This window comes from Nitrospira sp. (assembly GCA_016788885.1).
In the GTDB taxonomy this organism is placed as follows: domain Bacteria; phylum Nitrospirota; class Nitrospiria; order Nitrospirales; family Nitrospiraceae; genus Nitrospira_A.
Window position 1 is genome coordinate 1 of sequence record JAEURX010000027.1, and the last position, 57671, is coordinate 57671.

Below are 57671 nucleotides of genomic sequence, written 5' to 3' on the forward strand. Positions count from 1 at the left end.
GCGATCATCTTTTCGATCCGCGCCGTGGCATGGCGATAGGCCTCGCGGATGGCGCGATCGGTTGTCGATTCGAGATAGGCGTTCGCGACGACTTTGATCTTCTGCGAGACGTTGTCGAAAATCAGCAGGGTGTCGGTCAGCAGAAAGGCCAGTTCCGGCATCCCGAGACTATCTCTACGAAGGGACGGCAGTTCTTCGAAGGTCCGCACCACGTCATAACTCAAGTACCCGACTGCGCCGCCGACAAACCGGGGCAGGCCGGGTACCGTCACCGGCCGATATTCCTCCATCAACTCGCGCACACGTTCCAGCGGGTTGCCCCGGCTCTGAATCTTGAGGCGTTTCTTCCCGCGGGTCAGAATCAAATCGCCCTTTTCTTCATGAAGCACGGCTGAAGAGCCGCTTCCCAGGAAAGAATAGCGCGCCCAATTTTCCCCGCCGGCGACACTTTCCAGGAGATAGGCGGTCGGCCCCTGGTCGATTTTGGCGAACGCCGACACCGGCGTCTCATAGTCCGCCAGGATCTCCCGATAAAGCGGAATCAGATTACCTTCCGTCGCGAGACCACGAAACTCGTCCAGGGTCAGTGAATAGTGCTGCTTGGTCATACCGATGTCCGGCTGATCGCGTTACGGCTGGCTGACGATCAGCTTTTGCCCGACTCCGACGGTGTTATCTTTCAAATTGTTCCACTTGCGCAATTGATCCGGCGCGACATGGTATTTCTGACCGATGCGATACAAGGTTTCACCGGGTCGCACCGTGTGCGTCGTGCCGGTCGCCGAGGCGGCAGTCGCGCCCACGCTTTCCATCAGGTCACTTTGACCCAACGCATCCTTGGCCGTGCCGGTTGCTGACCCCAGGCCCAGATCCGATGGCACATCCGTCTTCAACGCTTCATCCACAGCCGCGGCAAAGTCTTTCTTCGGCGCCGCTTTTTTGGCTTTCGGGATGGTCGTCAGGCGCTTCATGTCCTCTTGAGCCCGTTTCTCCAGCAGGCTGGCCTCTTTCATGGCCTGCGCCTCCTCCTGAATCTGGGCTGCCTGCTGACGCACCGCTTCCACCTGGGCGCTCAGTTCACGATTGCGGGCCTCGTAGTCGCTCAGCTCACGCTTGCCTCGTTTGACTTCGCTGTCCAATTCCGCGCTGCGTTTTTCTTCCTGCGCCAGAAGACGCTGAAAGTTGAGGCTGCGCGCCTTCTCCGCCTCATATTTTTCCGACATCACGCATCCGCTCAACCCCAGACCACATAGGACCAGCAGCCCAAGGGACCGTACTGCCGTGCGCCTCATGGATCCATCTCGCTCAGTCATCATATCGCTCCTTCGTTGCGGCCATCTGAATGGTCGGCAATCGATTACCCCGGGGGAGAGTGGTCCTGCCGCATCCGCTCCCGGTTCGCAGTCGGCGAAAGGGGGTAGAATACGGTCCAAGGCAGCGAAAGTCAAAGTGAAATGGGCCAGTCAGGCGTTTGACCCCCTCCCTGCCCCTATGCTACGGTTCGCTCAAGAATTCCGATCCGCCTATTCTATCCAATCACCGACACAGAAGACCATGGCATCCAGTCCGCACCAGGCCGCAGCACGCACCATTTCGATCGACGGGATCACGCTACACCTGGCCCAACCGATGACGATGGCCCAGGAGTGGATCGGCAATCGGGAAATTCTGAAGCAACTGCTGGCCTGCTGGCTCGTGATCGATGAACGCGACCTCCCGCTCTCACCTCGCATCACCGGGCAACCAGGCATCGGCAAAACCACGTTGGCCATGGCGGGCGCCCGAGAGCGTAAGCAGGACCTCTACGTCTTCCAATGCACCGCGGACACCCGCCCCGAAGACCTGCTGATCACGCCGGTGCTGGCAGAATCCGGAACGATCACGTACCACGCGTCGCCGCTCGTCACGGCAGTGCTCACCGGCAGCATCTGCGTGCTCGACGAGGGCAACCGGATGAATGAAAAAAGCTGGGCCTCTCTGGCTCCGCTGCTCGATCACCGGCGCTGCGTGGAATCGATCATTGCAGGCCTGCTCATCCGGGCGCATGCGGACTTTCGCTGCTGCGTGACCATGAACGAAGACGCCTCGACGTATGAAGTGCCGGACTACATTCTGTCCCGCTTGCAACCGACACTCGGCATGGGCTTTCCCACACGCGACGACGAACTGGCGATTCTGCGGTATCACTTGCCCTTCGCCCCGGCCGACATGCTAGCCCTCACGGTAGAATTCCTGCAGGAGGCCCATCAACTCAGCCTCGAATACTCCGTACGCGACGGCATCCATCTCCTGCAATATGCCTTGAAACGACGCGCCCAGGATCCTGCCCATCCCTTGGCCGCCGATGCCGCCTGGAGAGAATCGCTCATCAAAGTCTTGGGCGAAGAGGCCCTCGATCTGCCGACCCAGTCTCGCAAACGCAAGCGCGCGTTGGGCGATCAGGCCCTCCCGCGCGGACTCGGTGATTTCTTTTTCGAAAGTGATGACCCTTTACACCCCGGCCGATAATGGCAGCGCCCTCGTCTCATTCCGATGCCGTCTTTCGTCTCTCGCCGCGTATCGACCTGTTTCCAGTCTTGCATGGCAGTGGTGATGTCGCCCAGGAAGTCCGCGACCGCCTGACCGATCGCCGGTACGATTGCCTGGCGGTACCGCTCCCCCCGTCGTTCGAATTGCCGGTGGAAGAGGCGGTGGTCGATCTGCCGACCATCAGCGTGATCGTACAACAAGAACGCGAGTCGGAGGACGGCAGACGGGTGAACTACGTCCCGATTGATCCCTGTCAGCCTGTCATCATGGGCGTCCGCGTCGCCATCGGAGAAGGCATCTATCGCGCCTATATCGACCGGGACACCACGACCTTCGAGCCGCTCCCCTTCGTCTCCCCTGATGCCTACGCCCTCAAGCAGCTGCCCTATGCCGCCTTTGCCGCCGCCATCCTGCCGACGCTGACGCCGCCGGAAGACGGCTCTCAGCAGCAGGCTCGCGTGGCCTGGATGGCGTTTCAACTCCATCAACTGGAAATGGAATATGAACGGACCCTCTGTCTCTGTCACCTGGCTGACTGGCCTTGGATTCGTCAGGCCTACCAACGGCGCACCGACTATCAGGAATCGGACCAGCAGGTCAGCCGTCCGGAACGCTACCTGGTCGAGTCGGCGTCGCTCTACTTCATGTTGGGTGAATTGCCGTTCATGACGGAATTGTATGAACGCCGCCGGGCCAGCGTACATTCAGACCGTCACCTCTCCATCGACGGAATCAAAGAACTGCTCTTGGAAACCCGGACACGCTGGCAAACGGCCCACGATGAGGAAGGCCAGAGCGTCCCGACCTGGGTGACACCGCAGTTGCTGCAGTTGTACCTGCAATACGTGCGGAATCACGCGCTCCTGGACCGTCGCCTCACACCGGATCTCTACACGCTCGTGCTCGCGGCCAAACAAATGGCCGGAGATGATTTTGCGATCCGCCTCCTCGAAACCGCCAAGACCTACTCGTACCAGGATATCGAGCACAGCCACCTGCCGCACCTCTCAGTCGGACTCGGTCAATTGGCCCTGCCTGACGATCAGGTGGTGCAGGCTACGAACCGGCTCCAGGGGACGCCCCTGTCCTGGCGCTCACTGTCACTCCGTCCTCGTCCGGCGCGTCGAACGAGTCGCCGCTGGTCATACCTCTGGAATCCCAATCGCCAATGTTCCTGGCCGCCGGAAGATACCAAAATTGAAAGCTTCCACACGCACGTGCGGGAACAGGCCAAGGCGATCATCGGCGCCGATCTGGCCAGAAGTGAAAAATTTACGACCTCGATGAAAGACGGACTCGACATCCGGGAAAGCCTGCGCCACTGGCATCAACGACAACCCGGCGGTCGCCCGAAACGGCTGGAGCTGTATGTCAAAGAGATTCCCCCCGCGCGGGGAAATGTCGATACGGTGATTTTTCTTTTCGATACCCCTGCCGACCCAGAAGAATACAACTGGCAAGCGACTTGGTACGCGGAACATGCGCAGGAGTCTACACTCTGTTTCTATGCCACGCCGTTTCTGGAGAACATGGTGGCACCCGGCATCGGCCAATCACGTTATGGCGGCGCGCTGTTCATCTTTCCACCCCGGCCGATTCCGGACATTTGGACCGACGAGGCGCTCGGATTCGCCAAGACACTCGAAGAGCGGTTGATCGCAGCCGGAGCTGTCCACTCACGGGAAACCCATCTGGCATTGGTGACCCCCGTAGCCCCCAAAGCGCGCTGGCGGCAGATCGCCAAACAATTCGGCCGGCGGCTGGTGCCGATCCCGCTCAGTCGCTTCTCGGGCCAGATGATCGATCGGTTGCGACGATTCCATGTGCTCAATGGACACGAGATCCGCAGTTTTGCCGCACAATTCATCCGTGAGTGACCAAACCATGTCCCCAAGTCCCATCGAAGAACGCATCGCAGCCCTCCGTCGAGAAATCAGACGCCACGACCATCTCTATTACACGAAGGATCGGCCGGAGATTTCCGACTCGGAATACGACCGACTCTTTCGCGAACTGGTCGATCTGGAAGCCGCCCATCCGTACCTGATCACCAGCGACTCACCCACCCAGCGGGTCGGGGCACCGCCGCTGGCGGAACTCGCAAAGGTCTCGCACGAGAAGCCGATGCTGAGTCTCGACTCCATGACCGATCAGGAGGATGTGTGTGCGTTCGACGCCCGCATGAAACGCGAGTTGGAAACCGAACAAGTCGTCTACACCGCCGAGCCGAAGTTCGACGGGCTGTCGGTCGAACTGGTCTACGATGAGGGACGATTTGTGCGCGGCGCAACGCGCGGAGACGGCACAATCGGTGAAGATGTCACCGTCAATCTTCGGACGATTCGCGCCCTGCCCCTCCAGCTCACTCCTGGCCCGGCCATGCCCGCCCACCTGGTCGTGCGTGGTGAAGTGTACATGCGCCTGGATGAGTTTCAAACGCTCAATCGCCGGATGACCGAGCGGGGAGAGGAAGCCTTCGCCAATCCTCGCAACGCCGCAGCCGGTTCCTTGCGTCAGTTGGACAGCCGGATCACTGCCTCCCGCCCGTTGACGCTGACCTGCTACGACATCATGGCGCTCTCGGGTCAGGCTCCGCCGACCCATTGGGACGAACTGGACGCCCTCGCGACCTGGGGCTTGCCCGTCCCGGAACATCGACAGCGTTGCCGGTCCATCGACGAGGTGTTGTCCTTTCATCAGCGCACCGACGCGATGCGGGACGAGCTGCCGTTTGAGATCGACGGCGTCGTGGTCAAACTGGACCGGCGTGATTGGCAGGATCAACTCGGCAGCAAGTCGCGTAGTCCCCGTTGGGCCATCGCCTACAAGTTTGCCCCGCGAAAGGAAATTACGGTCATCCAGGATATCGCCGTCTCCGTCGGTAGAACCGGCACCCTGACACCGCTCGCGCTGCTCAAACCGGTGGAGGTGGGCGGTGTCACGATCAGCCGCGCGACCCTGCACAATGCCGACGAGGTGGCGCGAAAGGATGTGCGCGTCGGGGATACGGTGAAGGTCGAGCGGGCGGGCGATGTGATTCCCGCCATTGCCGAACGCGTCCCGGTTCCGGGGGAAATACGCCGTGATCCGTTCGTCATGCCCGACCATTGTCCGGTCTGCGGATCGGCCGTCGCCCGCGAAGGCGCCTACTTTTATTGCACCGGCCACACCGTCTGCGTGGCCCAGCTGAAAGGCGCGATCGAACACTTCGCGTCGAAGAGCGCGCTGAATATCGACGGCCTGGGGAAAAAGACGGTGGCCCAGTTGGTCGATGCGGGAATGGTGAAAGACCTGGCCGATCTGTACAGTCTGACAAAGGAACAGCTATTGACGCTGGAGGGGTTCGCCGATCGATCGGCCACCCTGCTCATGGAATCCATTGAACGGAGCAAATCCGTCACGCTGGAGCGACTCTTGATGGGGCTTGGCATTCGTCAGGTTGGACAGCATATTGCCAAGGTGCTGGCCAAGCAGTTCGGTACACTCCCGCGACTGATGGCCGCCACCCAAGAGGAGTTCCTGCAGGTCCGCGAGATCGGCCCGGAGATTTCCGCCAGTCTCGCCTCATTTTTCAGTGAGGCCCGGAATCGGGACGTGATTGATCGGCTAGTAGAACGGGGACTCACGATCGAAGCACCGGCAGCCGAACGCGGGGCCGACAGCCAGACGTTGGCGGGCAAAACCTTCGTCTTCACCGGCGGCCTGACGGGGTACAGTCGAGACCAGGCCAAACAGCTGGTCGAAGGGCGAGGCGGACAGGTGTCGTCGAGTGTGAGTAAGAACACGTCGTATGTGGTGGCGGGCGCTGATCCGGGCTCGAAACTCGCCCAGGCGCAGAAGCTGGGAGTGAAGGTTCTGACGGAACCGGAGTTTACCGATCTAGTGACGCCTGCGTGACCGGAACATGCTCTTCGACCGGTTGGTCGTGAAGAGCGGGATGCTTGTCTTCTTTGTAGATTTGGACACTCTTGATGACCCGTGGATCCGCCTCATGAATGACCAGCCGGCAGTTGGCAATATGCACTTCCTCGCCGACTTTCGGAATCCGCCCCAGCTCGTGCTGTATCAGGCCGCTGATCGTCACCGCATCGTCGCCTAAATCCACCTTGAGGAAGTCGTTGACCTTCCGGACTTCTGTGCGTCCGTGCACCAGGATCTGGTTTTTGCCGATGCGCTTGATCAGCTCTTCGGTAATGTCCGTTTCATCGACGATTTCGCCGACCACCTCTTCCAGCAAATCTTCCAACGTGACGAGCCCCATGACGCCGCCGAATTCGTTCACGACGATCGCCATGTGACGCTTGTCCAGCTGGAACTGCTTCATCAAATCGTCCGCGGATTTCGTATGGGGGATAAACAAGGCCGGCTGCGCGATATCCCGCAGCTTCATTTCGGTATGCCCCTGGGCCAGCGCGGTCAAGGCCTTGGTCTTGTACAGGATGCCGATGATGTTATCGAGCGTGCCTTCGTACAGCGGAATGCGCGAGTACTTGGACTTGAACAGGAGTTCTTTCGCCTCGCGCAGGTATTGATTGCAGTCGAGCGAGAACATGTAGATGCGCGGGGTCATGCAGTCTTCCGCCGTGATGTCCTTGAGCTGGAAGACGTTCTTGATCATCTTCACTTCCTGGGCTTCGATCGCGCCGCTCTTGCTGCTCTGATCCAGCATGATCTTGAGCTCTTCTTCCGTGACGAAGGGCACATTGAGCCCCTTACCGCCGGTGAGTTTATAGATCAGCGGCACGACGAAGAACATGATCGGCGTCAACACCTGCTGCGCCGCGTAGGCCGGATAGGCCATATTGAGCACGACCGGAACCGAATATTTGGCCGCCAGGGTCTTCGGAACGAGATCGGCGAACACTAAGAGGACAAACGTGAGAATACCGACCAGCACCGCGAAAGCCTCGCCCAGCACGCCTTCCAGTCCCTGCCCTCCGAACCGATTCAAGGCAATGATCGTCGCCAGGGAGGCGGTGGCCGTATCGACCAGGCGGTCTCCCACCAGGATGGTCAGCAGCAGCCGTTGCGGATCGGTCCGCAGATGCAGGGCCATGTCGGCCCGCTTGCTTCCCGCGTCGGCCAATGCCCTGAGTTTCGTGTCGTTGACGGAATAAAATCCCACCTCAACGACCGAGATGACCGCCGACAAGAGAATGAGGAATATCAGTACGATAATGTCCATAAGACCTATCGAGGCTAGAGAACCCGAATGAGGTTGTGTGTGTGAATGTTGAGTGCGTGGATCAGTTCGAAGCGCTGGGTCCGAACTGCAAGACTTGCCGTATGTCGTGAGAAGACGACCAGAACTGGTCCTCTCGGATCACTTTCATCCATTGCGTATTACAATTAGCACAGGCAGGCAGTCGCATCAAGCGTTACCACAATTCCCTACCCGCCGCCAAACCATCACAATATCAATAATTTGGCTTCGTGGCCCGGATCCGTCATGCTAGGGACTCCCTACGAAGGCCCCCGCACTGTCATCCCGTATGATAAACGGGTCGGTATCGAGGGCCCGCCGTAGATGCCCGGCAGCCTGCTCTGCCGAGGCGTCGGTCTGAAACTGTCCTGCATAGACGCGGTATCGGCGGCCTTCGGGCAAATCGACGGCCACCACCCTGCTGCCTGGGTAGGCTCCGCGCAGGCGTGAAACCAGAGCGGATGCGTTGGCGGGATCGGCAAAGGAACCGACCTGCACACGGAGGACGCCCATCTCCCCTGCCCCTCCCTGGTAGCTGATGACACGCAGTTCAACTTCATCGGTACCACGCCCGACCATGCCCACCGCCTGTGCGCCGGCCAGCGACAGGTCCAAGATTCGCCCACGGGCAAACGGGCCGCGATCATTGATCCGGACGGTGACCTGCCGGCCGGTCGTCAGTGAACGCACGACCGCCACCGACCCCAACGGCAACGTCCGATGCGCCGCCGTGAGTTTGTGCATATCATACACTTCCCCGTTCGCCGTGCGATTGCCGTGAAAACCTGGGCCATACCACGAGGCACTTCCGCGTTCAACAAAACCCACCGGGTATCCCGGCGGATAGACAGGACGAGCCGGTGCCCATCCCGAGCAACCGTTCAGCCACGTGGTCAGAATCAGTAAGAAGAGAGGGAGAAAGAGACGACGGGTGCCGGTCTGCTTCTCCCTCTGCATGGAGGAGATCACCGGGATGCTGACAAAGCCTCCCAGCGGCGTTCTCACGTCGCAACGAGGCTCCGCGTACCACTCAAGTACGCGTCGCCTCGTTGCTTGCTACGGCCTTGCTGGAGAGTCTTTTTGAGCATCCTTCGATATGGATGAACGTGAAACCGCCTATGCAGCGGCGCATGGCCTCCTACGTGAGAAGCATGTAGGAGCGGAGCCTGCTAAAATTCGTCGAGCGAATGAGTGCGCAGCACCCCGAGCGCTTTCGTCGTGTTGGACACCGTCAGGACGACAATGGCGCGTTTGCCTTCCCGCGAGGGCGTGCAATAACCACATTTGACATTGATACGGGCTCTGGTGAGCGAGTCGGCCACCTGCTTCAAGGCCCCGGGCTTGTTCTCCAGACTGAGAATCAAGGCAGTCTCCTCGCGGAACTTGATCTTAGATTTTCTGAGTGCGATCCGCGCGGCGTCGACATCTGCCACAATCAACCGCAGTTTGCCGGGCCCCGTGACTTCTGGCGCGGAAAAGGCTTTGATGTTGACTCCGGCAGCGCCGAGTACGGCCGCCACCTCCGCCAGCACACCCGGTTTGCTCTGTCCACTCACCACAAATTGCGTCGTTGTCGGCATCGGCTCCTCTCCCTCCGTGAGTCAGTCCATCAGCCTGTCTGCATCCGCCTATACCCGTAGAGCCACTGAGCAGTTGTCCCACCGATATTTCTCACGGTGTGGGACACACCGGCCGGAATCTGGATTTCTTCACCCACGACGGGCCTCAGACAGCGCCCACCGAATTCCAGTTCCAACCGGCCGACGATCAGCATGACCAATTCGTCGGTCGCGTGGCGGTAATCCTCCCATACTTGACCGGGCGGATCAACCCAAAGATCACAACTGAAGCCGCTCGCCAGCCATTCCCGTGCCACTGCCTCCTGATCGACAGGACTCATCACGCTCCGTTGAATGACGACACCAAGGAAGTCGCGGAGCAACTCGTCTCTTGCATCATAGCGCGCATTGAACTCCACACACCGTCTCGCGTCAGCATACACTACGGATGTGCCAAAAGGCCGTTCGAGCTCGGTGAACGCCCAGTGGCCTGGGGGCGAATCGTACTCGTGCGGCACGGTGAGTCGCTGAGGTTCACGACGGGCGGAATAACGCGCGTCACGTTTGTGAACGCCGCCGAGATATGAGGCGGCAGTGTCTTTGCGAGAACGCTGCTCGCGGACGTTTTCCTCATCCTGCTAGAGCTGAGTCCATCGCCCTTCAAGTTTCTTCATGATCTGCGGCATCGTCGTATATTCCATATCCTCCAGCGGCAGCCGGTGCGGTTCGAACGGCCCATGCTGACGCAATACGTCGGCGGTGCGATTCGCATCCCGCCTCGCCTCATCGTAAGAAGGATCGTCGAACATATCCCGTGGCCCGATCAATCGGCCATTGGCGAGTTGAAACCCGAGACAGGCGACGCGTGGAGGGCCGTCGAACCGGGTCGGAGTCGCCTGTTTCACCGAGACCGGCATGAGCGGACCATAATGCGAGCCTCGCATCCAGCCCTCGATGATCCAAGGATAACGGAACGGATCCAGCACCTCCCCCACCGCCGGAAAGTTCTGCTGCGCACGGACGATCATGACCGGGTCGTCCTTGCCGACATATTTCCCGGCGATCAACGACAGCCGCTCCGTAGAGGTAGCCGCGGCGATGGTCCCGTCCGCCCTCGAATACACCGCTTTCACCGTATACTTGCCCGGCGACCCGATGAACATGAGCATGTCGTACACCTCCTCCGGGCAATCGAAGAAAATTTTTGTGTGCTTGTAGATGTCGTGGACCTCGAAGCGGAACCCCTGATGCAGCGTCGGGGCGATCACCAGGCCGGCGGTCGTGAACGGGTCGGCAAACATCTTATACAGGGGGAGATTCCACGCCCCGGCAGACGTCTTATCCGCCATGAAAATCAGCACCGGGTCGGATTTCCGCTCGACGAACTCCATCTCGGCGACGCCGGGCCCCTGTCCACGCACGTTTCCGCTGAACGCATCAGCTAACAAATCCTGCCCCGCACCATACAGATGAAGCTCCTTGGCCACTGCGGTGCCGGACTCAAACGTCTCCCACGCCACCCGGTGAACCGGTTCATGATCGACGCCGTGGCGATGCGTCATGATCAACTGCAAATCATCCCCACAGGCCGACACGTGATAATCGACCAGCAACCCCTTGCTCTTCGCTACAGCCAGCTTCTCGTTCGCGCAATTCATGAGGGCCGGGTGGATCGCCGAATGCCCGACAAACCCGCCGATGTCCGCCTTGATCACACTCAGCGTGATCTGGCCGCTGTCCTCCGCACGCTGTTCAATCGCCATGGTGCACCCCCAGGTGAAGAAGGGTTCGAGGTCGTCTCCTGGTCACAGAGACACCTGTCCTGACACATCCTCTTTCAGGAATGAGCAAAGGCAATGCCTGGGCAAGGATGGGGCCGGTCCGGCAAATGCGCTGGATTTCCTAGCCGGCTTGACGCCACACACAAGAGGTCCGTGGACAGACGCGACAGTCAGGCAGCGAAATCTGTAGCAGAAGGCAGCAGGCTCATCGATCACGTACCGGCAAGGTCAGATCGTCTTTCTTTTTGATTCTTGCACCGACCTGACACCCGGCGAGACTTCCACCCAAGATTGAACGTTGGCCGCGTTGACCGAGGGTTCACTGAAAAACCACGCCAGCTCTTTGGATTCACCACGGTTGAAGTGGAGCTTCTGCTCGCGGCTCCATTCTCCCTCTGAACTGGACAATCGGGCCCTCACATGGAGGAAGCCCTCCTTGCCCTCATTCTTGATCGTCGTCGTGACACGCACACCCGCGTCCAGGACCTCATCGACGAGACCCACATCCCCGAGTTGCTGCACGTCCACAATGTGGCCAACCGCTTCGCTTGCCGGGCCCCACCCTCCGACATAGGCAAGCCCCAGCACCGCAACAATCGCTCCGAACAGAAAGTTTCCCACCACACACCTCCTGGAATGAACATTCAGACGCGTCCGGCGTTATTCATGTTGGAGGGGCCCAGGTCCATGCGCCTCCGACCCCACGTTCAAAAAATCCAGTGCTGCCAGGATGCTGATCGAGACGATGAGCGCGAGTTCCAACATGACACCCTCCGTTCCGTAATGGGTTATGCCCATGCGGTATGGCAACCCTGGTGCCAGCGGGCTCGCAGGCAAGAGCGATGGAGGCAACGAAAGCGAATCATTTTGAATAATCAGAGGTTAGGCGAAAGAGGCAAGAGAACATGAGGGGCCAGGAGCGAGCGCAACTCTGTTTGACATCCCCGCATGGCGAAGGGACAGGCCGCGCCATGCAGGGAAGAGAACGCCGGAAAAAGGCTGAACGACCCCTAGCGTCGCAGGGCGATGGGAAAGTCTGGAACCGTGTTGGGTTTGGTGGTCGTGGGCGTTTGTTTCCCACCGGTGAGTTGATTGACCCGTTCAGACAGATACAGGTCCAGCATATTGATGCTGATCGTGCCCTTGCCCGTATAGTCAGCCTGGCCGCCCAGGCCTTCCACCAACGCCTTGGTAAAGGCGCCGTTTCCCCAGGCTTGATCTTCCAGCGAATATTGCTTGCCGGTGGAGGAGGCAAAGACCACGGGACCGTTCTCCGCGCTGGCCAGCTCGCTGACCACGACGTTAATGTCTGCCGCGCCTGGCGCCGGCAGTCAGGCCCCTCCCGTTCCAATCGATCGCGAATCTCCGGCGCCACCACATCCCCGCCTTCATGAGTGGAATCACGACGGCCAACGTCTGGAGCAGCAACCGTCTTCGGCCTTCGAATTTATCTTCGGATAAACACAGGATGCGAGCGCCTTGACCCGACTTTCAAACGCTGTCAGCTTCGCAACAAGCCTAAGGACCTGCGTCTCAAGCCAACGCTGGTCAGCGTCTTCTGAGAAAACCTTTGGTGGGTACTTGTATGGTTGGTCAACACCACCGCCAAACTCAGGAACTCTGATTTCTACTGCTCACATGCTCCCTCATGAACCACGAAGTCCGTGAAAGCCGCCATCACATGCACCATGCCGTACAATGAGAAGCCTGTCACCAATCGTGTAGAAGGCATCGTCTTCTCCACATTTGTGTGAGTACGTTCCTCTATGGTGACCCTACTCTCGCTCATCGGACTGAAGACGGATAAGAGTTGCCAGCGCTTCTTGGTAGCGTTCCGGCAGGTTCTTAAACCGTTTCCGACACCCGACCAATGCGGCCTCGGCGGAGGCATAGGTGGCGACGACCTTCTTCAGATGCTCAACATATTCCTTGAGCTTGACCTCTACCAGCCTGGTGAGCCCTGGCTGACCAGCCAAGGTCGATGCTGCCGCCCGCTGGTCGCCTTTCGTTTCAACCATCGCCTGGAAACACATGCCCTTCAACCGTTGCATCACCGTACTGCGATCCCATCCTAACGTGGTGCCGGTCGCCTGTAAGTCGAAGCTATGGTCGCGCAGCACCCGCAATAACGCCTGATCGCTTTTCCTCGGGTCTCCATCCGCTTCTGACGGTAGAGCCGAAGGAACCTCAGTCGTATCGCGTGGAGAGAGAAGCGCCGTTCCGGTCAATCGCAAGTCCTGCTCCAAGATCGTGTGGCCCTCTGCCAGTATCACGACGTTTTCAAGACACCGTTTAAGTTCCCGTACGTTGCCCTTCCAAGGCCAGCCCTCGAGGCGCTCCATCGCCCCTTGTGAAAGGACCATCCTGCTGCGTCCGCTCTTCGCGGTAGCCTCCTCAACAAACGCCATCGCAAGTTCTGCAATATCGTCGTGCCTTTCCCGCAGCGGCGGCAACTGCAGTTCGATACCATGTAACCGATAATACAGATCTTCCCGAAACCACCCTTCCGCAATGCCCCTTAGAAGGTCCCGATTCGTCGCGGCCACAACTCGCACATCGACCGCGACAGCGTTCCGATCTCCAAGACGGGTGACAACCCCTTCCTGCAAGACTCGCAGTAATTTCGCCTGTAGGTCGGGACGAAGATCGCCGATCTCATCAAGAAAAATAGTCCCCTTGTCGGCTTGGATAAAATGTCCCTGGTGATCGTGCACTGCTCCCGTGAATGAACCTCGGAGGTGGCCGAAAAGCTGGCTCTCGAAGAGGTCCGGAGGCACAGCCGCCATGTTCACCGGCACAAACGGGCGTGCAGACCGCGCGCTAAGCCGATGGACGGCCTGAGCAAATAATTCCTTGCCTGTACCGGCTTCGCCGAGTATCAGAATCGGAGTCGAGGTACCTGCCGCTTTTTTCAGATCCTTCCAACAACGCAGCATGGTCGGATCTCTGGTGAGGATACCGAATTGGGCGCATTCCTCCGCCAATGTCTGCAGTTCTCCCTGCGCGACAGGCGAGCGATGCAACTCGGCCGCTTGAATACTTTCTAAACGCGATTCTAGTTGCCTCACCGCTTGCCGGGATTCTGTCGCCTTGCTTTGAGCCACCTTCAAATCTCGCTGCAGGGACTCCAATACGTCGCGCAGTTGCGCCGTTTGGGTTCCTCCCGACAACGCCTCCGCCCGCGCCTGCTCAAGGTCCTCTTCCAATCGCTCGACTCTTGTCTCACGCTCCACCAACCGTTCTTGCCTTCCTGCCAATTCACGGTGGAGCGAGAGGCGCTCATCCTCGAGTTCCCGAATTCGCTCGGCACTCGCCCACCTGGTCCAGCCGAGCGTCAGGCCGGAAGCCCCGACAAGTGCCATCAGGGGGACGACAATCGGCATCACAATTCCGCCAAAGACAAATCCGCCGACCGCGGCAACCACATAGGCAACGCCGGTTGCCATCACGGCGACGAACCCCATCGCGAGCGAAAGTCCAAGCAGGCACCATGAGGCCCACACACCGGTCACCAACACGAGCCCCCACTTCAGCCAGGCAGGACTGCTCCTCAGGGCGTCCTCATTGACGACCGTATTAAATAGGTTGGCGAGAATGAACCCGCCTGGTGCCTTTAATTCGAGTGGCGTTTGCCGCTTGTCCGAACCCAACGCCGCGTGTAGGATCAACACGGCTTTGCCGGCAACCTGTTCGCGAAGTTCCTCCTCACGGCCTTCTTGAATGGCATCCCATACATCCACCAACGGTAGATAGGGAAACGGCCCTTCCTCCCAGCGCCCCGCATACTTGACTAAGATGTCGCCCTGTTCATCCACAGGAATGGAGATGTTGCGTGTGTGGCCGTCAGGAAATGTTGCGCCTTGAAACGTCAGCGAATGACCCTGGCTCAACGTGATCTGCTCCGCCGACACCCGGAGATAGGCAGCCGCCAGCGCCACTCCCATCGAGGGAATCGCTTGCCCATCGGCATTCACAAACGACGGAATACGTCGGTAGACGCCATCGGCATCTGACATTGCCCCGATGTGGCCCACGCCGCGGGCAGCACGAAGGAGACCCGGCAGGGGACCGACTATGTGTTCACCGCGGGGGAGTCTCTCAAGAACTCCAGGTTCAAACGTCGGAACGAATCGCGCCAACTCATTTCGAAGTGGGATGGTTCGCGTCGAGGCCACTCCAGCATGATCCACCAGAAACTCTGGGAGTGGGAATAAGACGTTACCGGCCCGCGTTGCAGCCTCAATCAACGCACGATCGCTACTCGAACCGCCACGCACTTCCGGTGTCATTTCACCAAAATGAAAATCCAAGGCCACGACCTGAGCACCAGCACGATGCAACCCGGAAATCATAGTGGCAAACACCGCACGATCCCAAATCCCCACACCGAATCGAGCATCACTCTCGGCATCACGGCCGATGAGGAGAAGGCGCCCGCTGTCGGGCGTAGCCCGATGCCACTGCGCGCGAAGGTCGAAGGTCTTGGATTCCCAGGATTCAATGAGGTTGGGGGCGACCAATGTGAGCGCAGCAAGAACGGTCGCAACCGTGAGCCCGATGACAAGACTGGTCACCCAAGAACTTTTCATGGTTTCCTGAACAATGAGTGAGAGGGCAAGGCCACTTGCCTAACAGTTCCGCCCAGGATCCGGATGCGCTCCCGGCGCGCCTAACATGTCCGGTGGCTTGCAAGGAGCCGACGGCTTCAGTGGTTTACCGATAGGGTCCAGACTCTCCACCTTCTCCGCCAGCGCCCGGACTGATGCCTCCACCTCTGCGGTCTCAGGCTGGCGCTTCGGTTTTCTCCCAAGCGCTTCGTCCATCTCGTCCCCCGAGGCCTTGGCTCGCTGTCGTGTCGCCGCAAATAGCTTTTCTTCCATGTCTTTGGTTTCTTTATAGAGTGCTTCGATCTCCTTCAATCGCGCGTCATATTCGGCCTTATCGACCAAACCAGCGTTGTAGCGATTACAGAGTTCGACATAGCGCGCGATGGTCCCATGGACGACCTTGTCCCAAGCCACCCCCGTCGTCCGGCTGAAACCGATGGATGGAATGATGTTGAAAATAAACTGGGCGACGGTGAAGGCCGCGGACACATTCATCGATTTGGTCTCGTAGACGGAACAATCGAGTTTCGTGGCAGGCGGCTCGACTGCCACGGCGGCCGTCAACCCTGGACCACTTGCGATCAGCACCGTCAACAGGGCTGCACAACAGGCCTGTCCTTTTCCCCACGCTCGCGCCGACAACCATTTTCGACCTATCGCTTCCATGACTGCTCCTTACCGACGCTTGCGAATTTCGCCCTGCATTTGCTCCATCTGTGTTTCCAGATCTTCGCTGACCTGCGTCAACCCGCGCATCAACCGATCCAAACTGAACGGCCGTACCGGCGGTAGCCCAGGACCAGCTTCCGGCTTCGCCTCAGGTTGATTTTCCAACACCGTCGCCGGTTGCGGCTTGGCACTCGACTGAGTGCGCCCGGAGCCGGCATCATTGCGCGGCGGAACTTTCTCGGCTTCGGTTGATGGCGTGGGGTCTTTTCTCACCTCACCAGGCGGTGGAGAAGATTTCGCATAGGCCACCTGCACGCCCTGCTTCGCCAACCAGTCTTTGGCCACACTCGACTTCACCGCGAAGCTGATGCTCGTGATAGCCAAGCCGTCTTTCGCCTTTCGCGCCATGGACGTATTGACACCGATTTGTTGCCCATGTTCATCGATGAGTGGACCCCCGGAGTTGCCGCGATTAAGCCCCGTTTCTGTCTGGAAGACATGCTTCCCCGGCACATTGGTGAAATTCTCCCATTCCGCACTGATCACTCCGGTCGTCAAACTCCAGAGGCCCCCTTGCTCAGGGTGCCCGATCGCAAGGACACGCGACCCAATGGCGATGACTCCAGGATCGCCCATCGGCAGGACCGGAAGCGTGGAAGCGGATCCCTCCACTTTCAACAAGGCGAGATCCAATTCCGGATCATGGGCCACCAAGGTCGCCTGCAATCGACGGGTGAGGTCGTTCTTGTCGTTCCCCGTGACCCGATCGGGTCGCAAAAAAACCCACAGCTTCTGATAGGGAGCCTTGGCCTCTCTGTCGAAAATCACATGCGAATTCGTTAGGACAAGACCGGATGGATCGATGATGGACCCGGTTCCGGACATTGCACCGTCCTCCGAACTGGCGACGACCAACACCACCGCCGGAGCGGCGCTGGCATAAATTTGAGCCGGCGTGGAGGCCCCGACCGGAGCGGCAAGACACAGAATGAATCCAACCATCACCCACAAGACACCGGGATGGGTCAGAAGAGCTATGCCCTTGTCGTGTTTCATGCTGCACTCGTCCATCATGTTCTTCTCCATTGCCGGGTGGCCCCCCAGGAGGGAAGTCCCCCCGTTCCTCACAACACCTCGAATTCGATCTCTTTGATGCTTCGCGCTCCCTGTGTATCCGCCACACTGATGCGCACGATGTGTTTCCCCGCCGGAATTTTCGCTCCTTTGATTTGAATGCCCTCCGCTGTGGCATAGTCTCGGAGCCGGTCGGTGATGTCGAATGGGAACAACTTCACCACGGTCACTTTCAGGCTACTTACATCGACCGTGCCTGTTTTCGGCACAAAGTTGATCTGAATTTCGACCGGACCCTCCCCTTTCCCGCCGGCGTCGGGCTTGAGGATTTCGATGGTCGGCCCAAGGTTGCTTTCCTGCTTCCCCACATCGAGAAGTGTCCCCCCAGGCGCCTCAGCCCGAGGCGCCAACGCCGCCTCCTGTGGTGTGATGAGCCACTCGTCCGTCGATGACGTCGCCTCCACAGCTCCGACACAGACCAGCCCGATGGACAGTACAACCCCAGCCACTCTCATTCGCATGCTGACAGAAGCACTTGGATTCATCTGTGTCATGATGTTCTCCATTCGACTCATAGTGGAGATATGTTCATCCACGCGGATAGAGACGCCTGTTTTTCCGCGCTCTATCCGCTTGCATCCCGTTCTACCCTGCGCCCCTTTGCGGGCTAGCGAACTAACCGGCTCCTCACAGACACCCATCAGTCGCGACCAGCCGTCTGATACATTTCGAGGCATCACGTTACGCGGTCATGGCCGAGACGTATTAACTGCGCTTCCGTCGATCAAGTTCCTGATTCAGTTCCTCATGAGCTTTGTCCGCATTTTTCCTCACGAACTCTCGCATGTTGGCATCCAATTCTTTGAACTGTCCGCTGGCCGCGGCATAGCTTTTCATGATCTCCATAAATTGTTCGATATCGAGCCGCGCCAAGGCATAGGCTTCATTTCGCTGCGGATTTTCCCAATACTGCACAATCTGCGCGCCGACCAGGGTCGCTTCTGTCACCTGTTTGAACGTGTCCTGAATATGCTGCTCCACACTCGTCTTATCCATGCTGCCTGCGGTCGTTTCAGCCAGGTATTGCTTCTGGAGCCCCGCGACATAGACCTGTAAGGTTGCCGCAAGGTCATTCCGAGATTGGCCTTCCGCCGCCTTCCGACGCAACGCCGGGTTATAGACGCCCGCACTGTTGCCGACCCCATACAACACCCGACGCTCGCCGCTGAACGCCGCCCCCTTCTCGGTCACCCACTTCGGCAGATCCTTGACCTCTTGAATCGGCGTATCCGTCCTGGCCAGAGGGCCACCTTGCTGGGGCTTTTGGCCCGCACATCCCACAACCAAAGTTGCCATCGCGAGTGTCCCCGTAATCACTACCGTCTGTAATCGCGTCATGTTTCGACTCCTCCTGTAAGAATGATTGCCCATCTCCGACTCCCTTCGTCTCTGATCACTCCAGATCGTGATGCAGGAACTTCTGAGCAACGTTCGTTCCTGCGCCATTTATCACGCTAACGCTCTGATTGATAAGCGAATTCATGCATCCACCGACTCGAAACCCCGCTCGACCAAAACTTCGCTCCCCGCACAATTCGGGGATCATTCCGCTGTCGCGTGGGGGAATTCCTGGTTTCTGCCACGTGTCACTCCCTCCGCGCTAGGGCGCGGCGATGGTCGGCGCACTGATCCGATTCACGAACAGGTCATCATAGGGTTGGCTTTCCTTATCCAGCACATTGGATTCACTTGCGAGCAGCGCAAGATTCGGTTTCAGCAGCGAGAGGTTCACGACAATGCGCTTCATACGTGCAACTGCAGGATCGCCGCCCATACTGGCGATCTGCCTCAATTCTTGCCCGACTCTCGGGATCGCCCTCGGCAGATGCACTCCAACAATGACCGAGAGGAAGCGCGTTCCCCCTAGCAGCCCCTGTGCGGTGTCAACCACGGCTTGGACATTGATGGCCAATGCCCGTTGTTCGACGGTGAAGGCGCCGGCTTGGTTCTTGATTTGCCCCAAAGCGATGCTTAATTGCTGTAAAGACACCTGGTACGCGCTGACCGCTTCGTCATATTCTTTCTTCTCCGCCTCGAACTGCGTTTCCAACTCCTGAAGGTCTTTGCCTGATGCACCATCATTTCCCTTTTGTACGGCTTCTTCTGCCGTCGACGGATTTCCGAACGATTGGCCTTTGAGCTGGCGAATTCTTTGGGCAGACTCCTCCACATCCCGATAGGCCCGTTCACACGTTTCCTCTCCCTGTAACACCGCCGCTCGAAATTCCTGAAGGTCCTCGCGATTCTCCGCCAGCGCCAATACCGCCTCCATCACATTGGGATGGAACTCGGCTGCCTTTCCATCGAACTGAGCACTAAAAATTTCCCGTTTCGGGATGAAGCCTGGATGATAGTGAAGCAGGCGAAAGAAATTCTTGTCGAACATGGGGTCGTACCCCTTCCCGAGGACCTTCTCTCCGATCGCATGCACATCGTCCTCGGCCGGGGCCTTCGAACGATAACTTCGCTCGTAATAGAGATCTGGTGGTGAGGTAAACAGCCGTCGTTGCAACTCCAGCGCACGGCCTGTCCAGGGCGATGGCTGGAACCCACGAGCCGACGCATACACGACTCGCTGCTGATAGGTTTCTTGGAAGGCGCGATTAAAATTTTCCGCGTTCAAGGTAAGCGTCCCCTTCATCTCCTGCGGCCACAATGATCCGGCAGACAAGGGCAGCCCTTGAAGCATGAGTTCCCCCAACTCGATCAATCGGGCTGCGGTATTGACTCTCTCCAGAGACGCTTCCACGGTAGGCGTCTCCTGACTCGCGGTCCAGGCCTCATGCCAGCAGGGCATTCCACATTTATGCACCTGCCAAGGTTTCATATCCATAAACATCCTGGTGCTTTCACAGCCCACCACAGTACTCATGAGGCCAAGTGCCAACACTCCTGATGACCCGATTCTTCTGATTCGTCCCCATTTGGCTCGCATCATTCTTCCTCCGTGTTATGTGGAAGCCGCCAGAGACAACGGCGCCCTCAATCCATCATTTCCAAGTCCTTTTTCATGGTCAGTTGCACCTTGTTTCGACAGTCTTCAGCCGCTGCGCGATCGATCGTTTGCACCTCCGCCCTGGCTTCGGCTCTGGCTTTGCATCGAACGTCGAAGGACGACACCTCTCGATCCTGAAAGCGTAGTCTTCCTGTCACACGAAAGTTGCGCTGACGAAATTGCCTATCGCCCGATAGCTGCTCCTTTTCCAGTGATACCGTCATCGCCCCGAAGATCGTGTTGGCGCGAGTTTGGCACTCAGCCTTGGTACTGTCGGCCGCGCACACTTCCAACCGCGCGTCGACCGGTACGACAATGAGATCCTCGCGGAGCACCTTCTCGAGATGCCCCACGAGCAGGCCCGCCATCTCGATGGAGGGAGGAGACAGGTTGAACATCATGACCCGCCGGAACTCAACTTTATCCGGCGATAACGTCAGCAACACCCAGACCATGCAGCTACCGCGATCGAGCCATCGTTGCTGGACCCTTGCCCCTTTGAGCGTTTGTTTGGTTTTTAGTTCTGTCTTTTGGCGAATTTGTGTTTGTTCTTCTTCTCCACACTGTCCTTCGCAGAGATTGTGGGTCAACTCATCAAAAATCTTCACGCTGATTTCGGAAGCAAGACTGCTCCGAGCACCATCCTCCGCCGCACGAATCTGTTTTTCAGGACTCTCACTCGGACCGGCCTGCCCCACCCCGACATAGTCTGGCGTGTCCGGACGGATGGTTATCCATGGAGGCCTCGGACTCTCGGGAAGAAACTCGCATTTGCCCGCACCGGTCTCGTTCCTTTCCACAACAAGATCCGCCCGACTGGCCGATCCACCAGCCGTCGTCTGGCATCCGGCCAACACACCGCATACCACAAGCACGATCACGCCTTTCAGCGCGCTGATAGAACGATCCAACCATAGAAGAGAGCCCATCGGCCCGTATGACGTTCGTAATATAGGCATCATCTCTCACTCCGGATTCTTCTTGAGATCCTCAATGCTCTTCTGGTTTTGCATTCCCCGATCCACGCGTGCGAGGGCTTCGACATACAGATCAGACCGTTTCAGATCGATGGCTTTCCGAAGATCATTCAGCGCCAGTTTGAACTGGCCGGTGACTTCATACGCAATCGCCCGGTTGTACCAAGCGCGATGTTCAGAGGGCTTCTCCTTCACCTGTTTGCCGAAGCTCTCGACGGCCAGTGCCCAATTGCCGGCTCCGGCAGCCGTCACCCCAGAGTCGTTGTCTCCGTCGACGGGAAGAAACATGCGGATTTCTGTCCGTTTCACTGGAAGGATGGCCTTCGCTGTGCGATTCATGACACGGTCGATCAAGACGTCGCGGACTTCGTTCGGAGGGGCGCCTGGCCTGTTGGTGTGTTCACTCACTACTTCCTGATGAATTTGGTTCCCCATGTACCAGGCCGACACGTCGGCATTCAGCGTACCGGAACCCAGACTAAGTGCGCAGGTCGTCACGCTTCCCTTGATCGTGAGCGTCTCCTCCGGTTCTGAAAGGCCAGGAACGGCAACCGTATATACTCCCGACTCAGTTACCTTCGTGATGAGTTTTGGCTTCAGTGGCTTCGCACACTCCACAGAACCTTGAAATTCTTCAACGTCTATATCCTTCACCTTCACGGGGATCTGAACTTTTGGCGGATGCATCACCTTCACCAACAACTGCTTTCCCTGACAGGCCGTCAACAGAAGCGCCAACCCAACCATTCCAATGACAGCCGGAATGGCACGGCTGATACCAGCCAGTGTTCCCTTCTGCTTTTTCACCGGCCCTGACCCTATGGACATCGTTTCCTCCTTTCCACGTTTCCTACGTGCGTTCAACGCACCACCGGCATACAGACAAGTGTGTACACAGTGCCTGGTTCGCCAACTTGGTGTTCCTTGCTGGTCTGAACCCATTGTTCGCGGACCTGAGCCTGCCTCAGCACCACATCGCTCCCAAAGCCTGCTGTTTCATCCAGCCTGGTCTCGACGCTTCGACCGTCCCCCTCACTCCTGAGCACCAAGTCTGTCTTGATCCGGACTTCGACGGCTCGCGACAACTCGGCCATGGCCGACGCCTGACTTCTGGCGCGAGCATCCTCCTGGTAGTACGTAGGCCCGCTGATGCCGATCGCACAGATCTCTTGACTGGAGACGGGAACAGCACTCAGCCACATCGGCACCTTCTGTTCAGCTGCGCATCCCGCCAGCCACAGGAGGAACGTCACCACCATAACCCGCATAGCCGTCCTTCCAGGCAGACCAGATTGGCCTCCCGTCGCTGGCATAACGTCGGATGTCCTGCTTCGAATTCGGTCTACTGTCGAAAATCTGCGGAAACGCCCGAACAGGTCACTCGATACACGAGCAGAACAACCAGCAAGGTCCATTCCCTAGTGACCGGCGCGTGGAAATTGAGTGTATTACGCATATATATGGTCCATCGCCCAGCGTCTCGTGTGGACGCTGGCAGTTCACGCCCCGCAGCGTGCGGGGAACATCCCCGCATGACTCTTGGAAACGACGCAAACAGCCTCGGCGGGAGTGATTGCCGAAGACGCCTGCTCGGTAGCGGACGAACGGCTGAATCACATAGGCGTGTGGTGCAATCGGCGATGAGAAAGGGGAAGAATAGGCAGTCCATCGATCAATCAATTACAATTTTAGACCTACGTAGTCTCCGAAAGTCGGGCGGGATAATACGCCGGGAACCCTGAGAACTCAAGGCCTTGGAGCCAGCCACCACATATTTCTTCGACAATTATTTTCGTGCGTTGTCAGATTTCAGGTAAGGCGGGAGGATGCGGGAGAGGGTGATAAGAAATACAACCATTACGCAACATACTGATAAGCCGTGAGTGATCGATCAGAGGCTGACTTGAGATTCCTCCTTACATGGAACCCTGCATTGATCCAAGAATCGTCTCTGGGGTGGAGTGCACTGCTGCATCCACAGCACGTTCGCACAACCATTGAGACGCGAAAATGCAACCAATCTTTCGCGGTTACCAAAGTCCCTCGAGGACCCGGTCTCATGAAAAACGTACATAAAAAAGCCGTTCCGGCCTTCGTTTCGTCAGAAGGCCGGAACGGCTTTTTCGGATACGGCGGTGACTCTTTCTACAACCTGACTGTCACCATGCCACCGGATACATTTTTCTCCACACTACGAACACCCGCTGGTCTCGCCGCAGGTCATGCACTTGAGGCATGTCCCGTTGCGCACGAGCGTGAACTGTTTGCAATTCTGGCACGGGTCGCCCTCGTAGCCCTTCTCCCTCGCTTCCTGTCTCACGGAGGTCACGGTCAATGTCTCCCGCTTCAATTCCAATTTGTGGGCGACACTGCCATTGCCGGCTCTCTGAGTGTGACCATTGCCGCCGTTCATCCCATTCCGTCGAACAGGCAAATGTTCGGTGAGGATCGAGGCTTTCTTCAGCGCCGTCATGTCGACCTCTTCCTCGTCACATTCGGGATCCTGATCATCCTTCTTCATCGAGTCCATCCGTAGGTCGTCTTCTTGAACCTGCGCGAGATCCTTCCGCTCGAGGTAGGTGATCGCCAGTTCACGGAAAATGTAGTCGATGATCGAGGTGGCCATCTTAATGCGATCGTTCAGTTTCACCGGCCCGTTCGGCTCGAATCGGGTAAAGACGAAGGCTTCGACGAATTCCTCCAACGGCACACCGTGCTGCAGGCCGAGCGAAATGGCGATAGCGAAATTGTTCATCAAGCTGCGGAAGGCGGCGCCCTCCTTGTGCATGTCGAGGAAAATTTCGCCGAGCGTCCCGTCTTCATACTCACCGGTACGGAGATACAACTTGTGTCCGCCGATGATGGCCTTCTGCGTATACCCGCCGCGGCGCGCCGGAAGAGACCGGCGTTTGTGGAGGTACCGGACCAATACCCGTTCGGCGACTTTTTCCGCCACCTGTGCGACACTGGGCATGGCTTCCGTAGCCTTCCCGCTGTCGGACGACGCGTTCAACGGCTGGCTCAACTTTGATCCGTCGCGATAGAGCGCCACCGCCTTCACCATGCTCTTCCAGGCAAAGAGATACGCCGCTTTGACATCCTCCAACGTGGCGTCGGAGGGCATGTTGATGGTCTTGCTGATCGCACCGCTGATGAAGGGCTGAGCCGCCGCCATCATGCGAATGTGCGCATCGACCGCAATGTAGCGCTGCCCGATCCTGCCGCAACGATTGGCGCAATCAAAGATAGGCAGATGTTCGAGCTTGAGGTGCGGCGCACCTTCCACCGTCATCGTGCCGCAGCAATAGTCGTTTGCCGCCGACACGTCTTCCTGCGTGAAGCCCAGGGCCTTCAGCATGTTGAAAGCCGGATCCGCCAGCTGCGCCTCAGTAAAATTCAGGTTCTGGCGGCTAAATTCCTCGCCCAACGTATACTTGTTGAACGCGAATTGAATTTCGAACGCCTGTGCCAACGACCCTTCCAGCCGTTCCAAGGCCGCATCGTCGAATCCCTTTTGCCGCAACACCTCGTGGTTAATGAAGGGCGCGCCCTTGAGGGTTTGATGCCCCGCGCAATAGGCCACGATGTCCCGGATCTGGGCCTCGGTATACCCGAGGGCCTGCAGCGCCGGCGGCAGGCTCTGGTTGATGATCTTGAAGTAGCCGCCGCCCGCCAGTTTCTTAAACTTCACGAGGGCGAAATCCGGCTCGATCCCGGTGGTATCGCAATCCATGACCAGACCGATGGTTCCCGTCGGCGCAATGACGGTCACCTGCGCATTCCGGAATCCATAGGCCGTCCCCAGTTCCAAGGCGCGATCCCAGGCGCGTCTGGCCGCCAGCAACATGGCAGGCGGACAATGCTCCGGCTGAATCGACGTCGGCAGAATCGTGAGCCCCTCGTACTCTGCCTGCGGGGCGCTGTACGCAGCCCGCCGATGATTTCGCATCACACGCAACATCGATTCACGGTTCCGGCTGTAACAAGGGAACGGACCGATCTCCGCCGCCATTTCCGCCGAAGTCGCATAGGACTCGCCGGTCATGATGGCCGTGATCGCGCCGCAAATCGACGTTGCCTTCGGGGAATCGTACGGAATGCTTTGCTTCATGAGGATGGTGCCGAGGTTGGCATAGCCCAATCCGAGCGTCCGATAATCGTAACTCTTCTGCGCGATCGCGCGGCTGGGAAACGACGCCATCAGCACGCTGATCTCCAGCGCCACGGTCCACAAGCGAACGGCGTGGCGGAACGAGTCCAGATCGAACTCCCCTTCCTCGTTGAAGAACTTCGCCAGGTTCAACGACGCCAGGTTGCAGGCCGTATCGTCCAGGAACATGTACTCCGAACAGGGATTGGAGGCGTTGATCCGACCGTCTTCCGGGCAGGTGTGCCACTCGTTGATCGTCGTATCGTACTGGGTCCCGGGATCCGCACAAATCCAGGCAGCCCAGGCAATTTTGTCCCACAGGTCGCGCGCCTTGAGCGTCTTACTGACCTTGCCGTCGATCCGGCGGCGCAGTTCCCACTCGCCGTCCCGCTCCAAGGCGTCGAAAAACGCGTTCGGAATGCGGACGCTGTTGTTGGAGTTCTGTCCCGACACGGTCTGGTAGGCCTTGCCGTCCCAGTTCGTGTCGTACTCGTGGAACACGAAATGGGTATAGCCCTGCTTCGCGTAGTCAAACATCCGGTGGATGTACGCTTCGGGCACCATGTCGCGCCGGGCCGCCGTCACGGCCTCGCGCAACCCTTGGTTCTTCTTCATGTCGAGTTCGAGATGCGCCGCCCCCTGCGCATCCGTGGATTGGCAGGCCTGGAGCACGGCATTCAGCCGTTGCGCACAAATCTTGGAACCGGTCACCATGGCGGCGACCTTTTGCTCTTCGATGACTTTCCAATCAATGAACTCTTCGATGTCGGGATGGTCGAGATCCAGGCAGACCATCTTGGCCGCGCGCCTCGTCGTCCCGCCTGACTTAATGGCCCCGGCGGCACGATCGCCGATTTTCAAGAAGGACATGAGCCCGGAAGAGCGCCCGCCGCCCGACAGGGATTCGCCGTCGCCGCGCAGGCGCGAGAAATTGGTGCCGGTGCCGGATCCATACTTGAACAGCCGCGCCTCACGCACCCACAGGTCCATGATGCCGTTCTCATTGACGAGATCGTCTTCGATCGATTGAATGAAACAGGCGTGCGGCTGCGGATGTTCAAAGGCGTTTGTCGCCCGCACCACTTCCCCCAACTTAGGCTCGACATAGAAGTGGCCTTGCGCCGGTCCCGATAGCCCATAGGCATAATGCAGCCCGGTGTTGAACCACTGGGGGCTGTTGGGCGCAGCCATCTGATGGGCCAGCATGTAGCACATTTCATCGTGGAAGGCGGTGGCGTCTTCCGGCGTCTTGAAGTAGCCGTGATTTTTCCCCCAGAAGGTCCAGCAACCGGCCAGCCGCTCGAACACCTGCCGGGCATCGCGCTCGCCGCCCAGCACGGGTTTGCCTGCGGCATCCACCACCGGCGTGCCGTCCTCATGCACTTGCGGGACCCCGGCCTTCCGGAAATATTTCTGGGCCAGAATATCGATCGCGAGTTGCGTCCAATGTTCCGGAATATCGATATGCTCCAACTTGAACACGGTCGATCCGTCTGGATTCCGGATCTCCGAGGAACGTTGTACGAACGCAAGACCCTCATAGGGGCTCTGCCCACGCTTGGTGAATCTTCGTTCAATCCTCACTGGTTCCTCCTTAACAGATGCCTAACGTTCGGTGCAGGGGCCGGGCGGCATGTGGTGTATTGGGTGTGACTGGAAAAGAGGCTTGCCCATCAGGGTCGATCTCTTCAGCAAACTCGCACTCAACTGCTATGCCTACTAGATATAGTGATCCCATTTTTTTGTCAAACAAAATGTTGTGGCACACCTGTGAGTAATGGGGATAAGCTGGTGATAGCGTGGCCGCTAGAATTGATGCAGGTTTTCTTCATTTTCCGACCAGTTATCCACAGCAAGTCAGGGGCTGTGGAGGAGGGGTTTTCACCGCGAGGCGAGAAATTTCATGGCACAGGTTAAAAGGCGAGCCGACCGACCCTCAAGGTCGCCTCTTCCACCCCTCGTAACGGGACAAATTGACCGGCCACGCCCAGCACCAACACCGGTTGATCCAGTACGTTGGTTTCAAAGAGACTCAGCAAACCCCAGTTGTTTCGCGTCGTGTTCGGCCGTACGACGCCTTCTACCAGTTTGGGGCCTTGCGCGCGGAAGATGGCCTTGATCAGGTCACGATCGCGGCGCGGCCCAGACTGGTCCATCTTCTCGATCTCGGCAGTCAGGCGGGCTTCGACGAATTGCACATAGGCCTCCATCGTCGGATTGGTCGCCGCCAACCACACGGCAATCATCAAGCTCGCCACCACACCGGTCAACGTCAGGTTACTCATTCCCGTGCGTTATCTGGGTCCATTGCGCATGATCGGAGCAGCGTCCGGATGGTTTGACAAATACACCGGCTCTGTTTAGCTTACGCCCGATTTCCACGGAATGGAATCCCGAGGCGTGTGGTGCCGTCGGTTCGACGACAACGGAAGGAGTGCCTATGTTTGTGTGGAGTAAACGCCTCGTCACGGGTCTGTTAGCTGGATTCGTCCTGCTCATCGGCCTATTTCTGATTCAGGGAGAGGCGGAATCGATCAGCGGCCTGAAGATCCATACTACCCGCTGGATGGCCGTGAACTATATCGGCCTGCTCATCTGGGTGTTCGTCTGGATGTTCGATCAAGCCCGGGTACGCGGGAAAAATGTCCTGTTGTGGCTGGTACCGTTCGCTCTGGCGCCGTTGCCGACCTTGATGCTGTTTGTGCTGTTTTTGCAGCGTAAGGTGAAATAGCAGCAGCTGATGCTGAAACAGGCCGCCAACGACGTCCGCGCTTCATTCAGACGCTCAACGTAACCCAAGGGCACGCCTCCCCCCTTCATGTCCTGCGCCCTTGCCGGACAGCCTGGTTGAGCATCCTGACCAAGGCTGACGGAAAACGTGTTTCGTGACCGACTAACAAGACACCTCAGCCTCACCCCTCCCCACATTCGCCTCGGCATGATCCGCCACCGGCTTGCGCAGGTACCACAACAGCCAGAGGCCCGGCAATGCGGCCAGGAAGGTGACAAAGAAAAACGGTCCCCACCCGGCCACCCCCACCAGCTTCGCCGCAGGCCAGCCGAGAAAGACACGGCCGAGCGCTTCGACCGAAGACAGCAACGCAAACTGGGTCGCCGTGTAGCGATGGTTACAGAGCGACATGACCAGCGCCACGAACGCCGCAGTGCCCATGCCGCCGGTGAGATTTTCGACTCCGACGGCCACCGCCATCACAGGGTAACTCTTCCCCACCCAGGCCAGCCATAAGAACGACAGGTTTGAGAGCGCCTGCAGGACCCCAAAGAGAAACAGCGCCCGGAAGAGTCCCATACGCGGCAACAGACCACCGCCGATGAATGCGCCAAGAATGGTCGCGCCGATCCCAAAGGCACGGACCACCCCGATATCCTCCGACGAGAATTGCATGCCGCGCAGGAGAAACGATGTCGTGAGTGCACCGGCAAAGGCATCGCCGAGTTTATAGAGCACGATCAGCGCCAATAACGCCACCGCCATCGGACGGGAGAGGAATTCCGTCAACGGCCCCCACACCGCCTCCGCCATGGATTTCGGCGCGGCCTGCGCATCTTCCGGCTCAGGGCTCAGGAAAATGGTGAGGACTCCCAACGCCATCAGACCGGCCATGCACAAATACGCCACCGACCAGCCCATGCGGGATGCGAGGATCAGCGCCAGAGACCCGGATGCGATCATCGCGATCCGGTACCCCATCACCCACGTGGCAGCACCCAACCCCCGCTCCTCCGGTTTCAACACATCGGTCCGATAGGCGTCGTACACAATGTCTTGCGAAGCGGAAAGGAAGGCGACCCCCAACGCCAACACGGCGAAGATCTGCGCCCCGCTGGAAGGCCCGATCATCGCCATGAGCGCCAGCGCGAGAGCCAGACCGGTCTGGGTCACGACCATCCACCCGCGACGGCGCCCAAGCCACGGCGGCACGATCCGGTCCATCACCGGAGCCCAGAGGAACTTCAACGTATAGGGAAGTCCTACGTAGGCGAAGAGGCCGATCGTGGTCAGGTCCAAACCCGCTTCGGTCAACCAGGCTTGCAACGTCGCGCCGGTCAGGGCAAGCGGCAGCCCGGAGGCAAAGCCCAGGGGCAGCATGATGCCGAGGCGAGGTGTCAGCAGTGTATAAATGGAAGAGTGGTTCATGGAATGCACGTCAATCGTATCGATGGGCAGCATACCACTGCCGGAGGCTCTTGCGGGATCAGAATCGTGAATCGCTCTGAATCGACCCGAACGCTCGAGACCGGCACATGCGACGCCGCACAAACCGGACAACAGAAGAACGTGCACTCCTCCCTCCAGCGAAATTCCTCCGGCGTGAATCAGGGGAGGCTTTTATCGAACTGAACTGGTATAAGTAGCCAAAGGGAGAGGGATGAGATGAACGTGACCAACTTAGGCCTCTCATGGAACTCCCGCTACTTCGAACTGTCGCCGACGGAAATGGCGCTGGCCGCAGTGGCGGCGCTCCTGGTGGGCGGAGCTGTCCTGTATGTCCTCCTCAAGGTGCTCCGCAGCAAACCCGTCAAGATGCTCGGTATGGCCCTGCTGCTCGCCACAGTTGCACTGATCGGTTGGCTGGCGATCGATCGGCATCAGCAAGACGAACGCACGCGCGTTGCTGAAATCTGGAGTCGCACTTTCGAAAACACTGCGATCAAAGATTTCGAATCCTGCGTGGCCAATCGCACCCCGCGCAGCCCAGGCCCTCAGTATCGCGTGGAAGTCGTGACGGAATGCGGTGATGTCGCCAAGGCGATCAAGGAGGGGCTGGAGGCCCGTTGAACTGACCCGGCTTCCGGCAAGGTCACGTCAGACACTCGATCCCCGCACTATCGTGGCTCAGGATTGGTCCTAAGGTAGATGAACCAATAGACCAGCGCGACCAGGACCGTCCCCCCGATGATGTTGCCCAGGGTGACCAGCGCCAGATTGCTCAGCGCGTCCAGGATCGAGAAGGACGCCGAGCGTCCCGCAGTCAACGCAAACCCCAGCGGCAGGAAAAACATGTTCGCCACGGAATGCTCAAACCCGCAGGCCACGAACGCGCTGATAGGAAATAGGATGGCGAGCACTTTATCCGCCACCGTCCGCGCCCCCATGCACAGCCACACGGCGAGGCACACCAATACGTTGCACAAGATCCCCCGGGCAAACGCCGCCAGCGGATCGAGCGCGACCTTGCCGCGTGCGATGCGCACCATGGTCTCGCCGACCGCTCCGTCCCCCAACGTGTGCACCCCGGCGAGGAGCACCAACACCGCCGTTCCACCGGCGCCCAACAGATTCCCGAGATAGACCCATACCCAATTACGCACGACCTGCCGCGTCTGGACGCATCGGGCAGCCCAAGCCATCGCAATCAGATTGTTTCCCGTAAAGAGTTCCGCCCCGCCGACCACCACAAGAATCAGCCCCAAACTGAACGTCATCCCGCCGACCAGGCGCAGCACCCCGAACGGCAGCGCCGGGCTCTCGTTCCCCACCGTGATCGTGACCGTATAAAACAAAGCGCCCAGGGAAATGAACGCGCCGGCGAGCACGGCCAGCGCGACCATCGTCGGCACCGCCGTGTTCACCTTCGCCAGGCCGAGCTGACACACGCGCGCTGCGATCTCCGGCGGCGGATAAGCATCGGCAATGGACCCGGAGGCGGGAGTGACAGGCTCCGTCGTCACGTGATCAACATCACATGTATGGGAGGAGCAGGCGCAGCGGACGGCGTCACTTTTTCCACCCTCACCGTCGAGACTTTATACTCGGGACACTTGGAACTTTCATCGGCGCTGGAGGACAGCAACACGTTCACATCCGTGTCGGGAAAGTGAAAACTCGTGAACAGTTCGCCCGGCTGCACACGGTCGCTCACCACAATGGGCAACCGTGCCTCCCCGCGAGCGCTGATGAGCCGGACCAGTTCGCCGTCGCGGAGCGCCAACCGAGCCGCGTCGCCGGCATGCACCTCCAACACATCGGTATCGACGACCTGCATGATGTCGGTGCGCCTGGTCTGCGCGCCACAATTGTAATGCTGCAAGATGCGGCCGGTGATCAGCACCAGCGGGTAGGATTCGCTGGGCGCCTCGCCGGGCGGGAGATACTCCACCGGAATAAACCGTGCTCTCCCCTTCGGAAACGACTGTTCGTGCATCAACGAAGTGCCCGGATGTGCGGTCGAAGGCACGGGCCACTGCAATCCCTCCGGCATGTCAAGCCGATCGTACGAGACCCCCGCAAATAACGGTGCGAGTTGCGCAATCTCATCCATGATGGCCGAGGGGTGGGAGTACTGCATCGCATACCCCATCCGCGCGGACACTTCGCAAACCACCTGCCAGTCCGGCAGCACGCCGGTCGGCGGCTCCACCGCTTTCCTGATACGCTGGATACGTCGTTCGAGATTTGTAAAAGTCCCGTCCTTTTCCAGAAATGAGGCGCCGGGGATGACGAGATGCGCCAGTTTGGCCGTCTCGCTGAGGAAGAGATCCTGGACGATGAGGAACTCCAGACTCTTCAGCGCCGCATGGACCTTCTTCAGATTTGGATCGGTCTGAGCGACGTCATACCCGACGATCCAGAGCGTCTTGAGCCGACCAGCGAGCGCCGCGTCCCACATGTCGGGAGTTTTCATCCCCTTCGCCGTCGGCAACGGGCGACCGGTCACGGCCAGATGTGCGGCGCCAAGGGTGGAATCAGTCAGCGGCTGATACCCGGCAAAGAAGGTCGGTAAACAACCGACATCCGATGCGCCCTGTACATTGTTTTGCCCACGCAACGGATTGATCCCGGTGCCGGGTTTTCCGATGTTCCCGGTCGCGAGGGCAAGGTCCACCAGGGCCATCACCCCGTGGCTGCCCCAACGATGTTCGGTCATGCCCAACCCGTGCACCGCCATCGAGCCACCGCTGCGAGCGTATCGTCGCGCCGCCTCGGTGATGAGAGGCACCGGCACGCCGGTCGCGTTCGACGTCACTTCAGGCGTGCAGTCCTTCACCAGTGCCAACCAGTCATCGAAGCCTTCCGTCCGGTCACGCACGAACACCGCGTCGGTGAGATGTTCTTTGGCAATGACATGCCCCATACCGTTCAACAATGCGACGTTGGTCCCCGGGTGCAGTTGCAGATGCAGATCAGCGAGCCGAGCCAGTTCCGTGCGGCGTGGGTCGATGACGATCAACGGCACTCCATTGCGCGCCGCCCGTTTGATACGCGCGCCCAACACCGGATGGGATTCAGTGGGATTTGCACCGACCACGAGGATCAGCTTCGCCAAGTCCAGATCGTGGATCGAATTGGTCGCGGCCGACGCGCCGAGAGTTTCCATCATCCCGGTCACGGTCGCGCTGTGACAGACCCGCGCGCAGTTGTCGATGTGATTGGTGCCGATCACGCACCGCATGAACTTGCCGAATAGATAGTTTTCTTCGTTCGTGCCGCGGCTCGATGAAATCGTGGCCAACGCATCCGAACCATGGGCGGCCTTGATCCTGCTCCATTCCTCAGCGATCCGATCGAGGGCGGCAGACCAGGAAATTTCAACCCACTGCGTTCCCTGCCGGAGTAAGGGTACACGTAACCGATCCGGCGCGTAGTTGTAGGTCCAGCCAAATCGTCCCTTCATACAGGCATGGCCGTGATTGGAGGGGCCGTCGTCTGCCGGCACCATGCACACCACTCGCTCATGCCGTACGCCGGCCTCAAAACTACAACCGACGCCGCAATAGGCGCAGGTCGTCCGGACGGAATGCATCGGCGGGCCTTCCTCCAGTACGGATTTTTCGATCAAGGCTCCCGTCGGACATTCCTTCACGCAAGCCCCGCAGGAGACACAGTTGGAGGAGGCAAACCCGGCCGACTCTCCGGTCAGCGCCGAGCCGCCTGCCGTCGGTCTGCTTTCAAACCCCCGGTGCAGCATCGTCAGCGCATGGGTGCCTTGTATGTCATCGCAGGCTCGCACACAGCGGGCGCAGGAGATACAGACGGCATTGTCGAACAGGAAGAAGGGATTTGAGCGATCGACCGTCTGCGCCCTGGTGGCCGGCTGTTGGTACCGGACGTGACGAAGACCCAGCGATTGCGCCAATCGTTGCAACGGCTCCGGCGCCAGATCTCCCGACGGTTGCTCTGATAGGTAAAGTTCGAGGAGGTGTTTTCGCAGCCGTCGCACACGGTCGCTCTCGGTATGGACGACCATCCCCTCACGCACCGGCGTCGTGCAGGAGGCCGGGGTCCCTCCCTGTCCTTCCACCTCACAGAGACACATTCGGCAAGAGCCGAAGGGAGCCAGGTGGTCGGAGGTACAGAGTGCCGGAATGGCGATTCCGGCCTTCTTTGCCGCGACGTAAATCGTGTCGCCCGGCGACGCCTCAATCGGTCGCCCATTAATGGAGAGTTTCATCGTGATGCGCTCTCAGCCATCAGCATTCAGCTCATTGCTGACCGCTGACAGCTTATTTCTAAACTCTGCGGGAAAATGTTCGATGGCCGTGAGCACCGGATAGGGCGCTCGCCCGCCCAGCGCACAAAGGCTGGCGAGTTTCATGGTTTCGCCCAGGTCGTCCAGTAAGCGGAGGTCATCCATGGTTCCACTCCCCGCCTGAATTCGTTCGAGAATCTCACGCCCCCGCACCGAACCGATCCGACAGGGCGTACATTTCCCGCAGGACTCGTCGGCGGTGAACGCCATGAAGTGTCGCGCCAAATCCACCATGTCGGTCTCATGGTCATAGACCACGATCCCGCCGTGCCCCAACACTGCGCCGGCCTTGGCGAACGCGTCGTAACAAATGGCAATATCCAAGCCGGTGCTCGGGAAGAGACTGCCCAACGGCCCGCCGACCTGCACGGCCTTGAATCGTGAGCCGGGGGCCATTCCTCCCCCGAACTGCTCCAGCACCTGATGCAAGCTCAGCCCGAATGGAACTTCGACCAGCCCTGGATGCTTCACACGCCCGCCCAACTGTAACGCGATGGTTCCACGAGACTGTTCGGTGCCGAGCCCCGCGTGCCATGCGCCACCACGCGACAGAATATTGGGAATGCTCGCAAAGGTCAGGACATTGCTGACGATGGTCGGGCAACCGTACAACCCAGACTGGGCCGGATACGGCGGACGGGCACGCACCACACCCCGCTTTCCTTCAAGGGATTCCAGCAGGGCCGTCTCTTCTCCGCAAACGTAGGACCCGGCCCCCTCCACCACCTCGATCGGAAACGGTTCTCCATGCAACTCCAGCAACTCCGCTTCATCGGCTTTGTGAATGGCCGCTCGCAGAGTGGCCGCCGCGGCCGGATATTCCTGGCGGCAGTAGACATAGCCTTGACCGGCCCCGATGGCCCTGGCACAAATCAACATCCCTTCCAACAACCGGAATGGATCGCCCTCCAGAATCATCCGGTCGCAGTAGGTCCCTGCATCTCCTTCATCGGCGTTCGCCACGACATATTTCTGCTTACCCGTTGCCTGTTGAGCGACCTTCCACTTGTTCCATACCGGAAATGCCGCGCCGCCGCGCCCGCGTAACTGCGAGACACGCAGTTCTTCGATGATGGCATCGGGCGTCAGCCTGAACGCCGCCTCCAATCCGGACAATCCGCCGCGCGCCTGGTACTCGTCCAAGGCCAGAGGTTCCGTCTCACCGAAGCTGGCAAAGGTGCATCTCGTCTGGTGCGCGAGGAAAGGGATCGTCTCGACCGGCGTGGCCCCCGTTCCGGCCAAAATCGAGGGCAAGTCCTGTGGAGACACATTGAACCAGGCGATCCGGCCCTGAGGACTGTCGCGCTCCACCATCGGCTCAAGATAGAACGCCCCGCGTGAAGAGGTTCGGATGAGTTGCACGTCGGGACGGTCGCACCAGGCCTCGGCCAGCGCACCGGCGCCGGCTGCACGCGCTGACGTATCGTTGGACAGGTAGAGTCGTGTGGCCATGGTGGTCAGTCGTATGTCCGGACACTGAACAACGCTGAAGCCTCTGTGCAGGCCAGGAGTGCGCAGAGGACGTACGCCGATAGGAGTCGCCTACGTATACCGTTCCAGGATCTTCTCCAGCTGTGACGGCAGCACGCGACCGTACAGGTCACGATCGATGATCACAGTGGGGGACACTGCGCAGTTTCCCGCGCAGGACATCGTGTCGAGCGTGAACCGTCCTCCCGGTGTGGTTTCATGGACGTCGGCTCGCAGCCGTTCCTGCAATTCACGCAGCACGCGGCCGCAGCCGTTGGCGTAACACGATTCACCCATGCACACCCGAATGACATGACGCCCCGGCGCCGATGTGCGGAGATCCGGATAGTAGGACAGGACGCCAGCGACCTCGGCATCGGTGGCGCCAAGCTCACGCGCAATGCTCGGCACCCTCTCCGCCGGCACTGCGCCGAATTGTTCCTGTAGCGCAAGGAGCGCCTTCAGGATGTTGGGAGGCTCGCTCCGTACGCGATCCAGGATGTCTTTCATCTGGTCATGCATATCAAGCCCGTCTCTCGCACCTCGTCGTTCGTCTCACATCAGCAAAGTCCCACGTGAGCCCGCAGTTTGTTATAGTCGAAAGCCGCGACGCCACTCCGAAGCAGGCCGAAATCACACCGTTCCATGTCATCGATCAGCCCTGCGACCTGGGCCTGGCCGGCCGATGTCTTCACGGCATGTCTGGGTGTCTCACCGCCGAGTACAGGCGACTCGCGGTCGGCCCATTCGAGATACACGGTTTCCAGGAAGGCGTTGAGCAACGCCCGGTCTTCCTCGTGACTCACCACGACGGTCAGCGGCTCTTGGGTGGACAACTCCTCCGTCGTGACCTGACGAGCCGGAGGCTGCATGACTTCCCCCCTGAAATGAAGTGAAAATCCGAAGGCGGCTGCCAGACTGTGCTTGATCGCATCCAGCCGTTCCCGTGAATCACACTCCACATACAGCTCTGTGGCCGTGACCGTGATTCGTGCCTGCTCGGCCCCCTCCGCCGCGTCTCCTTTCGCGGGGAAGAGGAACCGGCGCAGTTTCTTCGAGCCGGCGGTCACGTTGATGCGGAGCGGCGACTCCTCCCTCCACCCTTCCAGCTCGGCCATGCCGCCGGCGATGAAGGTATACTCGTGATGTTCGTACAACGCCATGACGTAAAAATGGGGCAGACCCTCGGGCGTCCGATACCGGATTTCCCCCACCGCTTCGACGAGAGCCGCGAAACGCATCCGAGCAAAATTTCTCAGCAGAATATGGCCGAACCGTTTCGCGAATTCCGGCCAGTCGCCGAGTTCGAAGGAACCGCCGACGACCTCCATCTCCCGACGTTCGTCACCGGTCTCTTCATACAACGTCCGCGCATCCTCAGCCGACAAGAGCAGCAGGGGGCCGGCCAGGACGGCCAGCGGGCTTTCCGGATCGCCGGGCTCACGAACGAGGCGGGTCAGCAACATCTGCCCCGTTTCGATGCTGCGGTCCAGGCTGTCGCCCGGGATCTCATATACCCGCCCGTTGCCGATCGACCGAAGCTGACGGCGTCGCGAACCCGGCTGGCTCGGCCGGACCTCGACCAGATCGATGTAGGAATGTTTGAGCGGATCAAGCCAGACCCGCTCTTCCTCAGGGATGTGTTCGGTGATGACGTCGCGCAGTTGCTCTATCAGCGTCAACTGCCCGTCCTCGGGATAAAAATCTGCGTACAGCAGGAGGTCCGCCAGCGCGACCTCTTCAGGCAGCGGCGCCAAGGGAGACTGCGGCCCTAGTTCGGCATACACCTGCAACGCCCTGGCAAATGCGAGGCGACGCTGAGGCGCGAACCCCGGGGCCATGGCCAGGCGATCAAGCCGCGACAGCAGGGAATCCAATTCCTTGACGATCGGGACCGACCGTGCGGCAACGCGCTCATTCGCGAGCTTCATGGATTTCCTCCATGACGACCGCTTCCGCATCCAGCCAATCCTGCAGGGCGTATCCTTCGCGGCAGCCCCGCTCCTTCCAGAGCTCGTAGGCTTTCTGCGAGATCCGCTCCCACATGCCGTCAGGCAGCTCGATCGTTGCGCCCGACAGCCTAGACGCGACCGTCGGTTTCGAATTCACCGCTGACCGTTTCCTCACGTTGGGTTTCATGGACGGACTCCTTTGCAAGAGGCGCGAAGATCATGACTCTCCCAGCGGAACAACACGTTGATAGTCTGCGCCGACCGTGAGCCGGCGAACGGTGAGAACCGGGCATGGCGCGTACCGCAGCATGGCGCCGGCGATACTCCCGACAAGCACATGCGAGAGGCCGCGCCTCCCGTGTGTGCCCATGACCATCAGGTCGTACCCCTGCCCGGTCACATAGGAGGCAATCGAGTCGGCCGGCAACCCCGGCTTCAGCGCGAAGTCGGTCTGAATCCCATGGGCAGCCACACAGGCCGTGAGCACGGTCAGACGCTTTTCCAGATAGGCCCGCTGCTCCCTCCACTCCTTCGCGTGACTCAGGCTGAAATCCAACCCGTACGCAACCGGCTCCAGGGCGTGGAGAATTGTGATGGAGGCCCCGAGAGGCTTGGCAAACTGCACGGCATATTCCAACGCATCCAGTGAACAAGTCGACAGATCGATCGGGACCACAATCCGCTTGATCGTTGGACTCTGCGCGGCCGGAGCTGCGCCCTTGTCGGCCTTCACCGCGAGCACCGGACACGGTGCGATGCGAACCACCCGCTCCGCCGTGCTGCCCACCAACACGTGATCGAGCCCCGTGCGCCCATGCGTCCCGACCACCAGCAGGTCGGCCCCGATCTCCTCCGCCACGGTCTGCACGCATTGGCTGGGAATGCCGGTTTCAATACGGCTCGTCATCGTCTGACCCGCCGCCTTGACCTTCCCCTCCAGAACGGCCAGCTGGCGATTCGCGTCGTCCCGCAAATGATCCAGATACATTTTATTGACGGTGTACTCCGGATCCATTCCCGGATACAGTTCGAGGACGGTCATCACCGAGAGAGCTGATTTCCACACATTCGCCACGGCCAGGGCATACCCCAGTGCCCGGTCGGCGCAGGCCGAAAAATCCGTCGCAAACAAGACCCGCTTCATCAGCGCCGTCATGACTTAGGCCGCCTCCACACTCAAGAGAAGGAGTTCGCCCTTCATGTTCTGGTGAATCGAACAACGAAATTCATGACGACCCGGCCGTTCCATATTGAACCGGATCACCGCCTCCTTCTTGGCATCCAAGAAGACCCCGCTGATGCCTTTCCCGTACGACACCACCCCGTTGGACGTGACACGCGTCGGAATCCCCTCGAACATCGTGGAACCGAAATCGTGGCGCTCCTCATCTTCATTGGTGATGGCAATCACCGTCGGGACCCCCGGATGAAGCGGCACCTGCTTGGTCAGGAACGCAAAGCCCTTGATGGTTACTTCGATCCGTTGCTCCGCCTGGCCCCCCCCCTGCGAACAGAGCGCGAGCACAAACCCGGCCGCCAACAGGATCTGCTTTCCGCTCATCGCCGCTCTCCTCCACGTCACACCCATAACGCTGCCTCCTTCTGATGTCTGATCTGTTTATGCGTTTTTCGCCGCGCGTGGTTTTCCTCGTTTGATCGGCAGGGGCACCGTGAGCACCGGACAACCGGCGGTCCGGACGACTTTTTCCGCGGTGCTGCCGAAAAAAATCTTGTCGACGCCGCCAAACGCTCCTCCATAACTCCCCATCACCACGAGATCCACGCCTTCCACCCGCGCCGTCTTGGCAATTTCTTCGAACGGACAACCGTCGGCAAGGATGCGCTTCACCGTCACACCCTTCGCTTCGTCCCAGGCCAACAGGTGCCTGGCATTCAACCGCGCAACGTGATGCAGCTGCTTCTTCTGCTGAGCCACCCCCGAGGCCGGTGCCAAACCGAGTCGGTTCAGCGCCTCGAGGCTTTTCGTATCGACCACGTGTAATAGCAGGACTTCCGCTTGATAGGACTTGGCAAACGACAGCGCGATCCGAAATGCCTCTTCTGAGCAGGGGGAAAAGTCCACGGGGACCAGAATTTTTGTGAAGAGCCGATCCGCCATCACATCTCCACAGAGGGCGTCATCCATACAGCTCAGCAAGGCCAATGCCACTGAGATGGCGCGGAAGGCGTCGAAAATTCTTCCGGAATCTCTGCATTTCCTGGATTCTGTTCGTCTCGCCGACACCCGCCGACTTTGGCCGGTGGTGTCCTGCTACAGCCGCACTACGCATCCTGTAGCACAAAGCCACAGAGTGATGAAAGCTGACGCCGGACGCGACAGGTCATGGGTCGAGCGTGGTGACCTTCCCCCGGAATAGTCACGGCATCCGGCTGTGGTGCCAGCAGAGCCTGTGTAAGCCAGACTCCATGCCTCGATGGCACCTGTCTTGCTCAGAAAGCAGCTGAAAGGACGACACGATGTCGCGAACACAGTGGCTGTTCCTGGGGGCGGTGTTGATCGGGATCGCCGTCGCACTCTACCTGATCTTCTTCTGCCCGGCAGACTGTCATTGACCGGACGTTCCATTCGAACGGAGTCAGGCACGTCAATCTATGCACCAGGACAACATCCTATGCACCAGGACAACATCTATCAGATCACCGCCACCGGCGACGGGATCAGCCTCGACGGATTTTTGCGAATTCCCGATCATCCCAAAGGGGTGGTGGCCTTTGCCCATGGCAGCGGAAGCGGGCGCTTCAGTCCCCGCAATCAATACGTGGCCCGTGTGCTCGAAACCGGCGGTTTCGCTACCCTGCTGCTGGACCTGCTCACTCCCGACGAGGCTGACGATCGCCGGAAAGTGTTCGACATCGATCTGCTTGCCGACCGCCTGCTGCTCGCCCAGACGTGGCTTGCCACGCATCGGCCGACCAGCGGACTACAGACCGGGTATTTCGGTGCGAGCACAGGAGCCGGGGCAGCCCTGCAGGCAGCCGCACGCCGTCCCGAGGCCGTGAATGCTGTCGTGTCACGCGGCGGGCGCCCCGATCTGGCCGAGGCCTACCTGCGTCGGGTTACTGCACCGACTCTCCTGCTGGTAGGCGGAGACGACGGCCCCGTGATTGAAATGAATGAAACGGCGCTCGCGCAGCTCACGTGCCGAAAACAGCTCATCGTCATCCCTGGCGCGAGTCACCTTTTTGAAGAACCAGGCACCCTCGAACAGGTGGCTCGGGAAGCCTTGCAGTGGTTTGAACGGTATCTGAATCCTGCATCATCCGCGTAAAGGAGTCCCCATGAAGACCCTGCTGGCAGTCGATGGATCGGACCATTCTTACGAGGCCGTGCGAGCCCTCAAGTATCTCCGCCACGCCGACGAATTGCTCCTGCTCCATGTGGTGGATGCGCCGAAACCGGCCTACCCCATGATGGTACCCGAAGTCGCGCAGGAGCTGTATGCGCAATTGGAGCGCAGCCTGAGAGAAGACGGCGAACAATTGCTGACCCGCGTGCAGTCCCTACTTCCACTCCACGGTGGGCCAGTCACCAAACTGCTGGAGGTTGGATCCCCCGCGGAACATATCGTGTCGGCGGCTGAGTCGCGCCACGCCGACCTCATTGTCATGGGAGCCAGGGGACTCGGGCCGGTGAGGGAGCGACTACTAGGCAGTGTCTCTCATCGCGTCTTGAGCATGGCCCCTTGCGCCAAACTGATCCTGCAGGGTTCCCTGCGCGCCTTGAAGGAAGTGCTCCTGCCCATCCAAGGCCCCTCGGATGCCGAGGCGGCTGTGCGATTTCTCGCGAAACAGCCCTTTCACGAGCCCGTGAACGTAAACCTACTCACCGTCCTCCCGTCGACCCGCCCTCCCTGGCCGGTGGACACCACGGCTGTGGAACAACTGGAAACACAGGCCCTCCGTCATGCCCGCGACTTCGTCGAAGATGTTGCGGGAAAGCTTCGTGCGCTCGGGTATACGACCCGCACCGCAAGCCGGCTGGGTACGCCCCTCACCATGATCCTCCATGAAGCGGAAGGCCTGCGTGTCGACCTCATTCTGGTGGGCTCGCACGCGAGACGCGGCCTCACCAGGTTCGTCCTGGGAAGCGTGTCCCACGCGGTGCTGCACCGAGCCCCCTGTCAGGTTCTGGTGTTTGAGTAACGCAAGGGAATCAGCGGTAGGAGAACGGTCGGTAGTGATCGACAGGCACCGTGAAACCCCTCAGGCGGAGGCGCCACTCACGACAGTCAACAGGGCTGACCATTGAAGAGGCAGGGCTTGTACCGTGCGATGTCGAATTCAATGTTTTCCTGGTAGACCTGTTCGTTCCCGTTGACCCCGTCCTGATCGGGATCGTTGAACATGGTGTGGTTCCACCAGTAAAAGAGCGGGTGTTGTTCGGTGTAGTAAACCGGATTCCCGTAGTTGCTCCTCGTGTATTCCTGGACCAACCGGCCCGTCACGTAGTCGACCTTTCCATCGCCATGCAACGAATAGAGCATGATGAACATGCGCGACTCATGGTCGTAGAGTTCATCCAGGCGGCTGTTGATGTCGGGCTCCAGCGGGAGTGGGTCCATGGACCATCCGGGGACGGCCGGGAACAACAGCAGAAGAGCGAGGAGGAAACCGACGGCGAGGCGGTGGTTCGTCATAACTCCAACATCCGGCCGACACTGAGGCTCGGGCACGTCGTTCATGCTACCATTCACCTATAGCCTGTTCAAGTTGACGGGTTCAAGCACGAGACGCATATTTTCGCCACATCCTCACCTTGCCGATCGAACACCTGCCCTCTTATAATCGCGCACGATGTCCACCAGCACGCCGCGCGCCTCACTCCATACATTGGGCTGCCGCCTCAGTCAGTCGGAAACCGCCATGTTGGCCGATACCCTGACTCGTCAAGGGTATCGCTTGGTCGAGTTCGGAAAAGAAACCGACCTTCTGGTTCTCAACACCTGTTCGGTCACGGAACACGCGGAAAAGGATTGCCGGTATGCCATCCGCAAAACTCTGCGCCACTCCCCCCACGCCTTCGTGGCCGTGACCGGTTGCTACGCCCAGACCGGAGCTGCAGAATTACAAACCGTGCCGGGCATCGATCTCATCGTCGGCACCCAGTACAAAATGCACCTGCCCGAGTATCTCCCGGCCCCGGATAAGCTCCGGAAACAGGCGGAGCCGGAACTCCGTCACAGCCGCACGATCGACCGTGAAGACTTCGTCCTCCCCGGCACCGCCTATTCGGACTCGACTCGGGCGCTGTTGAAAATCCAGGATGGATGCGACTTCATGTGCAGCTTTTGCCTCATTCCTTTCGCCCGGGGACGTGAACGCAGCCGCGTGGCGGAGGATGTCTTGCGGGAGGCCCGCGAGCTGGCCGGCCACGGCTACAAAGAACTCGTGCTGACCGGCGTGAACATCGGCCGCTATGCCTACAACGGAATGGAATTGGTCGACCTCATCCGCGAAATTGAAGCTATCCCGGACGTAGTTCGAATCCGCATCTCGTCCATCGAACCGACAACAATCCCTCCCGCGTTGCTGCACCACATGGCTGCGTCGACGAAACTCTGCCGCTATCTCCATATCCCCCTGCAAAGCGGCGACGATGGCATTCTGCAGGCAATGAACCGACGGTATTCGGTCCGCGACTATGAAGACCTGATCGGCCAAGCCCTGGCGCTCATGCCTGATCTCGGCCTGGGCACAGACATCATGGTCGGTTTCCCCGGTGAAGACGAGCAGGCCTTCGCAAACACGAGGCAGACTGCCGAACGCCTGCCCTTCTCCTATTGTCACGTGTTCAGTTACTCAACCAGACCCGGAACGGCCGCCACGCGACTGGAGGACAGATTGCCCCCTGACGTGATCCGGAACCGCAGCAGGACGCTGGCGGAATTGTCCCGCACGAAGGCGCTGGCGTTTTACCAACGCCACATCGGCCGAACTGAATCCGTCCTGTTCGAACAGGGTGACCGTGATGGCTTTCGCACCGGCACAACGGGGAATTTCACTCGCGTCGCCGTCCCGGCCGGGTCGGCTGCAGCCGGCACCATCCATCCCGTCACCATTACCGGGGTCATGGACGGATTAGCCTACGGCCACCTTGCCGCTCCATCCGCCGAATCCGCACGTAGGTCACTTCTATGACTCAACCCAACAAACCCCACACCGTTCATATTGAGACCTTCGGCTGCCAGATGAACGAGTATGACTCGGAACTCGTCCGCAGCTTGCTGCGCAAAGCGGGCTTTGAGTTTACCGAAGACCGCGAATGCGCCGATGTCATGCTCATGAACACCTGCGCCATTCGGGAAAATGCCCACAACAAGGTCTACGGGCACCTGGCGGAGTTGAAGGCCGTCAAGGCGCAGCGCCCACTGGTGGTCGGCGTGCTTGGCTGCATGGCGCAAAATCTGAAGGAGGAGCTCACGGAGAAGCAACCGCTGGTGGACGTGTTGGTCGGCCCGGACGGCTACCGGCAACTGCCCGGCCTGTTGGCAAAGGCCCTCACCACGGAAGAAGAACAGTTGACTCGCCGTGGGTTGGCGGTGGACCTGTCGGAGTACGAAACTTACGACGACATCCTGCCCGAGCGAGACGGCGGGGTGAACGCCTGGATCGCCATCATGCGCGGCTGCGACAACTTCTGCAGCTTCTGCGTGGTTCCGTACACGCGTGGGCGCGAACGTTCACGCAATCCCGAGGGGATCCTGCGCGAAGTGGAAGCCTCGGTGGCATCCGGCCATACCCAAATCACGCTGCTCGGACAAAATGTGAACTCCTATCACAACGATGACTGGGATTTTGCCCGCCTGATCCTGGCCGTGGCAGAGGTACCGGGTGTACAACGTGTCCGCTTTACCTCTCCGCATCCGAAGGATTTTCCCCCGGCTCTGCTCGACGCCGTCGCCGGTCATCCGAACATCTGTAAACATATCCATTTGCCGCTGCAGTCCGGCAATGACCGTATTCTTGAGCTCATGAATCGCACCTACAGCCGGAAGGAATACCTCGACTTGGCCGCGACGATCCGGCACAAGCATCCCGGCATCGCCCTGACGACCGACATTATCTGCGGATTTTCCTCTGAGACCGAAGCAGAGTTCCTGGATACCTACCGCGTCGTCGACGAAGTGCAGTATCACTCCGCCTATGTGTTCAAGTATTCGGAACGTAAGAACACCATCGCGGCGCGCAAGTTTGCAGACGATGTGCCGGAAACCGTGAAAGGGGAGCGGGTCAGCCGCCTGGTCGATCTCCAACGTCCGATCACCGCGCGATTGAATCGTGACCTGATCGGCCTGACGCTTCCTGTGATGGTGGAAGGCGACTCGAAACGATCGACCGACCAGTGGATGGGGCGCACTGATTCAGGGATCTACGTAATTTGGAACAAAAGCGATGCGCCGGCAACACTGGGCAGCATTCAACCCATCACCATTCTGGATGGTAGCGCCGCGGTACTCATGGGGCGCCGGGAGGCTGGTGCGATCCTCTCGTGAATGCCTCCTGCTTGGCCGACGCTGTTCCTGACCACTTCAGCTTCCCCGACGGCGAAATCGCGCAAGTACCGGGCACATGTTGCAGCCTACGGTGGACAATGGTTGCCCACTCGTGAACAATTTTTGCCAAATTTTAGACGCCACTTGCGTCAGACTGACGAAGGCTCCTGGAGCCGGTCCCGCTCCCGTTTCCGGGCCGCGTCGCAGTCTGACTCTGACGTGCCTGCCGATGGAGCGCTCGTGCCACCTTGAAACTTCAATAGCTTAGACGACCATTCTTGCTGCGTCGCGCCACGCAGCACGCACCATACCATCGTAGTCATCGGTGCCATACCATCGACGATTCGCACTCCTCACGCTCATGGAAACAGGGCATAGGCCTTGCTTGGTCCACTCTGGCGACCAACAGCAAGCGAACACAATAATCACCGATCCGGCCAGAGGACGTCCCGCCATGAAGAAAGAGGTCACCAAGAGTCACGTAGAAGAAGTCCCTACGGGGATCAGCCTGGAAACCATTATCGCCGTCGGGGTCTTCGGATGGATGGCTCTCGGCGTCGTGATGATGGGCCTGGGGATCTGGTAGGCCCGATCCGTCTCCTCGCGACTTCGCCATGAAGCCGCGCCGCCCTGTTCCTGAGCGCATCAACCAGCCGAGAAGGACGACCGTTATGCTGACCTACGGCTCCCACTCCCCCCTGAGAAAGACCGTGAATGCCGCACTCCTCGGGTTGACCTTCCTGGGAGCGGCCGGCACCGGGTGCTCATCAACGGCTGCCTCCGTTCAACAGCAAGCATGGCACCCACAGGCCTCTGTCCGGCTGGAAGAAGTCGCCGATTGGGAGTTTGAAGCCTCCCACCCCAGTTCCCTTGAAATCGCCACCCTGCGGGACCTGCTGCGGGCTGTCGTGATTTCGGATGCACCTACGGATTTGTCGAATCTGCCCGTGGATGGCAGCAAGCCGATGACAGTGTTCAGCGATGAGGATGCGCAGTCTCTTGCTCCCCTGCTAGCCCAAGCTTTGTCCCAAGCGCAACCCGAATACGTGGTCGCTTTCCGGCTCTCCTCATCGGCAGGGTCAGGCGTTGAACCCACCGCGGGCACCCTTTACGTTCAAAACGACCGGTTGTACCTCACCCTGACCGAACACCACGGCAGCCTCCAGAAAGTGGAATCGACGTGGTTCGGGAGCGGTCGACCGGCGCGCATTGTCAGCATTTCCCCGGCCTCGGCCGGCCGAATCGAACAGGCTGTGCCTTCCACCGTCCAGGGCAAGCAGCAACTCAAATCCGTGGCGATCGATTACAGCCTGTTCGCTAAGAAAGCCGATCCCAGCCCGACCACTGCCACGAATGTGGTCGCCGCAACGGTCACACCGGTTCAGACAATACCTGCACCGGCGATGGCAAGCGCGCTTCCTGAGGAACGTCCGGCGATCGTTCGTCCCGTCATGCCGATACCGCCCGCAGAAAACGTCGCTGCCAACAGCCACTTGGTCGGTGATGAGCGGATGAGTGACACCCTGCAGGAACTGCAGGAGGCCAGAGACGCCATGGCTCGTAAGGACGCCAAGATCAACGCCCTGCGACGGGATTTGGAATCCATGCGTGTACAGCTGGAAACGAAGGACAAGGAACTACGGGCGGTCAAAAACACTCAGCTGACACAGCCCAAACGCGACAACCGGAACAAGGCGGAACTCACCATTCGCTGACCGGTCCCTACCCAACCGTCAGTCACCCGACATCGATCAGCTCCGGCCTCAAGAGCACCACTTCGCGCGAATTCGGCTGTTTGAAATTCATCCGGCAATAGCAGCCATACGTGACATAGGTATCCTGTAGGCAGTAGAGGGCAATCTCCCGCCCCTGCCCGGCCGCCCACATCTGCGCCACCTGCGATCCACTTCCGGACTTGTTCTCCACATTCAACGCCCGGGCCAACACGTCTAATTTGACCCACCCACGGTTGTCCCAATTGCTCCAGATCGCCATGGTGTCATAGACTGGCTCCGTCCGAAACTTGGCCAGATTGATCTCCATGCTCGGTTTGACCTGGTGGATGATCGATCGTTTCTTGATGAAGGGCAGATCGAAGTTGAGTCCGTTATGGGTGATGAACAACGAAGGACGAACCTGTCCCAGATGAGCCCAGAAACGTCGCAAAAGCTCCTGCTCGTTCCCGCCGTACCAGGAGGTGGCGCCGCGCGGTTCGAGGTTGTCGGAAAACTCCAGGAGGCCGATGCAGACGATCCTACTGAACGTCCCGTCGAAGGACGACTTCTCGTACAACTCATCCTCGAGACGCTGCTGAGCCTGCGCCTCTCCGACCGCAAACAGGTCGCCGCCCGTTTCATCAAAGGTAGCCTCTCCGGAGGTCAGCTGACGTCCGGCAATGCGGGCCCATTCATCCTTGGGCGACTGCACCGTTTCGATATCCAGTACGACCTTCATCGGGAATTACGCCTTCCCCGCTCGAAGCGCGGCGATCACCGGCTGGTCGGCCGGAGGAAACTCGAACGTCGCCATTTCATCAGGAGAGACCCATCGAACTTCCGCACAATCCAACGCCACCGCGGTCCCGGTCTCGATCCGGCAACAAAAAAAATGCAGCTCCACCACCTTCTCCGGATACTCGTGCCTGACGATCTGAAACGGCGTCGGCGTCCCGATACGAATGTTCAGCTCTTCCCACAATTCCCGGTGTAAACATTCCTCGAGTGTTTCTCCGACTTCCCGCTTTCCGCCGGGAAACTCCCAGAACCCGCCAAGATGAGCGCCCGCCTTCCGGCGCGCGATCAGGTAGCGCCCTTCGTGTGCGATGATTCCTGCCGCCACTTCGATGACTTTCATCACGCTCCCTGACGCGTGGGCCACGAATCCGCCGCGACCAACACCTCGTCGCGGGACGAGCACGGTCCCGGTGCCCCGGTTACTTGGTCCCATCGAAGGGATACGTTTTACAAAACGTCTTCATGGGACAGAGCAGGCAATAGGGATTGCGAGCCGTGCAGATCGTGGCGCCGAAATCCATAATGGCTTGATTGAAATCATAGCCTTTGCCGCGAGGAATCAGCGCTTCGGAGAGTTCCCAGAGCGCCGATTTTTGCGCCTTCGGGTCTCCTTCGGCAATGAACACCCGGTGTAACACGCGGATCACGTTGGTATCGAGAATCGGCGCGTCCTCGTTGAACGCGAAGGAGCGGATTGCGCCGGCGGTGTATCGTCCAATCCCCTTGAAGGACAAGAGTTCATCCGCATCACTCGGCAATTGCCCACCATAGCGGGCGACTGTTTCACGCGCAATGCTGTGCAGCCGTTCCGGGCGAATGTTGTAGCCCAACGGATACCAGGTCTGCTTCACTTCGGCGACCGGGGCATCGGCCAGCTCTGCAAAGGAAGGGTACCGCTCCAGAAACTCATGGTACTTGGGAATGACACGATCCACCTGCGTCTGCTGAAGCATCACCTCCGAGACCAGAATATGGTAGGGATCGGAGGTCTTTCGCCAGGGCAGGTCTCGGCCGTGCTCCTTGTACCACTTCAGCAACCGGTTCTGAAAACGCTGTTTCGGCCCGCGCAGGAGCGGAACGGAGGATTTCGATGGTTGCTTCTTGCGCCGCGAAGCTGATTTGGACGCGCGAGTCTTGGTCGGCATAACGTTTCGTGATGAGTGGCGGCATTCTAAAAGGCAGGGAACTGAAAATCAAATTACAGGAAGGGACTGGAGGAAACCGCAAGACATGGGCTCCAGCGGTGGTCACCTGGCATGCCTTGCGGCACCTCACAGCATCCCGCACCCATCGATTCGACTACTTGGGCGAGGCCTGCACTTTCGTCGCTTCCTTCACCGGTGGGTCGATGACGATATTCGGCCCCTGCACTTTCGGCAACACACCGGCGCCCGGTTTCTCCAGGACACGGAGATTCTGGTCGTTGCTCGGAAGTTTTTGCGAGACATGGCGTTCATCGGATGCGGCGGCCCCGGCTAACGCCGACTCCCCGCTCGCGTTGGTCCGCCCCGGGTCGTTGGCGAGGGACTGACCGTTGACCGGATCGCTCGCCTTGCCCATCGGGTAGCCCGGATGTTGCGGCAGCAGTGCCGGATTCGCGAACGCCGGAGCAACGGCAAACACCAGGCCGAGCACTCCTGTGTATATGAAAGATGAGGCTTTCATAACGACACCTCCCTGTTGATCGGTGAAACAGCGACGCCTCCAACACAAACAGCTGAAAGACGTACCCACGGATTCCGATAGAGGACATGCCGGAAAACACTCGACGGGAAGGGATTGCCCCGGCTGCCTGTTCACCGCCGGGACCCTACTAGCTTGTGCCGGAGCTACAGCCCAGTCAAGCGGAAGAAACCCGGCCACGCAGGCGGGCTGACAGACAGCACCATCGAGAACCAGCCGGTTCCTATACAATATTCCCCTGTCTTACAGCGACACCTCACCGTCACGGCCTTTAGTGACTGCCGTCATTCCGGCTGGTCAGAGACCTAGGGATTTCCCCAACGCCGAATGGTCGGAGACATTATCCTGATCGCACCTGAACAGCCGGCGTGGTATGTCATTCTTCCGGAACAATGAATGCCCGCACGCGCTCCTCGTCTCTCACGACAGCGTCACGCGACAGGCCTCCAATATTGATAGCACTTCTAGGCGATTGGCATTCGTGTCGCCGGCACGCCAGGCGCCGCAGCGCTACGCAGCCACAGTTTGTAGCAAGGATAGACACGCCCGCATGTCCATGATGGTTCACTATCGAGTGTCTCTCTCTCCCAGTTCGATCACCAACGGCGAAGGCCGGCTCCTGGATCTCTCTGCGGAGGGCTGCCGGATCGAGACGAAAGATGCGTTACCGGTCAACACCTACCTCTCGCTCAGATTGATGATTTCGCCTCAGGAGTTGCCGGTTTTAGTGGATCTTGCCGCGGTGCGTTGGTCCCGCGGGACTAACTGCGGAGTGCACTTTCTGGCCGTCCAACCACTCCAGGCGCAGCGGTTGCGAACATTTTTGGCTTCGGCCCGCTCAATACAGCCACCGCCGCTTCCGCCGCACGACGACTGACTTCTCGGCCGCACCCGACCGGCCCTAGACATTTCCCTTGTATTTTTCCCGCGGCTCTCGCATGCTGCGTCCGTTTATTCCCCCGGGACGAGGCAGGTGTGCCCCGGGCCTCTTTCACCATCAACAGAGGACCAGCCCATGAATGAGGACAATCAAAGCCGGCGCATCGACGTGTTGGCCATCGGACTCTTTGGCTTGGCAGTGGGCGCGCTGACGCTCGGAGTGGCGCAATTAGGATGGATTCAACACAAGAACATGGTCGGAGCGCTGGTTATCGCCCTGATCTTCGGCGGGGTGGTACAGGTCCTGGCCGGCATTACCGACATTCGTTACAACGAACAGTTAGGCGGCACCGCGCTGACGATGTACGGTTTCCTATGGATCACGCTCTGCACCGTGAAGCTCGTGAGCGCGAGTACCACCTTTCAGTTTGATGCCGTGCTCTATGCCCCGATCAATCTGGTTTATGCGGTCTTTTCCGGGGTCATGATCTTTCTCACGGCCTATCGAAACCTCACGCTCAGTGCGCTCCACGTCGTCATTACCCTGACGTTCCTTGCCACCACCTTTGCCCGGCTCGATTTCATCAGCGAACTGCTGCCTGGGTGGGGACATATCATCGTTGGATTGATGGCCTTTTATCATGCCGTCGGGAGTTTGACCCAGGCTTTCACGGGTCACGCCATTCTTCCGCTGGGCCCCCCGCTCCTGTTCCACAAGCCGAAATCGCTGCACTCGATCGCCAAGGTGGTATAGCGCAGGGTGACGACAATCAGCCGTCACCCTGGCACGGTTCAATGATGGTTGCGATGATGTGTTTCGGTGCGAGTTCTTCGTAGGCTGTTCAAAAAAGCAGCAGAGAGGTTCACGACGCGAAGAAGCATAAGCGTCATGTCTGCGGACGGGCGCGAGTCAGTGAGCGCCCAATGTCCTAGAGGAGAATCGTACGCTGCTCGCACGGTGAGCCTCTGAACGAAGCGACAAGGTCGCTAGCGGACTTTTTCAACAGCCGACTACCAGTCCGCGCCGAGACGATCAACCACAATCTGGTGCACGACCGCTTGCGGGCCGAGGCAGGCCAGGTACAGCGCGGTTTCTGCGATATCGAAGGGGTCGATCTTCTCACTCTCCGCACGTGCCCTCGCCGTCGCATCCACCAATTCGTCCGCCACACCCCCTGGACAAATGGCACTGACTTTGATGCGGTGCTCTCGCCCCTCGTCCGCCAGCGACTTCGTCAGCGCCATGACAGCATGTTTCGAGGCACTGTACGTTCCGGTGCCTCTCCAGGCCTGCACCCCGGCCACGCTCGACATGTTGAGGATCGTTCCGCCTCCCTGCGTTTTCATCTGGGCAAACCCCGCCCGGCAGCAGAGGAAGGTGCCGCGCACATTGGTCCGCATGACCTCGTCGAACGCGTCAGGGGTGGTCTCTGCGATCCGCCGCCCGCCGAAAATTCCGGCATTGTTCACGAGAATATCCAACCGTCCATAACGGCGAACGGTTTCAGTCACCAGGTGTTCGACCTGGGATTCTTCGGCCACATCGGTTTGCAACGCCAGCGCGTTCCCGCCGGCCGCGTTGATCTGCGCGACGGTGTCTTCACACTCAGGCAATCGCCTCGCCGCCACTACGACCGTGGCCCCCTCTTGAGCGAAGCGTAACGCGATCGCCTTCCCAATACCGCTGCTGCCGCCGGTGACGATCGCAATCTTGCCCTTCAACCGTTGCATCCTTGCTCCTCCCTCACCGCTACGATTCACAGGCCCTGCGGTCATACTCCGCACGGCCCGCCGAACGCCCATCTACCCTTACAACGTATGCGCGACAAACGCGTGCTCCCCGATTGCCTCGCGCGCCACCTCCAGCAAATGGCGATGGTGGGTAAAGACCAGCACCTGGTTGTTCTCCGCAAACCTCGCCAAGGCCCGCAGGATGTGCGCCGCACGGCGGTCATCCGAGGTGATGAGCGCATCATCGAGCACCAGCGGCATCTGCGGATGCGCCGAACGCCGGACATCGAGGGCTGCCAGTCTGAGTGCGAGATACAGTTGATCCGCCGTCCCCTCGCTCATTTCATCGAGCGTGACGCGTGCGCCGCCGGCCCGCACCGCGCACAACATCGAGTGGGCCTCGCTCTCGTCGGTCATGACCCGTTCATAGTCGCCCCCAGTGACCAGTGAAAAATACGCGGAGGCTTTCATCATCATGGGGGCCTGCGCCCGTTCTCGGAACCGGCGTACAGCCTGTTGAAGTAATGCGCGAGCCAGCTTCAGCCTCATCCACGGTCTGATGGCTGAACGGTACCGGGCCGCAGCGGATTCCATGGCTTCCCTCGCCAATGCGGCGCGATCGGACGCATCAATGGCTTCCACTGCCCGGCGGGTCTGCTCCTCGGTCTGCCGGGCGACAGCCTGCGCTTCCTCGCTCGTTTTGATGTCAGCGCGGCATCGCTCCCGCTCGCTCTCAATGGTCACGGCGTCACGACCCGCCAGGCACTGACGCAGGTCCTCTTCCGAACGGGAAGAGGCTTGCGCCAGCTGCTGCCGCGCCTGAGCCAGCGATCTGGCCGCCTCACGTTTGCGCCACGCCGCCTCCTCGCTCTGCGGCAACGATTCGGCGGAGGTGACGCCGGCTGCGGCACAGAGTCGTGCTAACGTCCCCCGCTGCCCGGCCAGCTCCGATGCCGCACGCCGGCGCAGATCCTGAGCCTTGCGTTGATCGCGGACGAGGGTCCCGTGCTCTTGTTCTGAGGCCCGGGCTGCAATCATCCGGGTCCGCAACCGATCTGCAAAGTCGTCGACAACGTGAGGAGCCGCTTCCCCCAGCAAGGCGGCAACCTGATTGGCTTGCATCACTACATCATCGAGAATAGCCTGCGCTTGCGCCTGCCGTTGCCGCGCCTCACTCAACGCCGCCGCCTGACGCGCCAGACCGTCCAATTCATCAAGCCGCACCTTGAAGGCATCCGGAACCGTTTCAGGAGAGAGACACAACCGCACATGCCACTCCCCCAGCGCCGCACGATGACGCTGTAAGGCTGCCTCCGTCTCGGCAATCGATCGGATCACCTGTTCACGCTCAACCCGTTGGGCCTCCGCCGCCTGATTCTTCGCACTCCAGGCCGCATCCGCTCCCACCGCCTGCCGTTCCCATCTCATCGCCTCGTCGATCAGCGACGGCAGCGCGTGCACGGCGGACCCATTCACCTCGCCAACGGCATATCCAAGCTCGGACAACGCGCTCGCGAGTGTCGCTACGCCTTCGCGCGCCTCTTGCCGCAATCGCTCTCGATCATCCTGCATCGCGCTCACCCGCTCCGCCAACCGTAAGGCATCGATCCGTCGCCCCTGCCATTCCCGTAACGGTTCCGGAGCGAGGTCAGGCAGCCCCGCCTGTTTCAGGCGGCCTGCCCACGCGATCAGGATATCTTCGCGGCTTGTCCTCAGCGTGGTGATCTGGCGATCGATGTCCGTGCCTCGCGTTTCCATCAGCTCGATGCGCCCCGAGCATTCTTCAAGGCCGGCGGCACGTTTCGCGTCGGCTCGCAGCAGATCGGCCTGCCGATCCGCCTCACCCACCGCGGCCTCGAAGGCCTCCGGAGCAACCCTGGTCGCATTGAATCCCAGCGGCAGTTGATCCCGATCACGCACCTGGTCGATGTACGCCCTGCGGATGGACATCCAACCATCGTCTCGTCTGGCACGAGCCTGACGCAAGGTTTCGGCTGTCACCACTTCCCCTTCGGCAGCCAGTTGCCTGAGTCGCAATCGTTGTCCATCCAGGTCACGCTCCAGCAACTTCTGCTCTTCCTGCAGCGTACTGATGGCAGCGTCCACGTCCGCCAGTTCTTTCCTCGTCTCGGCAATCTGCGCGTCCAGGAGCGGCTGAGTGGCCCGCAGCGCTCGATCGGAGGCGAGACCGACATCAGCCAACGCCCGTTCCAGCATCGACTCCAGTTCGCGGAGCTGACGTTCTCCCTCACTCTGCCGGCGGACCACATCGCCCAGCGACTGCGCGCCTCGAAGGGCAGAGGTGAGACGCTGTCTGGCAGCAGGATCACCCGGTGGGGCGATGACCTCCCGATCGGTGTGCACCGCCGCATCGAGCACCGCGGCACGCTCACGATACTGCTCAAGGCGGTCGCTCAATCGACTCACCTGCGCCAGATGCTCGTCCAACGCAAGCCGATCAGCGGCGGCAGGCACGGCTTCCAGTACCTGCCGTACCTCCCGTCCCGGAGCCAGCCGTGCAACGGACAAGGCAAGGTCGCTCTCAAGCCTGGTGATCACCGCATGGCCCTGTTGCACCTCAGTCCGGACACCACCCACGGCAGCCGCCGCCGTCACCACGCGTTCGATGGCTCCCGCATGTTCGATCAGCAACGGCTCCAACACCAGGTCCTTGAGCGCGACGATGCATCGTTCCTTCTCGCTCTCCGCCTCTCTCAGATTCCGTTGCGCATGCTCGAGCGCCTGCAACGCCGCCAACCGTTCTTCTCTCGCCTGCTCGGGCAAATCGGGCACGCCGGCCAGCGAGACCAACAAGGTCGACGCCGCAGCAGATTCCCGCAACAGGGGTTCGACCGTCCGCAGTTCGGTCAACTCATGCTCTCGCCGACGCAATGTCTCCAACGTTCGAGTGACCTCGGACACCGCCGCCACCGCGGCATCATGCGCCCGATTCAGGGTCTGCCATTCCGCCGGTTTCGTTTGCGCATCGCGCCAGACCTGCCGTTGCTCATCCAGGCGCCGACGCGCGTCATTGATCACCGCGTTCTGCGCCCGGCCATGCGAGCTGTAGAGTGTTTTGGCGTCGACCTCCAACGCTTCCAACAGGGCCGCGATTCCGCTTGTTCCCGCGCTGGCTTCAAACAGAGCCACCCCCACATCTCCCTCGCCGCGCAGCAGGATCTTCCCCCCTTCGCGCAACCGGGCGTGGTTGAGGCCAAACATGGCTTCGAATTCGCCTCGCTCCATCCCGCCGGTCAACTCCCGTTCAAGCCCGGCTGCAAGGGGGTGCGCCGCATCCGGCTGCTCCGTGTCGACATTGAGCCGCGAGAGGGTGACACCCTTGCCCTTGCGCCGCACACATCCGACCCGTTCCCCAGTTTGCGTGAGGAAAATCCCGCCGATGCGCAGATCGCTTGCCGCGTGGACGAAATCATCCGGGCTGCGCAGGGGAATGCCGAATCGCAGGTCCATCATGGCGCGTAATGCCGACGACTTTCCCGCTTCGTTGGGTCCGTACACCAGATGCAGATCGGTGCGGCCGTCCGACACATCCAGCGTCTTGTCGGTGAAGGGGCCGAAGGCCTGAAGCAGGAGTTTGAGGAGCTTCATCGCTCTGTTCCGGAATTGGTCAGGCGCGCCAGAACGGTCGCCTCGGCATCCATCACGAGGGTCTTCAATTCGGTCAGGTCGTCGAGCCTCGGCACATCGCCGGCCGCCACCTCTTGCGGGATGGAACCCAGCAGATTCCCGACTTCGTCCTGTACCAGCCGAAGCAATTCCGCCTCATCCCCGACGATCGAGTCCACGAGCCGCACCAATTCACCCACGGCATCCTGGCGCTCCGCGGTTCTGGCGCGATCCAGCGGCGCGGCCAATTCCAGCCGCACCTGTTCGATCCATATTTCCGCCTCACCGATATCCTGGGCCGCGCCATACATGGCCGCAGCCAGGGTGCCGGGTTGGTTCGCTTCCACCCGATGCAGTTCCGTGGATCCCGTCAAGGTCACACGCACGGCATGCAAGCGATCCCGAGACCCGGCAAGCGCCGGTTCGAGCGCGCGCCGAAACGCCTCGCCCAAGCCATCGAGCCTGTGAATGCCATCCAGCGACACGGCCACCTGACTCCACCGAACGACATCAAGCGCCAGGAACTCACTCTCGATCCGCCCCGCCTCCACCGTGACCAACTCACAGCCCTTCGCACCGGTTTCCTTCGCATGGCGGCCTTGCAGGTTTCCCGGAAACAGAACACGCGGCCGCTCGCACAGAAGTTCCCGCGCATGCACATGGCCCAGGGCCCAATAGTCGTACCCTTTGTTCAGCAAGGTCGGCAGGTCGGTCGGCGCATAGGTATCGTGGCCGGCCCGCCCGGTCAGACTCGTATGCAAGAGACCGATGTTGAAGAAGCCAGGCACGGGAGCGGGATAGGATGGAACCAGGTCTTCATCGACCGCCCGTTCCGGAAAGCTGCGCCCGTGAATCGCCGTCGACAGGTCGTCGAGTCGAACCGTCTGCGCGGTGCGTGAGGAGAACACCGTCACATGCGGCGGCAGGGCCAACTGTTTCGAAATCACGCCCTGCGCATCATGATTGCCCTGGACGATGAACACTCGAATCCCGGCCCGCCCGAGGCGCACCAGTTGCTCACGAAAAAACAGGCCCGTGTGGAAATCCTGCCAATCGCAGTCGTAGATGTCTCCGACGATCAGGACGAAATCCACCCGTTCAGCCAACGCCCGGTCCACCAACCGCTCGAACGCGCTCCGGGTCGCGGACCGTAGCCGCGCAACGGGCGCACCGTCGTACCGATCGAGGCCGCGCAGGGGACTGTCGATATGGAGATCAGCCGCGTGAATGAAGCGCATCGAGCATCAACACCCCACTTCCTGTCAGCACATGCCGCCGCCGCGGAGCCTACCATACCGAGAAAGAACTTTCGAACCGGACAGTAGGCCATGGAAGCCCGTTACTACACACGGGTCGACAGCACATCCGTCGGTCGCCGCCAGGTCGAGCAAGGGCTCATTCCAGCATCTCCCCGTGACATCGCAGGTCATGGTGTAGATCATAGTGCAATAGACTTTCCCGACGATCGAGGGTGATTCTTGCATTTAACGCAACCGCACCCGTATGCTCGACCCATTACTGGAGATGCGATGTCGGAAACAGCCCGCGAACTTTCCACTCTGAGCGTGACGGAATTAAAAGACCTGGTGCAGAGTTTGGTCGATGACCGGCTGCGCACATTGCTCGGCGACCCCGATCTTGGCGCGCCGCTCGGAGAATCCGTCCGCGACCGCCTCAAGCAATCCCTCGCCTCAGCAGAACGGATCACCGGTGACGAAGTGGCCGACAAGCTCGGCCTACGGTGGTAACCATGCCCTGGTACCGCCTCGCGTTTCGCCCCGATGTGATCGGCGATCTCAGCGCTGCCGAGACGGCCATGGCGCAACGGTTGTTCGACAAAACAAAGTGGCTGGCTTCCAACGTCGACAATTTACGGCATGAACCGGTGGCGGCGGATTTGCCCGGCGTCCACAAATACGCGGTGGGCGACTGGCGCATTTTTTACTCGATCGACCGCGCCGAGCAACTGGTCGACATTCTCTACATTCAGCACCGGCCTCCCGGCGCTCGAGCAGCCGGTGCAGAACGATGCTGAACCTCACTCGCACGGCCCTCGAACGCTTGCGGGCCTTGATCCGGGAACATCCTGATGATCCGGTCGTACGGATTGCGGTGCGCGACGTCACCGCGCAACGGCTTTCGCTTTCCATTACCTTGGAGGCGACGACCCGTGACGATGACGCGGTGGAACAGATTGACGGGGTCA

53 protein-coding genes (1 of these 53 running past the window's edge) are annotated in these 57671 nt (G+C 59.8%); 15 read left to right on the plus strand and 38 right to left on the minus strand.

Annotation, left to right across the window (positions count from 1 at the left end):
* On the minus strand, nt 1–608 hold a 608-nt coding region (locus JNL86_07605; GenBank protein ID MBL8042767.1), incomplete at its 3' end, for an anthranilate synthase component I.
* 21 nt (nt 609–629) lie between these two features.
* Nucleotides 630–1316, minus strand: coding sequence for a LysM peptidoglycan-binding domain-containing protein (locus JNL86_07610; GenBank protein MBL8042768.1), 687 nt, complete (start codon nt 1314–1316; stop codon nt 630–632).
* A gap of 238 nt (nt 1317–1554) precedes the next feature.
* Between JNL86_07610 and JNL86_07615 the strand changes: the two genes are divergently transcribed.
* The 3 genes from JNL86_07615 to ligA are packed head-to-tail and all read left to right on the plus strand — an operon-like array spanning nt 1555 to nt 6426.
* On the plus strand, nt 1555–2508 hold the full coding sequence (locus JNL86_07615) for an AAA family ATPase (GenBank protein ID MBL8042769.1): 954 nt from the start codon (nt 1555–1557) through the stop codon (nt 2506–2508).
* Nucleotides 2508–4406: a hypothetical protein gene (locus tag JNL86_07620; protein MBL8042770.1), complete on the plus strand. Its 1899-nt coding sequence runs from the start codon at nt 2508–2510 to the stop codon at nt 4404–4406. The genes JNL86_07615 and JNL86_07620 overlap by 1 nt, the downstream gene beginning before the upstream one ends.
* 7 nt (nt 4407–4413) lie before the next feature.
* Nucleotides 4414–6426 (plus strand): NAD-dependent DNA ligase LigA, encoded by a 2013-nt coding sequence (gene ligA / locus JNL86_07625; GenBank protein MBL8042771.1) that lies wholly within the window; start codon nt 4414–4416, stop codon nt 6424–6426.
* Here ligA and JNL86_07630 read toward each other — a convergent pair.
* The 18 genes from JNL86_07630 to JNL86_07715 form a co-directional block, all read right to left on the minus strand.
* Nucleotides 6401–7714 (minus strand): HlyC/CorC family transporter, encoded by a 1314-nt coding sequence (locus JNL86_07630; protein ID MBL8042772.1) that lies wholly within the window; start codon nt 7712–7714, stop codon nt 6401–6403. The genes ligA and JNL86_07630 overlap by 26 nt on opposite strands.
* A gap of 267 nt (nt 7715–7981) precedes the next feature.
* Nucleotides 7982–8737: a septal ring lytic transglycosylase RlpA family protein gene (locus tag JNL86_07635; GenBank protein MBL8042773.1), complete on the minus strand. Its 756-nt coding sequence runs from the start codon at nt 8735–8737 to the stop codon at nt 7982–7984.
* 164 nt (nt 8738–8901) lie between these two features.
* On the minus strand, nt 8902–9312 hold the full coding sequence (locus JNL86_07640; GenBank protein MBL8042774.1) for an ACT domain-containing protein: 411 nt from the start codon (nt 9310–9312) through the stop codon (nt 8902–8904).
* A 29-nt stretch (nt 9313–9341) separates the two neighbouring features.
* Nucleotides 9342–9632 (minus strand): cupin domain-containing protein, encoded by a 291-nt coding sequence (locus JNL86_07645; protein MBL8042775.1) that lies wholly within the window; start codon nt 9630–9632, stop codon nt 9342–9344.
* Nucleotides 9633–9929: 297 nt separating this feature from the next.
* The gene (locus tag JNL86_07650) at nt 9930–11054 is read right to left on the minus strand and encodes a fructose 1,6-bisphosphatase (protein MBL8042776.1); all 1125 of its coding nucleotides are present in this window, start codon (nt 11052–11054) and stop codon (nt 9930–9932) included.
* 246 nt (nt 11055–11300) lie between these two features.
* Nucleotides 11301–11693 (minus strand): hypothetical protein, encoded by a 393-nt coding sequence (locus tag JNL86_07655; GenBank protein ID MBL8042777.1) that lies wholly within the window; start codon nt 11691–11693, stop codon nt 11301–11303.
* A 389-nt stretch (nt 11694–12082) separates the two neighbouring features.
* Nucleotides 12083–12370: a hypothetical protein gene (locus JNL86_07660; protein ID MBL8042778.1), complete on the minus strand. Its 288-nt coding sequence runs from the start codon at nt 12368–12370 to the stop codon at nt 12083–12085.
* A 477-nt stretch (nt 12371–12847) separates the two neighbouring features.
* Nucleotides 12848–15661, minus strand: a complete 2814-nt coding sequence (locus JNL86_07665) for a sigma 54-interacting transcriptional regulator (protein ID MBL8042779.1) — start codon at nt 15659–15661, stop codon at nt 12848–12850.
* Nucleotides 15662–15700: 39 nt separating this feature from the next.
* A complete protein-coding gene (locus JNL86_07670) occupies nt 15701–16345 on the minus strand; it encodes a hypothetical protein (protein ID MBL8042780.1) in 645 nt (214 codons plus the stop codon).
* A 9-nt stretch (nt 16346–16354) separates the two neighbouring features.
* Nucleotides 16355–17404, minus strand: a complete 1050-nt coding sequence (locus tag JNL86_07675) for a trypsin-like peptidase domain-containing protein (GenBank protein MBL8042781.1) — start codon at nt 17402–17404, stop codon at nt 16355–16357.
* Nucleotides 17405–17472: 68 nt separating this feature from the next.
* Nucleotides 17473–17976: a hypothetical protein gene (locus JNL86_07680; protein ID MBL8042782.1), complete on the minus strand. Its 504-nt coding sequence runs from the start codon at nt 17974–17976 to the stop codon at nt 17473–17475.
* 211 nt (nt 17977–18187) lie between these two features.
* Nucleotides 18188–18820, minus strand: a complete 633-nt coding sequence (locus JNL86_07685) for an LPP20 family lipoprotein (GenBank protein MBL8042783.1) — start codon at nt 18818–18820, stop codon at nt 18188–18190.
* 262 nt (nt 18821–19082) lie between these two features.
* Nucleotides 19083–20231, minus strand: a complete 1149-nt coding sequence (locus JNL86_07690; GenBank protein ID MBL8042784.1) for a hypothetical protein — start codon at nt 20229–20231, stop codon at nt 19083–19085.
* Between the two features lie 233 nt (nt 20232–20464).
* Nucleotides 20465–21439 (minus strand): LPP20 family lipoprotein, encoded by a 975-nt coding sequence (locus tag JNL86_07695; GenBank protein ID MBL8042785.1) that lies wholly within the window; start codon nt 21437–21439, stop codon nt 20465–20467.
* A gap of 3 nt (nt 21440–21442) precedes the next feature.
* Nucleotides 21443–22282 carry a tetratricopeptide repeat protein gene (locus JNL86_07700; protein MBL8042786.1) on the minus strand — a complete coding sequence of 280 codons (840 nt, stop codon included), beginning with the start codon at nt 22280–22282 and terminating at the stop codon, nt 21443–21445.
* Nucleotides 22283–22314: 32 nt separating this feature from the next.
* Nucleotides 22315–22722: a hypothetical protein gene (locus JNL86_07705; GenBank protein ID MBL8042787.1), complete on the minus strand. Its 408-nt coding sequence runs from the start codon at nt 22720–22722 to the stop codon at nt 22315–22317.
* Nucleotides 22723–23645: 923 nt separating this feature from the next.
* A complete protein-coding gene (locus JNL86_07710) occupies nt 23646–27188 on the minus strand; it encodes a vitamin B12-dependent ribonucleotide reductase (GenBank protein MBL8042788.1) in 3543 nt (1180 codons plus the stop codon).
* Between the two features lie 329 nt (nt 27189–27517).
* A complete protein-coding gene (locus tag JNL86_07715) occupies nt 27518–27889 on the minus strand; it encodes a DUF4359 domain-containing protein (protein ID MBL8042789.1) in 372 nt (123 codons plus the stop codon).
* 155 nt (nt 27890–28044) lie between these two features.
* On the opposite strand from JNL86_07715, the gene JNL86_07720 reads away from it, so the two are divergent.
* Entirely contained in the window at nt 28045–28335 is a 291-nt protein-coding gene (locus JNL86_07720; protein MBL8042790.1) for a hypothetical protein, read from the plus strand.
* A gap of 162 nt (nt 28336–28497) precedes the next feature.
* On the opposite strand, the gene JNL86_07725 is transcribed toward JNL86_07720, so the two are convergent.
* Nucleotides 28498–29763: an MFS transporter gene (locus JNL86_07725; protein MBL8042791.1), complete on the minus strand. Its 1266-nt coding sequence runs from the start codon at nt 29761–29763 to the stop codon at nt 28498–28500.
* 237 nt (nt 29764–30000) lie between these two features.
* Between JNL86_07725 and JNL86_07730 the strand changes: the two genes are divergently transcribed.
* A complete protein-coding gene (locus JNL86_07730; protein MBL8042792.1) occupies nt 30001–30405 on the plus strand; it encodes a hypothetical protein in 405 nt (134 codons plus the stop codon).
* Nucleotides 30406–30452: 47 nt separating this feature from the next.
* On the opposite strand, the gene JNL86_07735 is transcribed toward JNL86_07730, so the two are convergent.
* From JNL86_07735 to JNL86_07775, 9 genes are all read right to left on the minus strand, one after another.
* Nucleotides 30453–31298: a formate/nitrite transporter family protein gene (locus tag JNL86_07735; GenBank protein ID MBL8042793.1), complete on the minus strand. Its 846-nt coding sequence runs from the start codon at nt 31296–31298 to the stop codon at nt 30453–30455.
* Nucleotides 31295–34018 (minus strand): formate dehydrogenase subunit alpha, encoded by a 2724-nt coding sequence (fdhF, locus tag JNL86_07740; GenBank protein ID MBL8042794.1) that lies wholly within the window; start codon nt 34016–34018, stop codon nt 31295–31297. Before fdhF ends, JNL86_07735 begins: the two co-directional genes overlap by 4 nt.
* 12 nt (nt 34019–34030) lie before the next feature.
* Nucleotides 34031–35548 carry an SLBB domain-containing protein gene (locus tag JNL86_07745; GenBank protein MBL8042795.1) on the minus strand — a complete coding sequence of 506 codons (1518 nt, stop codon included), beginning with the start codon at nt 35546–35548 and terminating at the stop codon, nt 34031–34033.
* 90 nt (nt 35549–35638) lie between these two features.
* Nucleotides 35639–36088: an NAD(P)H-dependent oxidoreductase subunit E gene (locus tag JNL86_07750; GenBank protein MBL8042796.1), complete on the minus strand. Its 450-nt coding sequence runs from the start codon at nt 36086–36088 to the stop codon at nt 35639–35641.
* Nucleotides 36089–36126: 38 nt separating this feature from the next.
* Nucleotides 36127–37497 (minus strand): hypothetical protein, encoded by a 1371-nt coding sequence (locus JNL86_07755; GenBank protein ID MBL8042797.1) that lies wholly within the window; start codon nt 37495–37497, stop codon nt 36127–36129.
* A complete protein-coding gene (locus JNL86_07760) occupies nt 37481–37705 on the minus strand; it encodes a DUF2934 domain-containing protein (protein ID MBL8042798.1) in 225 nt (74 codons plus the stop codon). Before JNL86_07760 ends, JNL86_07755 begins: the two co-directional genes overlap by 17 nt.
* A 30-nt stretch (nt 37706–37735) precedes the next feature.
* Nucleotides 37736–38674 (minus strand): universal stress protein, encoded by a 939-nt coding sequence (locus tag JNL86_07765; GenBank protein ID MBL8042799.1) that lies wholly within the window; start codon nt 38672–38674, stop codon nt 37736–37738.
* 3 nt (nt 38675–38677) lie between these two features.
* Nucleotides 38678–39106 carry a cupredoxin domain-containing protein gene (locus JNL86_07770; GenBank protein MBL8042800.1) on the minus strand — a complete coding sequence of 143 codons (429 nt, stop codon included), beginning with the start codon at nt 39104–39106 and terminating at the stop codon, nt 38678–38680.
* 30 nt (nt 39107–39136) lie between these two features.
* Nucleotides 39137–39664 (minus strand): universal stress protein, encoded by a 528-nt coding sequence (locus JNL86_07775; GenBank protein ID MBL8042801.1) that lies wholly within the window; start codon nt 39662–39664, stop codon nt 39137–39139.
* 487 nt (nt 39665–40151) lie between these two features.
* Here JNL86_07775 and JNL86_07780 point away from each other — a divergent pair, with 487 nt between their 5' ends.
* Nucleotides 40152–40808, plus strand: coding sequence for a dienelactone hydrolase family protein (locus JNL86_07780; protein ID MBL8042802.1), 657 nt, complete (start codon nt 40152–40154; stop codon nt 40806–40808).
* Nucleotides 40809–40818: 10 nt separating this feature from the next.
* The gene (locus JNL86_07785) at nt 40819–41682 is read left to right on the plus strand and encodes a universal stress protein (GenBank protein ID MBL8042803.1); all 864 of its coding nucleotides are present in this window, start codon (nt 40819–40821) and stop codon (nt 41680–41682) included.
* A gap of 86 nt (nt 41683–41768) precedes the next feature.
* On the opposite strand, the gene JNL86_07790 is transcribed toward JNL86_07785, so the two are convergent.
* Nucleotides 41769–42176, minus strand: a complete 408-nt coding sequence (locus tag JNL86_07790; GenBank protein ID MBL8042804.1) for a hypothetical protein — start codon at nt 42174–42176, stop codon at nt 41769–41771.
* 157 nt (nt 42177–42333) lie between these two features.
* Here JNL86_07790 and mtaB point away from each other — a divergent pair, with 157 nt between their 5' ends.
* The 3 genes from mtaB to JNL86_07805 all read left to right on the plus strand — a co-directional run bounded on the left by mtaB (nt 42334) and on the right by JNL86_07805 (nt 46747).
* On the plus strand, nt 42334–43677 hold the full coding sequence (mtaB, locus tag JNL86_07795) for a tRNA (N(6)-L-threonylcarbamoyladenosine(37)-C(2))-methylthiotransferase MtaB (protein MBL8042805.1): 1344 nt from the start codon (nt 42334–42336) through the stop codon (nt 43675–43677).
* Nucleotides 43674–45032 (plus strand): tRNA (N6-isopentenyl adenosine(37)-C2)-methylthiotransferase MiaB, encoded by a 1359-nt coding sequence (gene miaB, locus JNL86_07800; GenBank protein ID MBL8042806.1) that lies wholly within the window; start codon nt 43674–43676, stop codon nt 45030–45032. The genes mtaB and miaB overlap by 4 nt, the downstream gene beginning before the upstream one ends.
* A gap of 671 nt (nt 45033–45703) precedes the next feature.
* Nucleotides 45704–46747 carry a hypothetical protein gene (locus JNL86_07805; protein MBL8042807.1) on the plus strand — a complete coding sequence of 348 codons (1044 nt, stop codon included), beginning with the start codon at nt 45704–45706 and terminating at the stop codon, nt 46745–46747.
* Between the two features lie 22 nt (nt 46748–46769).
* On the opposite strand, the gene JNL86_07810 is transcribed toward JNL86_07805, so the two are convergent.
* The 4 genes from JNL86_07810 to JNL86_07825 form a co-directional block, all read right to left on the minus strand.
* Nucleotides 46770–47486: a ribonuclease H-like domain-containing protein gene (locus JNL86_07810; protein MBL8042808.1), complete on the minus strand. Its 717-nt coding sequence runs from the start codon at nt 47484–47486 to the stop codon at nt 46770–46772.
* Nucleotides 47487–47492: 6 nt separating this feature from the next.
* A complete protein-coding gene (gene mutT, locus JNL86_07815; protein ID MBL8042809.1) occupies nt 47493–47888 on the minus strand; it encodes an 8-oxo-dGTP diphosphatase MutT in 396 nt (131 codons plus the stop codon).
* 76 nt (nt 47889–47964) lie between these two features.
* Nucleotides 47965–48690: an A/G-specific adenine glycosylase gene (locus JNL86_07820; GenBank protein ID MBL8042810.1), complete on the minus strand. Its 726-nt coding sequence runs from the start codon at nt 48688–48690 to the stop codon at nt 47965–47967.
* A 154-nt stretch (nt 48691–48844) separates the two neighbouring features.
* On the minus strand, nt 48845–49210 hold the full coding sequence (locus JNL86_07825) for a hypothetical protein (GenBank protein ID MBL8042811.1): 366 nt from the start codon (nt 49208–49210) through the stop codon (nt 48845–48847).
* A 568-nt stretch (nt 49211–49778) separates the two neighbouring features.
* On the opposite strand from JNL86_07825, the gene JNL86_07830 reads away from it, so the two are divergent.
* Together JNL86_07830 and JNL86_07835 are read left to right on the plus strand one after the other, a co-directional pair.
* Complete coding sequence (locus JNL86_07830; protein MBL8042812.1) at nt 49779–50105, plus strand: PilZ domain-containing protein; 327 nt, start codon at nt 49779–49781, stop codon at nt 50103–50105.
* A gap of 138 nt (nt 50106–50243) precedes the next feature.
* Nucleotides 50244–50861 carry an acetate uptake transporter gene (locus JNL86_07835; GenBank protein MBL8042813.1) on the plus strand — a complete coding sequence of 206 codons (618 nt, stop codon included), beginning with the start codon at nt 50244–50246 and terminating at the stop codon, nt 50859–50861.
* 257 nt (nt 50862–51118) lie between these two features.
* Here the strand turns inward: JNL86_07835 and JNL86_07840 are convergent, their stop codons facing one another.
* The 3 genes from JNL86_07840 to JNL86_07850 form a co-directional block, all read right to left on the minus strand.
* On the minus strand, nt 51119–51838 hold the full coding sequence (locus JNL86_07840; protein ID MBL8042814.1) for an SDR family oxidoreductase: 720 nt from the start codon (nt 51836–51838) through the stop codon (nt 51119–51121).
* 78 nt (nt 51839–51916) lie between these two features.
* Entirely contained in the window at nt 51917–55447 is a 3531-nt protein-coding gene (locus JNL86_07845; GenBank protein ID MBL8042815.1) for an AAA family ATPase, read from the minus strand.
* Entirely contained in the window at nt 55444–56703 is a 1260-nt protein-coding gene (locus JNL86_07850; protein ID MBL8042816.1) for a DNA repair exonuclease, read from the minus strand. The genes JNL86_07845 and JNL86_07850 overlap by 4 nt, the downstream gene beginning before the upstream one ends.
* Before the next feature lie 291 nt (nt 56704–56994).
* On the opposite strand from JNL86_07850, the gene JNL86_07855 reads away from it, so the two are divergent.
* The 3 genes in view from JNL86_07855 to JNL86_07865 are tightly spaced (at most 2 nt apart) and all read left to right on the plus strand, a layout consistent with a single transcriptional unit that may run on beyond the window.
* The gene (locus tag JNL86_07855) at nt 56995–57213 is read left to right on the plus strand and encodes a hypothetical protein (GenBank protein MBL8042817.1); all 219 of its coding nucleotides are present in this window, start codon (nt 56995–56997) and stop codon (nt 57211–57213) included.
* Between the two features lie 2 nt (nt 57214–57215).
* On the plus strand, nt 57216–57500 hold the full coding sequence (locus JNL86_07860; GenBank protein MBL8042818.1) for a type II toxin-antitoxin system RelE/ParE family toxin: 285 nt from the start codon (nt 57216–57218) through the stop codon (nt 57498–57500).
* On the plus strand, nt 57494–57671 hold the 5' portion of the coding sequence (locus JNL86_07865; GenBank protein ID MBL8042819.1) for a hypothetical protein. Its footprint extends 131 nt past the window's final position; only the first 178 of its 309 coding nucleotides appear in the window; the start codon lies at nt 57494–57496; its stop codon lies off the right edge, out of view. The genes JNL86_07860 and JNL86_07865 overlap by 7 nt, the downstream gene beginning before the upstream one ends.

What these genes read in the sequence shown, in the direction of transcription:
- JNL86_07610 (MBL8042768.1), bottom strand. Translation starts at nt 1,316, where the DNA reads ATGATGACTGAGCGAGATGGATCCATGAGGCGCACGGCAGTACGGTCC.
- JNL86_07615 (MBL8042769.1), top strand. Translation starts at nt 1,555, where the DNA reads ATGGCATCCAGTCCGCACCAGGCCGCAGCACGCACCATTTCGATCGAC.
- JNL86_07620 (MBL8042770.1), top strand. Translation starts at nt 2,508, where the DNA reads ATGGCAGCGCCCTCGTCTCATTCCGATGCCGTCTTTCGTCTCTCGCCG.
- ligA (MBL8042771.1), top strand. Translation starts at nt 4,414, where the DNA reads ATGTCCCCAAGTCCCATCGAAGAACGCATCGCAGCCCTCCGTCGAGAA.
- JNL86_07630 (MBL8042772.1), bottom strand. Translation starts at nt 7,714, where the DNA reads ATGGACATTATCGTACTGATATTCCTCATTCTCTTGTCGGCGGTCATC.
- JNL86_07640 (MBL8042774.1), bottom strand. Translation starts at nt 9,312, where the DNA reads ATGCCGACAACGACGCAATTTGTGGTGAGTGGACAGAGCAAACCGGGT.
- JNL86_07645 (MBL8042775.1), bottom strand. Translation starts at nt 9,632, where the DNA reads ATGAGTCCTGTCGATCAGGAGGCAGTGGCACGGGAATGGCTGGCGAGC.
- JNL86_07650 (MBL8042776.1), bottom strand. Translation starts at nt 11,054, where the DNA reads ATGGCGATTGAACAGCGTGCGGAGGACAGCGGCCAGATCACGCTGAGT.
- JNL86_07665 (MBL8042779.1), bottom strand. Translation starts at nt 15,661, where the DNA reads ATGAAAAGTTCTTGGGTGACCAGTCTTGTCATCGGGCTCACGGTTGCG.
- JNL86_07670 (MBL8042780.1), bottom strand. Translation starts at nt 16,345, where the DNA reads ATGGAAGCGATAGGTCGAAAATGGTTGTCGGCGCGAGCGTGGGGAAAA.
- JNL86_07675 (MBL8042781.1), bottom strand. Translation starts at nt 17,404, where the DNA reads ATGAAACACGACAAGGGCATAGCTCTTCTGACCCATCCCGGTGTCTTG.
- JNL86_07680 (MBL8042782.1), bottom strand. Translation starts at nt 17,976, where the DNA reads ATGACACAGATGAATCCAAGTGCTTCTGTCAGCATGCGAATGAGAGTG.
- JNL86_07685 (MBL8042783.1), bottom strand. Translation starts at nt 18,820, where the DNA reads ATGACGCGATTACAGACGGTAGTGATTACGGGGACACTCGCGATGGCA.
- JNL86_07695 (MBL8042785.1), bottom strand. Translation starts at nt 21,439, where the DNA reads ATGATGCCTATATTACGAACGTCATACGGGCCGATGGGCTCTCTTCTA.
- JNL86_07700 (MBL8042786.1), bottom strand. Translation starts at nt 22,282, where the DNA reads ATGTCCATAGGGTCAGGGCCGGTGAAAAAGCAGAAGGGAACACTGGCT.
- JNL86_07705 (MBL8042787.1), bottom strand. Translation starts at nt 22,722, where the DNA reads ATGCGGGTTATGGTGGTGACGTTCCTCCTGTGGCTGGCGGGATGCGCA.
- JNL86_07715 (MBL8042789.1), bottom strand. Translation starts at nt 27,889, where the DNA reads ATGAGTAACCTGACGTTGACCGGTGTGGTGGCGAGCTTGATGATTGCC.
- JNL86_07720 (MBL8042790.1), top strand. Translation starts at nt 28,045, where the DNA reads ATGTTTGTGTGGAGTAAACGCCTCGTCACGGGTCTGTTAGCTGGATTC.
- JNL86_07725 (MBL8042791.1), bottom strand. Translation starts at nt 29,763, where the DNA reads ATGAACCACTCTTCCATTTATACACTGCTGACACCTCGCCTCGGCATC.
- JNL86_07730 (MBL8042792.1), top strand. Translation starts at nt 30,001, where the DNA reads ATGAACGTGACCAACTTAGGCCTCTCATGGAACTCCCGCTACTTCGAA.
- fdhF (MBL8042794.1), bottom strand. Translation starts at nt 34,018, where the DNA reads ATGAAACTCTCCATTAATGGGCGACCGATTGAGGCGTCGCCGGGCGAC.
- JNL86_07745 (MBL8042795.1), bottom strand. Translation starts at nt 35,548, where the DNA reads ATGGCCACACGACTCTACCTGTCCAACGATACGTCAGCGCGTGCAGCC.
- JNL86_07750 (MBL8042796.1), bottom strand. Translation starts at nt 36,088, where the DNA reads ATGCATGACCAGATGAAAGACATCCTGGATCGCGTACGGAGCGAGCCT.
- JNL86_07755 (MBL8042797.1), bottom strand. Translation starts at nt 37,497, where the DNA reads ATGAAGCTCGCGAATGAGCGCGTTGCCGCACGGTCGGTCCCGATCGTC.
- JNL86_07760 (MBL8042798.1), bottom strand. Translation starts at nt 37,705, where the DNA reads ATGAAACCCAACGTGAGGAAACGGTCAGCGGTGAATTCGAAACCGACG.
- JNL86_07765 (MBL8042799.1), bottom strand. Translation starts at nt 38,674, where the DNA reads ATGACGGCGCTGATGAAGCGGGTCTTGTTTGCGACGGATTTTTCGGCC.
- JNL86_07770 (MBL8042800.1), bottom strand. Translation starts at nt 39,106, where the DNA reads ATGGGTGTGACGTGGAGGAGAGCGGCGATGAGCGGAAAGCAGATCCTG.
- JNL86_07775 (MBL8042801.1), bottom strand. Translation starts at nt 39,664, where the DNA reads ATGGATGACGCCCTCTGTGGAGATGTGATGGCGGATCGGCTCTTCACA.
- JNL86_07780 (MBL8042802.1), top strand. Translation starts at nt 40,152, where the DNA reads ATGCACCAGGACAACATCTATCAGATCACCGCCACCGGCGACGGGATC.
- JNL86_07785 (MBL8042803.1), top strand. Translation starts at nt 40,819, where the DNA reads ATGAAGACCCTGCTGGCAGTCGATGGATCGGACCATTCTTACGAGGCC.
- JNL86_07790 (MBL8042804.1), bottom strand. Translation starts at nt 42,176, where the DNA reads ATGACGAACCACCGCCTCGCCGTCGGTTTCCTCCTCGCTCTTCTGCTG.
- mtaB (MBL8042805.1), top strand. Translation starts at nt 42,334, where the DNA reads ATGTCCACCAGCACGCCGCGCGCCTCACTCCATACATTGGGCTGCCGC.
- miaB (MBL8042806.1), top strand. Translation starts at nt 43,674, where the DNA reads ATGACTCAACCCAACAAACCCCACACCGTTCATATTGAGACCTTCGGC.
- JNL86_07805 (MBL8042807.1), top strand. Translation starts at nt 45,704, where the DNA reads ATGCTGACCTACGGCTCCCACTCCCCCCTGAGAAAGACCGTGAATGCC.
- JNL86_07810 (MBL8042808.1), bottom strand. Translation starts at nt 47,486, where the DNA reads ATGAAGGTCGTACTGGATATCGAAACGGTGCAGTCGCCCAAGGATGAA.
- JNL86_07820 (MBL8042810.1), bottom strand. Translation starts at nt 48,690, where the DNA reads ATGCCGACCAAGACTCGCGCGTCCAAATCAGCTTCGCGGCGCAAGAAG.
- JNL86_07825 (MBL8042811.1), bottom strand. Translation starts at nt 49,210, where the DNA reads ATGAAAGCCTCATCTTTCATATACACAGGAGTGCTCGGCCTGGTGTTT.
- JNL86_07830 (MBL8042812.1), top strand. Translation starts at nt 49,779, where the DNA reads ATGTCCATGATGGTTCACTATCGAGTGTCTCTCTCTCCCAGTTCGATC.
- JNL86_07835 (MBL8042813.1), top strand. Translation starts at nt 50,244, where the DNA reads ATGAATGAGGACAATCAAAGCCGGCGCATCGACGTGTTGGCCATCGGA.
- JNL86_07840 (MBL8042814.1), bottom strand. Translation starts at nt 51,838, where the DNA reads ATGCAACGGTTGAAGGGCAAGATTGCGATCGTCACCGGCGGCAGCAGC.
- JNL86_07845 (MBL8042815.1), bottom strand. Translation starts at nt 55,447, where the DNA reads ATGAAGCTCCTCAAACTCCTGCTTCAGGCCTTCGGCCCCTTCACCGAC.
- JNL86_07850 (MBL8042816.1), bottom strand. Translation starts at nt 56,703, where the DNA reads ATGCGCTTCATTCACGCGGCTGATCTCCATATCGACAGTCCCCTGCGC.
- JNL86_07855 (MBL8042817.1), top strand. Translation starts at nt 56,995, where the DNA reads ATGTCGGAAACAGCCCGCGAACTTTCCACTCTGAGCGTGACGGAATTA.
- JNL86_07860 (MBL8042818.1), top strand. Translation starts at nt 57,216, where the DNA reads ATGCCCTGGTACCGCCTCGCGTTTCGCCCCGATGTGATCGGCGATCTC.